The organism is Bacillus sp. AY3-1 (assembly GCF_008368785.1).
GTDB classification, from domain to species: domain Bacteria; phylum Bacillota; class Bacilli; order Bacillales; family Bacillaceae_G; genus Bacillus_A; species Bacillus_A wiedmannii.
Map to the genome: position 1 here is coordinate 173,015 of NZ_QORZ01000009.1, position 57,671 is coordinate 230,685.

The 57,671-nt window shown below is 36.2% G+C and carries 56 protein-coding genes, 1 tRNA gene, 1 other RNA gene, 1 riboswitch and 1 other annotated feature (2 of these 60 running past the window's edge); of the genes, 15 read left to right on the forward strand and 43 right to left on the reverse strand.

Annotated features, from left to right (window positions below; genetic code table 11):
• From DN389_RS06205 to DN389_RS06215, 3 genes are all read right to left on the reverse strand, one after another.
• Positions 1-1,166, reverse strand: the 5' portion of a protein-coding gene (locus DN389_RS06205) for a NupC/NupG family nucleoside CNT transporter (protein ID WP_000673848.1). Its footprint begins 16 nt before the window's first position; 1,166 of the gene's 1,182 nt are visible here — the first part of the coding sequence; it begins with the start codon at positions 1,164-1,166; the stop codon falls past the left edge of the window.
• Between the two features lie 365 nt (positions 1,167-1,531).
• A complete protein-coding gene (locus DN389_RS06210) occupies positions 1,532-2,974 on the reverse strand; it encodes an alanine/glycine:cation symporter family protein (RefSeq protein WP_098189383.1) in 1,443 nt (480 codons plus the stop codon).
• A gap of 332 nt (positions 2,975-3,306) precedes the next feature.
• The gene (locus DN389_RS06215; RefSeq protein ID WP_060488095.1) at positions 3,307-4,737 is read right to left on the reverse strand and encodes an alanine/glycine:cation symporter family protein; all 1,431 of its coding nucleotides are present in this window, start codon (positions 4,735-4,737) and stop codon (positions 3,307-3,309) included.
• A 301-nt stretch (positions 4,738-5,038) separates the two neighbouring features.
• On the opposite strand from DN389_RS06215, the gene DN389_RS06220 reads away from it, so the two are divergent.
• Entirely contained in the window at positions 5,039-5,677 is a 639-nt protein-coding gene (locus DN389_RS06220; protein WP_098189381.1) for an NAD(P)-dependent oxidoreductase, read from the forward strand.
• Between the two features lie 44 nt (positions 5,678-5,721).
• Here DN389_RS06220 and DN389_RS06225 read toward each other — a convergent pair whose 3' ends face one another.
• The 5 genes from DN389_RS06225 to DN389_RS06250 all read right to left on the reverse strand — a co-directional run bounded on the left by DN389_RS06225 (position 5,722) and on the right by DN389_RS06250 (position 13,546).
• A complete protein-coding gene (locus DN389_RS06225) occupies positions 5,722-8,907 on the reverse strand; it encodes a putative mucin/carbohydrate-binding domain-containing protein (RefSeq protein ID WP_149236917.1) in 3,186 nt (1,061 codons plus the stop codon).
• 592 nt (positions 8,908-9,499) lie between these two features.
• A complete protein-coding gene (locus DN389_RS06230; RefSeq protein ID WP_149236918.1) occupies positions 9,500-9,967 on the reverse strand; it encodes a GNAT family N-acetyltransferase in 468 nt (155 codons plus the stop codon).
• 530 nt (positions 9,968-10,497) lie between these two features.
• A complete protein-coding gene (locus DN389_RS06240; RefSeq protein ID WP_098189377.1) occupies positions 10,498-11,415 on the reverse strand; it encodes a thioester domain-containing protein in 918 nt (305 codons plus the stop codon).
• 112 nt (positions 11,416-11,527) lie between these two features.
• Positions 11,528-12,367 carry an aldo/keto reductase gene (locus tag DN389_RS06245; protein WP_000793530.1) on the reverse strand — a complete coding sequence of 280 codons (840 nt, stop codon included), beginning with the start codon at positions 12,365-12,367 and terminating at the stop codon, positions 11,528-11,530.
• 15 nt (positions 12,368-12,382) lie between these two features.
• Positions 12,383-13,546, reverse strand: a complete 1,164-nt coding sequence (locus DN389_RS06250) for an MFS transporter (RefSeq protein WP_179874282.1) — start codon at positions 13,544-13,546, stop codon at positions 12,383-12,385.
• Positions 13,547-13,919: 373 nt separating this feature from the next.
• On the opposite strand from DN389_RS06250, the gene DN389_RS06255 reads away from it, so the two are divergent.
• From DN389_RS06255 to DN389_RS06265, 3 genes are all read left to right on the forward strand, one after another.
• The gene (locus DN389_RS06255) at positions 13,920-14,267 is read left to right on the forward strand and encodes a winged helix-turn-helix transcriptional regulator (protein WP_098189375.1); all 348 of its coding nucleotides are present in this window, start codon (positions 13,920-13,922) and stop codon (positions 14,265-14,267) included.
• Positions 14,268-14,697: 430 nt separating this feature from the next.
• Entirely contained in the window at positions 14,698-15,138 is a 441-nt protein-coding gene (locus DN389_RS06260; protein WP_001115312.1) for a DUF1641 domain-containing protein, read from the forward strand.
• A 44-nt stretch (positions 15,139-15,182) separates the two neighbouring features.
• Entirely contained in the window at positions 15,183-16,361 is a 1,179-nt protein-coding gene (locus DN389_RS06265) for an NAD(P)/FAD-dependent oxidoreductase (protein WP_000043194.1), read from the forward strand.
• Positions 16,362-16,551: 190 nt separating this feature from the next.
• On the opposite strand, the gene tyrS is transcribed toward DN389_RS06265, so the two are convergent.
• The 5 genes from tyrS to DN389_RS06290 form a co-directional block, all read right to left on the reverse strand.
• Positions 16,552-17,814: a tyrosine--tRNA ligase gene (gene tyrS, locus DN389_RS06270; RefSeq protein WP_001021111.1), complete on the reverse strand. Its 1,263-nt coding sequence runs from the start codon at positions 17,812-17,814 to the stop codon at positions 16,552-16,554.
• A 50-nt stretch (positions 17,815-17,864) separates the two neighbouring features.
• Positions 17,865-18,080: a binding site (T-box leader), on the reverse strand.
• A 108-nt stretch (positions 18,081-18,188) separates the two neighbouring features.
• On the reverse strand, positions 18,189-19,103 hold the full coding sequence (gene murB, locus DN389_RS06275; protein ID WP_001057099.1) for a UDP-N-acetylmuramate dehydrogenase: 915 nt from the start codon (positions 19,101-19,103) through the stop codon (positions 18,189-18,191).
• A gap of 388 nt (positions 19,104-19,491) precedes the next feature.
• Positions 19,492-19,887: an SET domain-containing protein gene (locus tag DN389_RS06280; RefSeq protein ID WP_000573650.1), complete on the reverse strand. Its 396-nt coding sequence runs from the start codon at positions 19,885-19,887 to the stop codon at positions 19,492-19,494.
• Between the two features lie 211 nt (positions 19,888-20,098).
• Positions 20,099-21,601, reverse strand: a complete 1,503-nt coding sequence (locus DN389_RS06285) for a DUF4077 domain-containing protein (protein WP_088123714.1) — start codon at positions 21,599-21,601, stop codon at positions 20,099-20,101.
• 34 nt (positions 21,602-21,635) lie between these two features.
• Positions 21,636-22,694: an endonuclease/exonuclease/phosphatase family protein gene (locus DN389_RS06290; RefSeq protein ID WP_000734850.1), complete on the reverse strand. Its 1,059-nt coding sequence runs from the start codon at positions 22,692-22,694 to the stop codon at positions 21,636-21,638.
• 218 nt (positions 22,695-22,912) lie between these two features.
• A riboswitch (Fluoride riboswitch) is annotated at positions 22,913-22,972 on the forward strand.
• A gap of 54 nt (positions 22,973-23,026) precedes the next feature.
• Here DN389_RS06290 and crcB (DN389_RS06295) point away from each other — a divergent pair.
• Both crcB (DN389_RS06295) and crcB (DN389_RS06300) read left to right on the forward strand, forming a co-directional pair.
• Positions 23,027-23,431 carry a fluoride efflux transporter CrcB gene (gene crcB, locus DN389_RS06295; protein ID WP_179955885.1) on the forward strand — a complete coding sequence of 135 codons (405 nt, stop codon included), beginning with the start codon at positions 23,027-23,029 and terminating at the stop codon, positions 23,429-23,431.
• Entirely contained in the window at positions 23,428-23,784 is a 357-nt protein-coding gene (gene crcB / locus DN389_RS06300) for a fluoride efflux transporter CrcB (RefSeq protein WP_000568598.1), read from the forward strand. Before crcB (DN389_RS06295) ends, crcB (DN389_RS06300) begins: the two co-directional genes overlap by 4 nt.
• Before the next feature lie 33 nt (positions 23,785-23,817).
• On the opposite strand, the gene DN389_RS06305 is transcribed toward crcB (DN389_RS06300), so the two are convergent.
• The 6 genes from DN389_RS06305 to DN389_RS06330 form a co-directional block, all read right to left on the reverse strand.
• A complete protein-coding gene (locus tag DN389_RS06305; protein ID WP_046955610.1) occupies positions 23,818-24,057 on the reverse strand; it encodes a DUF3947 family protein in 240 nt (79 codons plus the stop codon).
• A gap of 63 nt (positions 24,058-24,120) precedes the next feature.
• Positions 24,121-24,333, reverse strand: coding sequence for a DUF3955 domain-containing protein (locus tag DN389_RS06310; RefSeq protein ID WP_097857045.1), 213 nt, complete (start codon positions 24,331-24,333; stop codon positions 24,121-24,123).
• Positions 24,334-24,383: 50 nt separating this feature from the next.
• Positions 24,384-24,590 (reverse strand): DUF3955 domain-containing protein, encoded by a 207-nt coding sequence (locus DN389_RS06315; protein WP_088123718.1) that lies wholly within the window; start codon positions 24,588-24,590, stop codon positions 24,384-24,386.
• A 181-nt stretch (positions 24,591-24,771) separates the two neighbouring features.
• Positions 24,772-25,287 (reverse strand): spermidine N1-acetyltransferase, encoded by a 516-nt coding sequence (gene speG / locus DN389_RS06320; RefSeq protein ID WP_098109904.1) that lies wholly within the window; start codon positions 25,285-25,287, stop codon positions 24,772-24,774.
• A gap of 142 nt (positions 25,288-25,429) precedes the next feature.
• Positions 25,430-25,831 (reverse strand): phosphate-starvation-inducible protein PsiE, encoded by a 402-nt coding sequence (gene psiE / locus DN389_RS06325; RefSeq protein ID WP_000671178.1) that lies wholly within the window; start codon positions 25,829-25,831, stop codon positions 25,430-25,432.
• A gap of 43 nt (positions 25,832-25,874) precedes the next feature.
• Positions 25,875-26,834: a nuclease-related domain-containing protein gene (locus DN389_RS06330; RefSeq protein WP_149236920.1), complete on the reverse strand. Its 960-nt coding sequence runs from the start codon at positions 26,832-26,834 to the stop codon at positions 25,875-25,877.
• A gap of 418 nt (positions 26,835-27,252) precedes the next feature.
• Between DN389_RS06330 and DN389_RS06340 the strand changes: the two genes are divergently transcribed.
• Entirely contained in the window at positions 27,253-28,218 is a 966-nt protein-coding gene (locus tag DN389_RS06340; protein WP_149236921.1) for a DUF4822 domain-containing protein, read from the forward strand.
• A gap of 279 nt (positions 28,219-28,497) precedes the next feature.
• Here the strand turns inward: DN389_RS06340 and DN389_RS06345 are convergent, their stop codons facing one another.
• The gene (locus DN389_RS06345; RefSeq protein WP_002008929.1) at positions 28,498-28,929 is read right to left on the reverse strand and encodes an Lrp/AsnC family transcriptional regulator; all 432 of its coding nucleotides are present in this window, start codon (positions 28,927-28,929) and stop codon (positions 28,498-28,500) included.
• 167 nt (positions 28,930-29,096) lie between these two features.
• Between DN389_RS06345 and DN389_RS06350 the strand changes: the two genes are divergently transcribed.
• The 3 genes from DN389_RS06350 (at position 29,097) to DN389_RS06360 (ending at position 31,591) form a co-directional block, all read left to right on the forward strand.
• On the forward strand, positions 29,097-29,678 hold the full coding sequence (locus DN389_RS06350) for a beta-class carbonic anhydrase (protein ID WP_088123722.1): 582 nt from the start codon (positions 29,097-29,099) through the stop codon (positions 29,676-29,678).
• A gap of 55 nt (positions 29,679-29,733) precedes the next feature.
• Entirely contained in the window at positions 29,734-30,183 is a 450-nt protein-coding gene (gene cynS, locus DN389_RS06355) for a cyanase (protein WP_033662787.1), read from the forward strand.
• A 127-nt stretch (positions 30,184-30,310) separates the two neighbouring features.
• Positions 30,311-31,591 carry a purine/pyrimidine permease gene (locus DN389_RS06360; RefSeq protein ID WP_088123723.1) on the forward strand — a complete coding sequence of 427 codons (1,281 nt, stop codon included), beginning with the start codon at positions 30,311-30,313 and terminating at the stop codon, positions 31,589-31,591.
• A 51-nt stretch (positions 31,592-31,642) separates the two neighbouring features.
• Here the strand turns inward: DN389_RS06360 and alo are convergent, their stop codons facing one another.
• The 13 genes from alo to DN389_RS06430 form a co-directional block, all read right to left on the reverse strand.
• Positions 31,643-33,181 carry an anthrolysin O/cereolysin O family cholesterol-dependent cytolysin Alo gene (gene alo / locus DN389_RS06365; RefSeq protein WP_098189369.1) on the reverse strand — a complete coding sequence of 513 codons (1,539 nt, stop codon included), beginning with the start codon at positions 33,179-33,181 and terminating at the stop codon, positions 31,643-31,645.
• Positions 33,182-33,700: 519 nt separating this feature from the next.
• Positions 33,701-34,453: an iron ABC transporter ATP-binding protein gene (locus DN389_RS06370; RefSeq protein WP_046955601.1), complete on the reverse strand. Its 753-nt coding sequence runs from the start codon at positions 34,451-34,453 to the stop codon at positions 33,701-33,703.
• On the reverse strand, positions 34,450-35,514 hold the full coding sequence (locus tag DN389_RS06375) for an iron chelate uptake ABC transporter family permease subunit (protein WP_000631234.1): 1,065 nt from the start codon (positions 35,512-35,514) through the stop codon (positions 34,450-34,452). The genes DN389_RS06370 and DN389_RS06375 overlap by 4 nt, the downstream gene beginning before the upstream one ends.
• The gene (locus tag DN389_RS06380; protein WP_149236922.1) at positions 35,511-36,527 is read right to left on the reverse strand and encodes an ABC transporter permease; all 1,017 of its coding nucleotides are present in this window, start codon (positions 36,525-36,527) and stop codon (positions 35,511-35,513) included. Before DN389_RS06380 ends, DN389_RS06375 begins: the two co-directional genes overlap by 4 nt.
• Before the next feature lie 19 nt (positions 36,528-36,546).
• Entirely contained in the window at positions 36,547-37,560 is a 1,014-nt protein-coding gene (locus DN389_RS06385) for a siderophore ABC transporter substrate-binding protein (protein WP_149236923.1), read from the reverse strand.
• 370 nt (positions 37,561-37,930) lie between these two features.
• The gene (locus DN389_RS06390) at positions 37,931-38,608 is read right to left on the reverse strand and encodes a response regulator transcription factor (RefSeq protein ID WP_149236924.1); all 678 of its coding nucleotides are present in this window, start codon (positions 38,606-38,608) and stop codon (positions 37,931-37,933) included.
• Between the two features lie 385 nt (positions 38,609-38,993).
• Positions 38,994-39,348, reverse strand: a transfer-messenger RNA (tmRNA) gene (gene ssrA, locus DN389_RS06395).
• A gap of 125 nt (positions 39,349-39,473) precedes the next feature.
• Positions 39,474-39,941: an SsrA-binding protein gene (gene smpB, locus DN389_RS06400; protein WP_001123908.1), complete on the reverse strand. Its 468-nt coding sequence runs from the start codon at positions 39,939-39,941 to the stop codon at positions 39,474-39,476.
• Positions 39,942-40,189: 248 nt separating this feature from the next.
• Positions 40,190-42,628, reverse strand: coding sequence for a ribonuclease R (rnr, locus tag DN389_RS06410; RefSeq protein ID WP_088080841.1), 2,439 nt, complete (start codon positions 42,626-42,628; stop codon positions 40,190-40,192).
• A 142-nt stretch (positions 42,629-42,770) separates the two neighbouring features.
• A complete protein-coding gene (estA, locus tag DN389_RS06415; RefSeq protein ID WP_000761971.1) occupies positions 42,771-43,511 on the reverse strand; it encodes a carboxylesterase in 741 nt (246 codons plus the stop codon).
• Positions 43,512-43,672: 161 nt separating this feature from the next.
• Positions 43,673-43,906, reverse strand: a complete 234-nt coding sequence (secG, locus tag DN389_RS06420; protein WP_000557264.1) for a preprotein translocase subunit SecG — start codon at positions 43,904-43,906, stop codon at positions 43,673-43,675.
• Positions 43,907-44,000: 94 nt separating this feature from the next.
• Positions 44,001-44,693: an LrgB family protein gene (locus DN389_RS06425; protein WP_000078299.1), complete on the reverse strand. Its 693-nt coding sequence runs from the start codon at positions 44,691-44,693 to the stop codon at positions 44,001-44,003.
• Positions 44,690-45,058 carry a CidA/LrgA family holin-like protein gene (locus tag DN389_RS06430; RefSeq protein ID WP_000673225.1) on the reverse strand — a complete coding sequence of 123 codons (369 nt, stop codon included), beginning with the start codon at positions 45,056-45,058 and terminating at the stop codon, positions 44,690-44,692. Before DN389_RS06430 ends, DN389_RS06425 begins: the two co-directional genes overlap by 4 nt.
• A gap of 335 nt (positions 45,059-45,393) precedes the next feature.
• On the opposite strand from DN389_RS06430, the gene DN389_RS06435 reads away from it, so the two are divergent.
• Positions 45,394-46,344 carry a nucleoside hydrolase gene (locus DN389_RS06435; protein ID WP_088123729.1) on the forward strand — a complete coding sequence of 317 codons (951 nt, stop codon included), beginning with the start codon at positions 45,394-45,396 and terminating at the stop codon, positions 46,342-46,344.
• Between the two features lie 50 nt (positions 46,345-46,394).
• Here DN389_RS06435 and eno read toward each other — a convergent pair whose 3' ends face one another.
• From eno to DN389_RS06485, 10 genes are all read right to left on the reverse strand, one after another.
• Complete coding sequence (gene eno / locus DN389_RS06440; RefSeq protein WP_000103948.1) at positions 46,395-47,690, reverse strand: phosphopyruvate hydratase; 1,296 nt, start codon at positions 47,688-47,690, stop codon at positions 46,395-46,397.
• 30 nt (positions 47,691-47,720) lie between these two features.
• On the reverse strand, positions 47,721-49,250 hold the full coding sequence (gene gpmI / locus DN389_RS06445; protein ID WP_001231145.1) for a 2,3-bisphosphoglycerate-independent phosphoglycerate mutase: 1,530 nt from the start codon (positions 49,248-49,250) through the stop codon (positions 47,721-47,723).
• Positions 49,247-50,002 (reverse strand): triose-phosphate isomerase, encoded by a 756-nt coding sequence (tpiA, locus tag DN389_RS06450; protein WP_001231043.1) that lies wholly within the window; start codon positions 50,000-50,002, stop codon positions 49,247-49,249. Before tpiA ends, gpmI begins: the two co-directional genes overlap by 4 nt.
• A 33-nt stretch (positions 50,003-50,035) precedes the next feature.
• On the reverse strand, positions 50,036-51,220 hold the full coding sequence (locus DN389_RS06455; RefSeq protein WP_001036333.1) for a phosphoglycerate kinase: 1,185 nt from the start codon (positions 51,218-51,220) through the stop codon (positions 50,036-50,038).
• A gap of 139 nt (positions 51,221-51,359) precedes the next feature.
• Positions 51,360-52,364, reverse strand: coding sequence for a type I glyceraldehyde-3-phosphate dehydrogenase (gene gap / locus DN389_RS06460; RefSeq protein ID WP_000161234.1), 1,005 nt, complete (start codon positions 52,362-52,364; stop codon positions 51,360-51,362).
• A gap of 26 nt (positions 52,365-52,390) precedes the next feature.
• Positions 52,391-53,419: a gapA transcriptional regulator CggR gene (cggR, locus tag DN389_RS06465; RefSeq protein WP_001258183.1), complete on the reverse strand. Its 1,029-nt coding sequence runs from the start codon at positions 53,417-53,419 to the stop codon at positions 52,391-52,393.
• A gap of 135 nt (positions 53,420-53,554) precedes the next feature.
• Positions 53,555-53,800 carry a glutaredoxin family protein gene (locus DN389_RS06470; protein WP_000869731.1) on the reverse strand — a complete coding sequence of 82 codons (246 nt, stop codon included), beginning with the start codon at positions 53,798-53,800 and terminating at the stop codon, positions 53,555-53,557.
• 9 nt (positions 53,801-53,809) lie between these two features.
• A complete protein-coding gene (gene rpoN, locus DN389_RS06475; protein ID WP_149236926.1) occupies positions 53,810-55,117 on the reverse strand; it encodes an RNA polymerase factor sigma-54 in 1,308 nt (435 codons plus the stop codon).
• A 271-nt stretch (positions 55,118-55,388) separates the two neighbouring features.
• Complete coding sequence (locus tag DN389_RS06480; protein ID WP_088123731.1) at positions 55,389-55,685, reverse strand: hypothetical protein; 297 nt, start codon at positions 55,683-55,685, stop codon at positions 55,389-55,391.
• 180 nt (positions 55,686-55,865) lie between these two features.
• Positions 55,866-55,941, reverse strand: a tRNA-Arg gene (locus DN389_RS06485).
• A gap of 205 nt (positions 55,942-56,146) precedes the next feature.
• Here DN389_RS06485 and DN389_RS06490 point away from each other — a divergent pair.
• The 4 genes from DN389_RS06490 to spoVAD all read left to right on the forward strand — a co-directional run.
• Positions 56,147-56,353: a DUF1657 domain-containing protein gene (locus tag DN389_RS06490; RefSeq protein ID WP_000216160.1), complete on the forward strand. Its 207-nt coding sequence runs from the start codon at positions 56,147-56,149 to the stop codon at positions 56,351-56,353.
• A 93-nt stretch (positions 56,354-56,446) separates the two neighbouring features.
• Positions 56,447-56,932 carry a hypothetical protein gene (locus tag DN389_RS06495; protein WP_149236927.1) on the forward strand — a complete coding sequence of 162 codons (486 nt, stop codon included), beginning with the start codon at positions 56,447-56,449 and terminating at the stop codon, positions 56,930-56,932.
• Positions 56,933-56,961: 29 nt separating this feature from the next.
• Entirely contained in the window at positions 56,962-57,438 is a 477-nt protein-coding gene (spoVAC, locus tag DN389_RS06500) for a stage V sporulation protein AC (RefSeq protein ID WP_000095399.1), read from the forward strand.
• Positions 57,439-57,671, forward strand: the beginning of a protein-coding gene (gene spoVAD / locus DN389_RS06505; protein WP_149236928.1) for a stage V sporulation protein AD. Its footprint extends 784 nt past the window's final position; only the first 233 of its 1,017 coding nucleotides appear in the window; it begins with the start codon at positions 57,439-57,441; the stop codon falls past the right edge of the window.

Genomic DNA, 57,671 nt, shown 5'->3' on the forward strand with positions numbered 1-57,671 from the left:
ACGATAATCGCTGATAGAATACTCACTAATGTCGCACCGTACACAAGGCGTAGACCGAATGATGATACAACATTTGATTGGTTTTCATCGATACCTTTCGTTGCACCTGCGATAATTCCGATTGATGAGAAGTTCGCAAATGATACAAGGAATACAGAAAGAATACCAACTGTACGAGCTGATAAATCACCAGCTACTTTTCCAAGATCCAGCATCGCAACAAATTCGTTTGATACTAATTTTGTTGCCATAATTTGTCCCGCTGTTACCATCTCTGCTTGCGGGATACCCATTACAAATGCTAATGGTGAGAAAATGTATCCTAAAATAGCTTGGAATGTAATACCGAACATTGAATCAAACAAGCTATTAATTGCTGTAATTAATGCTACGAAACCAAGTAACATTGCCGCTACTGTAATCGCGATTGTAAAGCCAAGCATAATGTATTCACTTAGCATTTCAAAGAATGACTGTTTTTTCTTATTTTCTAATTTCAGTGTATCTTCTTCTTCTGTAATATCGTACGGGTTAATAATATGAATAATAATGAAACCACTAAATAAATTTAATACAAGTGCTGTTACTACATATTTCGGTTCGATCATTTTCATATAAGAACCTACGATTGACATTGATACTGTCGACATGGAAGATGCACATAATGTATATAAACGATGTTTTGGGATTTTACTTAATTGATCTTTTACTGTAATAAATACTTCCGCTTGCCCAACAATAGCCGCTGCTACTGCGTTATATGATTCTAGTTTTCCTAGACCATTTACTTTACTTAGCGCAGTACCAATAGCACGAATAAATATAGGTAAAATTTTAAAGTGTTGCAGAATTCCGATTAAAACGGCAAAGAATACGATTGGTAATAACGCTGTTAAGAAGAATGAAACCTCTCCTTTATTAACAAGACCGCCAAATACGAAAACGATTCCAGCTTCCGCATATCCAAGAAGCGCGCCAAATCCATCTGAAATTCCTTTTACTAAAATATAACCAACTTGCGTATTTAATAAGAAATAACTTAACGCTAGCTGAATAACAAGCATAATTGCGATTGGTTTATACTTAATCTTCTTTCGATCGGCACTTATAAGAAAACCGAGTACGAATACAACGAGCAATCCTACAAGAAACATAACAAACTTCATTAATAAAATCCTCCATTTAACTCTTCATTAACGTTGAACGTCTGACCACTTGAAATAAGAAATAATCCGAACTTTCCATTTCTCCTCTAAAACCTTCAATCGGATAGGAAAGATCATAAAACCTCTTGTTTCAAAGGCATTTTCCATTCTAACATAAATCACAACTCATATCCGCACTTTTCTTAAAAAAATTACATTTTATTATAAAACATTCATGAATGTTCGTCTTTTACATTATATAGCGAAACTTTAATCAGTATCATCCCCACTCATTATTAGCCCGTATCAATCGAGAGTTTTACTGTTCACAAATAGCGGGATAAAACAAAAAAATGAGCATCAAGTTTCACTTGATGCTCACCTCATTATACTGCTTTTTCTTTATCAGCTACTGCTGGCTTATCCCAGCACTCTGTATTGTTCAAACCTGGAATAGACTCCGCATAGAATACTGGATCTTTTCCTTGTTTCTTTTGCTTAACGTAATCTGATAATGCCGCGAAAGCATACTTAGAAAGGAATACGATCGCAACTAAGTTAATAACAGCCATAATCCCCATAAATAAATCTGCTAAATCCCAAACGATTTGAATTGTTGCTACAGATCCTAACATAACCATACCAAGTACAGCAATTCGATAAGCATTTAGTAAAACTTTACTTCCATTTAAAAACTCAATATTCGTTTCACCATAGTAGTAGTTACCTACCAATGAACTAAATGCAAACAAGAAGATTGCAACTGCTACAAATATAGAAGCCCACGGTCCGATATGTTGACTTAATGCTTGTTGCGTTAATTGAATTCCGTTTAAATCAGCCGCTCCAGGCACATCTGATAATAAAATGATAAATGCTGTACAACTACAAATTAATAATGTATCTGTAAATACCCCTAAAGTTTGAATGAAACCTTGTTTAACTGGGTGCGTTACGTTTGCAGTCGCAGCTGCGTTCGGCGCACTACCCATACCTGCTTCATTTGAGAATAATCCACGTTTTACCCCTAGTAAAATCGCAGCTCCTAATCCCCCGCCCACTACTTCTTTAATTCCGAAAGCATGTAAGAAAATTTCTTTAAATACATACGGAATTGCCGTAATGTTTGTTACAACAACGAATAATGCCACTGCTACATATATAATTGCCATTACTGGAACAATCATTTCAACCGCACGTGCAATACGTTTTACTCCGCCGAAGATAATGATTGCAAGTAAACCAGCCATTACAAGACCTACTAATCTACTGTCTGTTTTGAATGCCCCATCAAAAGCAGCCGCTACAGTATTAGACTGTACAGCGTTAAAAATCAATCCGAAACTTACTGTTATTAAAACAGAGAAAATTGCTCCAAGCCAGCGCTTATTTAATCCCTTTTCCATATAATAAGCTGGACCACCACGGAATGCATTCCCATCTTTTACTTTATAAATTTGCGCTAATGTGCTCTCTACAAATGCAGAAGCACCCCCAATTACCGCAATTAACCACATCCAAAATACCGCTCCTGGTCCACCTGCTGAGATTGCGATAGCTACACCAGCTAAGTTACCAGTACCTACACGAGAGGCTGTACTCATACAAAAAGCTTGGAACGATGATACACCGCTCTTCTCTTTTTGAGCTTTCCTCGTTTTCGAACTTGCCCCATCCCCAAGCAATCGAATCATTTCACCGAAGTAACGAACTTGGACAAATTTCACACGAAATGAAAAGTAAAGCCCCAACCCAATTAACATCGCAATAATGACATATGACCAAAGGACATTATTTACATCCCCAATTACCTTAGCTAAAAAATCCATAATTGCATTGCCCCCTCTTCCTAACAATAAGAAAATTATATTCTAAAAACTTTTAGTAATCAAGAACTTCATGTTAGGTTTTATAACATGAGCACGTTAAACTTCTTAACATATATGTTTTTTTACGTAAAAATATAACCAGTACGTGCATTTATCCAATACTCAATCACTCATCACATTCGACCGGTCATACTTTTAAGACAGTGCGCTCTCTACAAATAACGAGAATAATGAACAAACAAAATTATATTAATAATTCCCTCTCACCCTTTTCATCATTTACTACAACAAAAAAGACGAGCATCGAATTTATCTCGACGCTCGCCTTTTCATTACACTGCTTTTTCTTTATCCGTTACCGTTGGCTTATCCCAACACTCTGTATTCGTTAAACCAGGAATAGAATCTGCACTGAAGACTGGATCTTTTCCTTGTTTCTTTTGCCTTACATAGTCTGCCAAAGCAGCATATGCAAATCGGCCAAGAAGTGTAATCGCGATTAAGTTTGTGATTACCATTAGTCCCATAAATAAATCCGCCATATTCCATACAACTTGAAGTGTGGCAACAGAACCGAATAATACCATTCCCACTACCGCAATACGGTAAATCGTTAACCAAGTTTTACTTTGTTTAATGAATTCAATGTTCGTTTCACCATAATAGTAGTTTCCTAGAAGTGAACTGAAAGCGAATAGGAAAATAATAATCGCTAAGAAGCTACTTGCCCATGGGCCAATTTGTGAACTTAATGCATTTTGTGTTAATTCAATACCTTCTAAATTTGTTGCCTTATATGCACCAGAACATAGTACGATAAATGCTGTTGATGTACATACTAAGAATGTATCCACTAACACTCCAATTGTTTGAATAAAACCTTGTTTCGCCGGATGCGTTACATCAGCTGTTGCTGCCGCGTTCGGCGCACTACCCATACCTGCCTCGTTCGCAAATAATCCGCGCTGAATACCATACTTCATTGCAGCACCGATACCGCCACCTACAGCTGAATCTAAACCAAATGCTCCTTTAAAAATTTCTGTAAACATATCCGGTATTAAATAATAATTTTTAATAACAACGAAAATTGCTACTGCAATATAAATAAGTGCCATTGGCGGAACGATCATTTCAGACATACGCGCGATACTTTTCACGCCACCAAAAATAATAACCGCAACTAATACTGCTAATACAATCCCAACAACGTAACGCTCAATACCAAAAGCGTTTTTAAATGCTAATGTAACTGTATTTGCTTGTACGGAGTTGAAAATTAATCCGTAACTAATTGTAATAAGGATAGAGAACCAAATTCCCATCCAACGTTTATTTAAACCTTTTTCCATATAATAAGCAGGACCACCACGGAAGCCACTGCCATCTTTTATTTTATAAATTTGTGCAAGCGTACTTTCCACGAAACTTGAAGACGCTCCGACAATCGCAATCACCCACATCCAAAATACCGCTCCAGGTCCTCCCATAGAAATAGCTAACGCTACACCGGCTAAGTTCCCGATTCCAATACGAGCTGCTGAACTCATACAGAACGCTTGGAAAGAAGATACACTACCTTTTTTACGCGTCTTTCCAGTTAATCCATCACTCATTAGTCGAACCATTTCCCCTAAATGAGTAATTTGTACGAATTTCAATTTAATAGAAAAATAAAGACCTAAACCAATTAACATTGCAATAAGAATATATGACCAAAGAATTGTATTCGTTGATGAAACAAATTGCTCTAAAATATTCATACAATTAACCCCCTCCTTTTCTCCATAAAACGAATTATATTTAAAAAACATTTAAAAATCAACATTTTTCGACAATTTGCAATTTCCAAATATTAGCCAGACACGAAGTAACAATATCTTTATGACTCTCCTCCCTCTAACTGTGCATACTAAAATAAATAGTAAATCTACAAACTATCCCATTGACAAAAACGCCAACCTGTAACTATAATGATTACATCAGGTTGTAACAAACCTTATTACAACAAATTCATTTACTTTCAGATATACACTTTAACAAAACACTTTGGAGGGATTTATTATGAAAATCGGAATCATCGGAGCAACTGGTAAAGCAGGAAGTCGTATTTTAAAAGAAGCATTAGATCGCGGACATGAAGTAACTGCAATCGTAAGAAACGCTGCAAAAATTACAGAAGAAAATATAAAAGTTTTAGAGAAAGATGTATTCGCTCTTACATCTAATGACCTACAAGCATTTGATGTAGTTGTAAATGCATTCGGCGCTCCAGCAGGAGAAGAACATCTTCACGTAGATGCAGGAAACGTACTAATTGAAGCTATGAAAGGTGCACCTAACACAAAATTACTTGTAGTTGGCGGCGCTGGAAGCTTATTTGTAGACGAAGAGAAAACAACGCGTGTATTTGATACGCCAGGTTTCCCAACTGAATACCTTGCAACAGCTCAAAACCAAGGGAAAAACTTAGAAATTCTGCAACAAACAAACGATATTACTTGGACATTCATCAGCCCTTCTGCACTATTCGCATTAGGAAAACGTACTGGTTCTTATACAGCTGGACAAGACAATCTTCTTGTTAACGCAAAAGGTGATAGCTACGTAAGTTACGAAGACTTCGCAGTTGCAGCACTTGATGAAATCGAAAATCCAAAACACGTAAACGAACGCTTCACAGTAGTTTCTGAAGCTGAGTAATAAAAAAAGCTCGTAAAACATAATGTTTTACGAGCTTTTTCTTATTATTGCACTTGTTCTAAGCCATTTGGAGTAATCTTGAAGGAAATTTCTTTAAACTTTTTCTTATCTCCTTTTCCAACTAACTCACTATTTTTGTACCAAATTAAACGACCTGATTCGGTATGATACACTTTCACTACATCTCCATACTGGAATGAAGTTCCATTTACTTGTTCAGCAAAATTCTTTGAAGTTTCTTGCCCTTCTGCTGTTACATGTTTTTTCTCCATTCCGTTTTGATCATATAGCGTAATTCCCATATATAATTCATTCTTAAAGTATCTATGAATTTGTTCATTTGTATACGTCACATGTAATTTCTGATCGTCATGATTTACCGTTACAATAGAACGGATAACGTCACTAAGCCCTTGGTATACAAAACTGTCTCCATACGTTACTTCTAATGATACTTCTGTTACTTTCTTATTTCCAAATTGATCTTTCGTTTCTACTTTCACTTGTTGTTCACCGATTTTTGATGTATTTGGTTTTTCTACAAATCCAACTACTTCTCCATCTTTCACGTCAACAAAGTTTTTTGCGTCTAACTTCTCAATATCTGTTCCTACTACTACTTGTTGCGGTTTCGCTGTTACTTCTTGCAACATATCCATTCTCTCAAAGCCTTTTTCTGTCACTTTGAAGAATAGTTCTTTTGCCCCTTTTTCCTCACCTTGACCAGTAAGGGTATTATTTTGATACCATTTCAAACGATCCGGTTCTACGTGGAATACTTTTACTACATCTCCATACTCGAATTGCATACCATTCACTTGCTTCGCAAAGTTCTCTGATGTTTCTTGTCCCTCTGCTGTTACATGTTTTTTCTCTTTTCCATCTCGATCGTATAACGTGATACCCATGTATAGCTCTTTATTAAAATACTCATGAATCTCGCTATCCATATCAGTCACATGGAATTTCTTCTCTTCGTGCTTTAAAGTTACAATTGAAGCAATATCATCGCCATATCCTGCGTATACAATACTATCTCCATAAACTACTTCTACAGGTACCTCTGTCACTTGCTTATTCCCAAAACGATCTTTCGTTTCTACTTTTACTTGTTGTTCACCAATTTTTGTTGTATTTGGTTTTTCTACAAAACCTACTACTTCACCGTCTTTTACTTCAACAAAAGCTTTTGGATCTAGCTTCTCAACGTCTGTTCCCACTACTACTTGTTGTGCTTTCGCCGTTACTTCTTGTAAACTACCTTTTAATTCAAAGCCTTGCGGAGTAATTTTAAAGAATTTTTCTTTTTTATTTTTAACTTTCCCTTGATCTGCAAGTTTATTATTTTGGTACCATTTCAGACGGCTTGGTTCTGCATGGAATACTTTCACTACATCTCCATATTCAAAATCCACTCCATTTAGTTCAGCAAATCTTTTTCCAGTTTCTTGCCCTTCTGCTGATACACGTTTCTTTTCAATTCCATTTCGATCATATACTGTCAAACCCATATATTCTTCTTTTTCAAAACGGTAATGTATTTTATTACTAGTAAAGTTTACATTTAATTCTTTTTCATTGTGACGAAGCGTCACTGTTGACATTACATCATTTGAAATTCCTTGAAAAATGATACTGTCACCATAAATACCATTAACTTGAACAGGAATTGAATTTTTATTTCCCTTCTCATCCTCAATTTCTACTAACACTTCCTGTTTTCCAGCGTCTAATTTAGACCATATAATCTTACCTGTTACTTTTACATTCTCATCTAAATTTTGAACAAGTTTACCCGCTTTTTCTTCATCAAAATTCGTACCAACTACAAGGTTTTGTACCTCATTAGCAGGTTCACCATACGGAACTTTATACGGTTCAACTTGCTTCTCGCGAATATCATTACTATCTGTAGCTTTCCATATTTCTTTTTCTAATTTAGGTAAATTTAATTTTTCTATTTTTTCTCTAGTCTCATCACTTGGAGTTAATCCCCATTCTTTAAAGAATGGAACTAAATTTTGTCCTGCCACTTTTGATGTCATATAAACAAACATTTGCTTTTTCTCTTCATCAGAAGTAGGCATTTCACTCTGTGGTAACAAACGATAAGCTTGATGTAGCCTAGGATAGAAATGTTCTCCATACACTACATTTAATTGCCAAAACATCGTAAGCGGATTAATTTCATCAATTACTCTTTCTGCAATAGGTCTTTTTAAATACTCAAATGATTTTTCATAATGTTCTTCCATGTCTAGTTTATTCCCTAATGCTTTTTGTACTGCTAAAGAATAAATGTTGACTGTTACTTCCCCAACAGCATCCCAGTCCCACGGCCTTTGTTGATGTAAGTGTCCAACTTCATGCCATGGTCCCCATCCATCCTTTTCAAGCACTTCTATATCTAAAACTCTATTCATTGCGCTTGGAATATACCCTGTATGATAATTTGTCGCAAACATAAAGTCATCTTCATCAGGATTCCGTTTTTCAACAAACTGAACGTAATGATTTGGAGATTTTGTAACCCCAACACCGTCTTCAGATAATCCTGCTACTGCATTTTCCAAACGAATAATCTTATCATGTAATTTCATTAACTCTATCGGGTTTGTGTTTTTCATAAACTTTTGTATAGAGCTCGGACTAGCAGTAACTAAACTTCGCTCACCTTTTAATTCAACCGCATAAGGATCTTTATATTTCTTTAACATTTCATCCCAATCTTTTTTCGTATGCTTACCTAAAATAAATAAAGGGAAGTGACTACCACCATTCGTAACTGAAGCTGTTACTTCTCCTTCGTTATTCATATTATAAAAATATAATATGCCGCCTCTTGGAGATGAAATAACATTTTCCCCTGGTTTTAAATCAAACTCTTCCGGGTCCTTTTCATCATAAGATCTCGTTCCAATAAAAGCTTGAATAGACTGCGTTCCTTTTATTTCAACTGTAATTTTTTCATTTGCCTCTGCATAAATTCCAGTCGGTTCATTAACAGAAAGGTCAAAAGTTACTTTTAATCGTTCTGTTTCCTTGTCTATATCCCCTTTTCCAGGTACCTGGAACGTCCTTTGCTCAAATTTGTTCTCTTCCAAATTCCCATCTTTAACCTCTTCCAAAGGTGCCGCATATCCTTTCGATGCTTCGAAAGCTACTGGCGATAATAATGTTGATATGCATATTCCAGCTACTAATACCCTACTACTCTTTTTCTTCGACATAATCTGTGTCCCCTGTTCCTTTATTTAGAGAAACTATCCTATATATATTCATCTAATAAGACATCCTATTATTTTTATAAAAATATTTAGCGAATAGACTAACACCTCGCGCACCTGTATCATTTACTACCCCATTTCTCTCCATGTATTCGCTTTCTTATATTATAAAAATTTTTATATACTGTATTCTCCTCACTTCTCTCTACTTGTGACGAGTTCTCTCTACATAAAAAGAGAATAGTAAAAGATATATTTTCAGTATTGTCATCTATACATCTAAAGTTGTAAATAACGATATAATCTTACATTTTCTTCATATATGACCATCAATAGGTAGTTTTTCCAACTGAATTTTACACGCTTTATACTTTGTTTGATAGCCTTTTCAATTAGAATAATGTTACAATTTTGTGAATATAATCATTTAATCTAGGCGTTAAGATTTTCGTATATTATATTATTTTAAAATAATATATGTGTTACATATCCTTTTCCTTTCCATGACCTACTGATGATAATGCCTTCACCTTCAGACGAAAAACACTATTCGGGTCCACTTCAGAAAGATACTAATCTTCCGGACAGGTTTTTATTAATCCAGCATACGTTTCATTATAAATCCTTTTCCATGTAACCATTCATCTTCAATTTCACCAGTTAAATGGAAGCCTATTGATTCATATAACTTTTGTGCAAGTTTATTCTCTGGATGTATGCTTAAATACATAACTTTGCAATTATATTCTGTGTTAAAATGGTCCATCAACAAACGTAATAATGGTTTTGCATACCCTTTTCCTTGACATGCACTGTCGATTACAAATTGATTTAAATATACAGCCTTTTCTTCTTCCTCAAACCAGCCATACATTGCATATCCAATAGGTGTATCACCATCATATAGCCCTACCGAAATTGCATCTTCTTTATATTTTGTTTCAGCATCAACTAAACAATTTTCAACTGTACTTTCAATAAATTTATGCTGTTCCTCTGTTACTTTTAACTTAGCAATTTCATGCCGATTTTCTGTCGTTATTTCACAAATACGAAGTTTCATTTTTTATCTCTCTCTCTCATTTCTTGTTTTCATTATACCGTACTGATCAAAATATTCATGCTGGTGATGCAAGAAATCCGAAGCATGCAAACAAGAACATATATTTTTCTCCATAATTTTCTTTCACTTAAATTTAGTCCTTCAAACAATATCCCCACTCGATTTTCTAATATAATAATTTGATATATATACACATTGAGTCCGAACGGTAAAAGAAAACTAAGTCCTCCCCACCACCAAGACTTTTCATACTTATACAAAAGAGTCGCTATGTAGATTCGTGAAGTGAAAAGAAATAGAGCAATCGCTATAAGTACTAGCGGTAACATTAAAATATCTTTATCGATTATAATCCACTCCTTTTTCTATCTACGAATAACCACCAAACGATACATTGTAAAAACGTCAACCATATAATGAAAAGTATCGAAGATCCATTCAGTGCATATGCAAACTGCTTTACTAAAGATAATGGCTCTGTAAATAAATGAACTGCAAAAAAGCATTGGCCGTGTGCCAATGCTTTTTCATTATCTCTTTTGATTCGGTTTATGTGGTTCATTTGGAGTATGTGGTTTATTATTTTCATGACCATTTGTTGTTTTCCAACTTACCGATAACTCCGGACTTGTTTTTTCTTCACTACGCTCAAGTAATACAACTGCATTTTGAATAGTCGGTGTCCCTTTATGTGCAATCCCTTGTAACTTTGTTAAATTTCCTAATACTTTAAAGCTAAACCCACCAGCTGGTGTTTGTTTCGGAATTAAGATGCGGAACTTTTCTCCTACATTAAATTCCGTTTTTGCTTCGCCCTTTTCATTTACAAATTTCGCGCCTTCTGGTGCACCTGTTGCTTGCACTTTATATGTTCCGCTTTTCGCATTTGTTTCTACTGTATATAAACCTGTTTCAAAGAAATCATTTTTCAACACTGCTTGTTGTTCTTCTGACGGTATTACGCTCATCGTAATTTCTTGTAATTCTTCACTAGCACTTGCTTTTGCAACGATATCTTTCGTTACCTTTTCTACATTTTTATTACGGAAATCTAAATCATTAATATCAATTTGTTTTAACGCATTCCATACTGCAAGCTGCGTTGCATAATGTGCCTCTCTCCAATCAGAAACACCTAATTCTTGTGGACTCTTTTGCGGATACCCATTTAACAGTACACGGTATACATTAATATCCACTTTGCCCATTTCCGGTAAATCTTGACCGCTTGGAGATTTCAAATCTACATTTAAGCAAAAGGCAATTTTTCCATCTGCCGTTTTAATAAGCTCTGTTCGAATTGGTTTCTTCTTTGACCTACTATAACTCCAATCCATTTCATACTTTGTATGATCCATAACTTCTGCAAATGCTTTTTGAAGTGGGAATAACACAAATAACACACTTAAAAACACAGCTAAAAGTTTGAACGATTGCTTTATATTCATATTTACAGCCCCTTATAACAAACTTAATACTAAGTAGTATTTAATTAGAAAATATTTTTATGCACAAAAAAAGAGTGCATAAAAGCACTCTTTTTTCTTTCTTACTTTAATCTTAGAAATCGAAGTTATCAGGATCTGGACCAACGCGGTGATTTTGGTTTAATGCATCGATTTTTTCCATATCTTCTTTTGTTAATTCGAAGTTAAATACATCAGCATTTGCAATAATACGGTGTTCTTTCGTTGATTTTGGAATTGTAATTACTCCATTTTGTAAGTCCCAACGTAAAATAACTTGCGCTGTTGTTTTGCCGTGTTTATCAGCAATTTCTTGTAATGTTTCGTTATCTAATAATTGACCTTGCATAAGTGGTGACCATGCTTCCATTTGAATACCTTGTTCTTTACAGAAAGCTTGTAATTCTTTTTGTGTTAAACGAGGGTGGTATTCCACTTGGTTAATCATTGGCTTAATTTCTGCATCTTTCATTACATCTTGTAAGTGATGAATTTGGAAGTTACTTACACCAATTGCACGTACGCGCTCTTCTTTATAAAGTGTTTCTAGCGCTCTCCATGTATCTTTATATTTTCCTTCTACAGGCCAGTGAACAAGGAATAAATCTAAATAATCTAGTTCTAATTTCTTTAAGCTCTCTTCGTATGCAGCAATTGTTTCATCATATCCTTGGTCTGCATTCCACACTTTTGAAGTGATGAATAAATCTTCTCTTGAAATACCAGTTGCTTCAATACCTGCACGGATTCCTTCACCTACAGCTTTTTCATTTCCGTAAATTGCAGCTGTATCGATGCTGCGGTATCCTGCTTTAATTGCCGCTTTTACAGCTTCTACAAGTTCTGGTCCTTCTTCTACTTTAAATACACCTAAACCGAACCAAGGCATTTCTACACCATTATTTAATACTGCTTTACTTTGTAAGTTTTTCATTTTATTTTCTCTCCTTTATTTTGCTTGATCTCTTTTTTCTAATGTCATACTCCATGCTGTTAAAATAACAGCAGCTACTACCATAATGCCGCCTACCCAAGCAGTATGGATTAATCCTAATGAATTCGTTACAAGACCACCTATATAAGAACCTAAAGCAATTCCTGCGTTAAATGCGGCAATGTTAATTGCTGAAGCAACATCAACAGCACTTGGAACAAATCTCTCAGCCAAGATAACGACATACACTTGTAGCCCTGGAACATTCATGAATGCGAATAGTCCCATGAAAATAATTGTGATTAATCCAGCTACTTTAAATGGCGCTGTAAATGTCAAAACAAATAATATAATCGCTTGAATAAAGAACATGTAAAATAGCGCTCGAATCGGATTATGATTCGATAACTTTCCGCCGACCATATTCCCTATCGCAATGGCGATTCCATACACTAATAAAATGATAGTAACAGTACTTGCTTCAAACCCTGTTACTTCTTGTAATAGCGGTGATAAATACGTAAATGTTACGAATGTACCGCCGTATCCAAGTGCAGTAATAATGAAAACAAGTAACAGTCTTCCATTTTTAATTAGTTTGAATTGATCACGAAACGATACAGGTACACCATTTTTTAAATTAGATGGGACTAGAATGCTGTTTGCGATAAAAGCAATAATTCCAATTACAACAATCGCCATAAATGACGCTCTCCAGCCAAATTGTTGTCCAATAAAGGTACCAATTGGCACACCTGTAATAGTCGCAACTGTTAATCCAGTAAACATAATCGCAATTGCACTAGCACGTTTATTCTCTGGTACAATCGCAGCTGCAATTGTAGATCCTATCGACATAAACACACCATGTGCAAACGCAGCTACAATCCTTGCGATAATTAATATAGTGAAGCTTGTTGCTAATGCCGCAATACCATTACCAATAATGAAAATAACCATAATCCACATTAATAATGTCTTTCTCGACATACTAGCCGTTAACGCTGTTAAAACAGGAGCTCCTACTGCCGCCCCTAACGCATATAGGGAAACAGTTAAACCAGCTGTTGTAACCGAAACATTTAAATCTTTTGAAATGGATGGTAATAAACCGACACTAATAAATTCGGTCGTACCAATCCCAAACGCACTAATTGCTAGTGCTAATAAAGCAAACATACTTCTTCGATTCGTCTGAACTTCCGAAGATGGTACTGTATATGAACTCAATTGAATTCCTCCTTATTACAAGAAATCCAATCATAATAGTGCGATAAAAAGGCCCTTTTATCTTCTAAAAAATATATTTAATCTCTACAAATGCTATTATGAATGGTTTCATTCTTTTTTTGAAGAACGCACTTTAAAGTACTATAGGCACCAAAAAGTAACATAGTCACTTCTCAGTACCGTACTACTCATTTGCTTCTCACATGTGCTATTATGAAACATATTTAACATGATAAAAAGTACGTACTTTAAAGTGCTATAGGTACTAAAAAGTAACATTTGTATGATTTAACTTATTTCACTCACAAAAGGAGGGTTTCATATGAAGAAATACAATATTCCTGTAGAGGCGACCTTAGAAGTTATCGGCGGCAAATGGAAGGTTGTTATTCTTTGTCACTTAACGAAAGGTACAAAGAGAACGAGTGAACTAAAACGTTCAATGCCTGGTATTACACAAAAAATGTTAACGCAGCAATTACGCGAATTAGAAGAAGACGGAGTTATTCAAAGAAAGGTATACAATCAAGTACCACCGAAAGTAGAATATTCTCTTACAGACTACGGTTGGTCTTTAGAATCCATTCTTGATTCCCTTTGTACTTGGGGCGAATGCCACCTTGAAAAAAGCGGTAACACATCGATGCTAATTACAGAAGGTGAACAATAAAAAAAGGAAAAAATGAACATAAATTTGTCCATTTTTTCCTTTTTTTATTTATATATACGTACATTTCTAACCTTAACAAAATAATTTATGCGCTTTCACGCCTTGTCAGTACTACATTATACGCTTAATATCAAATAATTAGGAATCATTTTTATGTTAACATAGGTGTATATAGTATATAATATAGGATATATATTATATACACTTTCCGATAAAGGAACTTTCCATTATGCGGACAAGCCATGTATCGGACAGTTCATAAATAATAGGTAGGACATTATGGTTTTGGATTTATGATTTCAGCTTACTTGCTGGCATAAATTTAAAGGCATTTTATTGTGCTTTGTGAAACTTTGTATAAAGTTTCGCAAACGTTTACTATCTTACCTATCAAAAATAAGAGTATTGCTATCGTAAAGGAGAATTGGAGATGCCAGAAACTATGACTCAAACAAAGCCAGAACAAGAAACTGTACAAATTTCTGCTAGCCAAGGACAACTTGATGTACTTGATCAGTTGTTAAAACCTGAGGTACAAGAATCATTAACTACACTAGTAGAACAGCTTCCAAAATTAACTGAGCTTGTTAATATTTTAACTAAGTCTTATGACTTCGCTCAAACTGTTGCTACTGATGAAGTATTAAAAAGCGACACTGTTAGTGCAATCACAGAGCTTGTAGAACCTGTAAAAGATACAGTGAAAGGCATGGCTGCAACTGCTATCGAAGCAAAAGATCGTGCTGACGAAAGCAACGAAGTTATCGGCCTGTTCGGTCTATTAAAGTTACTAAAAGACCCACAAGCACAAAAAATGTTCCGCTTTGTGAACGCATATCTTCAAATTAGTGCAGAACGTAACAATAAATAAGTTAACTTATAACAACAATTAGTAAAGACGGGGGATATCATACTATGTCAAAACAAATTGTCATCTTAGGCGCTGGTTATGGCGGTCTTCTTGCCGCTTTAAACGTACGTAAATATTACAGCAAATCAGAAGCACAAGTTACAGTGATTAACCAATACCCAACACACCAAATCATCACTGAACTACACCGCCTTGCAGCTGGTAACGTCGCTGAGCAAGCAATTGCAATGCCACTTACAAAGCTTTTCAAAGGTAAAGACATCGATCTTAAAATCGCAACAGTTGAGTCATTCTCAGTTGATAGCAAAGAAATTAAACTAGCTGGTGGCACTACTTTATCTTACGACGCACTTGTAGTTGCTTTAGGAAGTAAAACTGCTTACTTCGGTATTCCAGGACTAGAAGAAAACAGCATGGTATTAAAATCTGCTGCTGATGCAAACAAAATCTACAAACACGTTGAAGACCGTATTCGTGAATACGCGAAAACGAAAAACGAAGCTGATGCTACAATCGTAATCGGTGGTGGCGGATTAACTGGCGTTGAGCTAGTTGGTGAGCTTGCTGACATTATGCCTAAACTTGCAAAAAGCCACGGCGTAAATCCAAAAGAAGTTAAACTTCTTCTTGTTGAAGCAGGTCCAAAAATCCTTCCAGTATTACCAGACCACTTAATCGAACGTGCAACTACTAGCCTAGAAGCACGCGGTGTTACATTCTTAACAGGTCTTCCTGTAACAAACGTTGCGGGCAATGAAATCGACTTAAAAGACGGTCAAAAACTTGTTGCTAACACATTCGTTTGGACAGGCGGCGTACAAGGTAACCCATTAATCGGTGAATCAGGTCTTGAAGTAAACCGTGGCCGTGCAACAGTTGATGCATACCTACAATCTACTTCTCACAAAGACGTATTCGTTGCTGGAGACAGCGCTGTTGTCTTCGCTCCAGACGGACGTCCATACCCACCAACTGCACAAATCGCTTGGCAAATGGGTGAGTTGATTGGATACAACTTATACGCAGCACTAGAAGGCAAAGCATTCGAAGAGTTCGCACCTGTAAACTCTGGAACACTTGCTAGTCTAGGACGTAAAGATGCTGTTGCTACAATTGGAGCAAGCAATACTCCACTTAAAGGCTTACCAGCATCATTAATGAAAGAAGCAAGTAACGTTCGTTACTTATCACACATTAAAGGTCTATTCAGCTTAGCTTACTAATCTGAATATAAGCCCGAATCATGCCCTGCATGGTTCGGGCTATTTTTGTCCGTAATTTTCTCTAACTTATTTATTCGGCAGAAGAATATTATAACCCTTTTAATTATCTAAATTTACTGATTATTTTATGTCTAAATTATGTATATGAAAAGATGGAAGTATTCTTCCTACTCCCATCCTTTCACACAAATTATTCTCCTAACTTCACTAAGCTGTAGTTCTTCTTCCCTTTACGAATAATAATAAATCGTCCATCAAATGAATTTTCTACAGTAACATCTGTATCCACATCCGTTACTTTTTCGCCATTCATCGAAATAGCTCCATTATTAATATCCTCACGTGCTTGTCGTCTAGATGGCTCAATTCCTAAATCAACTAGCCATTCTACGATGTTTTTCGTCTCTTTTGAAGACTGGAATGTTGGCATCTCTTTAAAACCTTGCTCAATTTCATCAGCTGTTAACGATTTAATATCTCCGCTAAATAACGCTGCTGTAATCTTCTCAGCTTGCAGGAGTGCCTCTGCTCCATGAACGAATTTCGTCATTTCTTCCGCTAATACTTTTTGCGCTTCACGTCTATGAGGCTCTGTTTCTACCTTCACTGCCAATTCATCAATGCGCTCTTTCGTTAAGAACGTAAAGTATTTCAAGTATTTCACTACATCACGGTCATCTGTATTCACCCAAAACTGGTAAAATTCAAATGGTGTTGTTTTTTCAGGATCAAGCCAAACTGCACCACCTGCTGATTTACCAAACTTCGTTCCATCTGATTTCAATAATAACGGAATCGTTAATCCGAATACTTTCGCTTCGTGCCCTTCTAACTTACGAATTAAATCTAAACCACTCGTAATATTTCCCCATTGGTCACTACCACCAATTTGCAGTTGAACATCTTCTTTCGTGTATAAATGATGGAAATCCATCGCTTGCAAAATTTGGTACGTAAATTCTGTGAAAGAAATACCTGTATCTAAACGACTTGCTACAATATCCTTCGCTAACATGCTATTAATGCTAAAGTTCTTCCCGTAATCACGTAAAAACTCAATAATGTTTATTTCATGTGTCCAGTCGTAGTTATTTACCATCTTCACTTCGCTATTTCCGCCAAAATCAAATAGCTTTTTCATTTGCGCTGTTAACGCATCCACATTATGCTGAACTACTTCTAACGTTTGAAGTTGACGTTCTGATTGACGTCCGCTCGGATCACCAATTGTTCCTGTTGCCCCACCAATTAAAATAACTGGATGATGGCCAGCTAACTGGAATCTCTTCATCATCATAAACGGAATTAAATGTCCAATATGCATACTATCACCAGTCGGATCAACTCCGCAGTATAGTGAAATCTTTTTCTCTTCTACTAGCTTACGTAAACCTTCTTCATCAGTCTGTTGATTCACAGCGCCGCGCCATTCTAATTCATCAATAATATTCATCTTTTGTCATCCCCTTTATTTTTTAAAACAAAAAGTCCCTATGTCTATGACATAGGGACGATTATTCACCGTGTTACCACCCAGTTTGTATAAATAGCATAGCTACTCATACCACTCTTAGCAATAATATCGATTGCCAATCCGCTTAGCATTACCTAAGATACTCCAGAGTGTAATTCGCAAGTTTGTTTGTGCTAGGTTCCAGCAACCCCTAGCTCTCTCGTTAACAGTGACAAACTGCTACTGGGCTCTTTCAACGTATGTTATTTGTTAAATTATTAGCCATTATATTGAATTGAAAACAAATTGTCAACAATACCCAAATATTATTTTAAAATAATTCATACTTTTATACGCTTTTAATTCAAAGATTATTATAGATCTTCTCCAATAATCCTTACTTCTCGCTCTAACTTCACGCCAAATTTCTCTTCAACAGTCTTTTGTACAAAGTGAATTAAATCGATGTAATCTTGTGCTGTTCCGTTATCAACATTCACCATAAATCCAGCGTGTTTTAAAGAAACTTCCACTCCGCCAATTCGCTTACCTTGTAGTCCTGATTCTTGAATCAATTTACCAGCAAAATTATTTGGTGGACGCTTAAATACACTACCACATGAAGGGTATTCTAGAGGCTGTTTTGACTCACGTTTAAACGTTAAATCATCCATTTTTTCTTTAATTTCTTCACGCACACCTTCTTCAAGCTCAAATCTCGCTTCAAGAATAATGTAATGGTTGTTTGCAAATACACTCTTACGATATCCAAATTCAAATGCTTCTTTCGTTAAAGTACGTAACTCTCCATCACCTGTCATTACGACAGCTTCTGTTAATACAAACGATACTTCACCGCCGTATGCGCCAGCATTCATATATAAAGCTCCGCCAACTGAACCTGGAATACCACAAGCAAACTCAAGACCCGTTAAATTATGATCTAATGCAATACGTGATACATCAATAATTGCTGCACCACACTGTGCCACAATCGTCGTTCCTGTTACAGTCACATCTGTAATGTGAATTAAACTTACGGTAATCCCACGAATTCCACCATCTTTAATAATGACATTCGATCCATTTCCTAAAAACGTAACTGGAATATTATATTCGTTAGCATATTTGATAACTTCTTGAATTTCATCATAATTTGTCGGCGCAACGAACACATCTGCTTTTCCACCAACTTTAATATGCGTATGATTCTTTAACATTTCATCTTGTTTCACATGACCTTCAGGCAATACCGTACTTAAATATTTATAAACCTCTTGCATATTCATTTTACGATTCCTCTATTTCTATATTCTTTTTATCCCGTTATACGGGCCCATAATATCCCCACATACATGAACGAACCTAAAGTGGTGGATACAGTGTACCCAAAATCAATTCGAGACACCTATAAACCTCTTAATTTATAAGAGGTGCCACTCATATTAAAATATATATTGCATAATAAAGCAACCCAAATGGGCTACTAAACTTGACATGTCATCAGAAAGACAACAATTTGTAAAATATATAACTTTTTCAAAACACTATCCTTCAGTATCTTACTATACCATACGAAAATAAAGTGGTATTTTTTTGTAATCTTTACTTTATTTTCATCAATAAAAAAGATGCTTTTACATAGGTAAAAGCATCTTTTTTATTACTTATTATAATTTACTTTTCGTTCTCTTCTTTTTCCTTATCAAACCATAATAGCTCATCGTCATCAACTTCACCATTATAATTGATTAGAATCTCTTCTCCCGCTTTTATATCTTTGTAAGCAAAGAAGTTAAACGTGTGATTCTCAAAGACAATATCATACGTTGCATTCGGATTATATGCATGATTAAATAACATGCCGTATCCTAAAAGGAATGCTGTATGATTTACCCCATACTCAAATGCGTAGTCAGCAAGTAACGTTTTCTCAATGTGTTCATGCTGTTCATTCGGATAAGAGATAACTGGTGCTGAGTGAATCAACTCACCCTTTTTAATATCACGAGTTGCAAATACACCTCTATTAAATTCTCCATCACTAAGTTCAGAAGTCTTAACTTCGATCATATGCGTCACCTATATAATTCTTTCTTTGAAGTATTTTAATTCCGCTATTTGCGGGGTTCAACTAATAATCAGTAGCGTATAGCCCCACTAATTAAAGTCTCACTTTATCTCCTTAAGCTTGGCAGAAAACTCAAAGAAAAGCAATTAAATTCCTATTAAGTATTCGTTAAAATGAAAAAGAGCACACATAGTGTGCCCTTTTCAATCAATATTACTTTTCTAAAATATCTTCTAGTAACTTCACTTGCTCGCTAACAGTATGCAACGTCTTCACCGATATATCATTTCGATGTTTTTCTTCTTCCACACTTGCTAACACTTCTTCTGTAGCCGCAGAAGTTTGCTGAATTACATTAGAAGCATGTGTAACATCCTTTACGATATTCGTCGTTTTAGCCTGGAAATTTTCTTGATGAACAACAATCTCTCTCATTACATCATTAATTGCATCAATAAACTTCCCTAAATCCGTTACATTTGTTAAAACGCTTGCTAGCATTTCATTACATTCTTCTTGTACTCTTTCTGATTTTTCTACCTGCACTTCCACCTTGCTTGCTTGATTACTAAACTCCTTCAAAATCCCTTGAATTCTTCCAGCTGAACGATTCGATTCTTCAGCAAGCTTTAATACTTCATTCGCTACAATAGCAAACCCTTTTCCATGTTCTCCTGCTCTTGCAGCTTCAATATTTGCATTTAAAGCTAGCAAACTCGTCTGACTTGAAATATTCGTTATTACATCTACAATTTCATTAATTTGCTTCGATTGCATCATTAAATCTCTAAATATAATTCCCGATTGTGAAACAACATCATTTAAACTTCTCATGTTAGCTTCAAAATTTCTTAAAGTATTCACACTACCCTTTGAAATCTCTAAACTTTCATCAACACGAATTGATGCATTTCTTACTTGAGAGATGATTTGTTCAATATTTCCTTCCATATCATTCAATACTTCTACTGAACGTGACATCATCTCTGATTGTGATTGCGTACCAACTGCCACCTCTTCAAAAGCGAAATTAATTTCACTCATCGACTCCATTGACGTATTCATATTTTGTCTTAAATGATTGAAATTACTATCTAACTTCACAACTGTTTCTTCAATAAGCCTTTGCGTCTCTTCTAGCTCCTGAGCTTTTCTCATTACTTCTTGCTTCTCATCACTTAAACGAGCTAGCAAATTAGAGCCAATCTTCGTTACGCCCCACATTGCGATCGTTACGATTGCTAACAAGCTTGCGAAGTTTGCAGCTTCAGATGCCGCTGTATAAGCAAAAAATTGCTCCGGCCAATAACTACAAAGAATAAATGTGATAACAACCGCCACTCCACCGAGAATGATAACGAGACGTTCACTTAAATAAATAAGTGAAACTGCTAGTGTAAAGTAGATCATTTGAAATACAGCTGGGCTTTCATTAAATGCTTGTACCATAATGAAAGACATAATAAGCAACATAAATGTCATGATATACTTATACATCGCTTCCATGCTTTCTATAAAAGTAAAAAGCGTTCCAAATACAACGACAGAAATGCCACAAGTCCAAAACGCTATTGCTCTCTCTGTAAAGATATATCCGTAATACCCAATCGCGATTATTCCAAGAAAGAAACTACAAATCGTAATGAACAGCAATAAATGATTTTTCTGTGATTCTTTCTCAAGGTTAGAAAAACAAGTTCTCTTTAACCACTCCATATATGAAGCCCCACCTTCTACTTATACATATCGATTACTTCAGCTTAAATACCGCACTTACTGGGTTATGATCGCTATTTTCAAACTTTAAATCTTTCCCTTGTACATTTACAATTTCCACATTCGGTGAAACGATAAAACCATCAATAATCGTGACAAAGTTTTCACCTTCCACATACTTCTTCACATCATCTCTCACCGTCATAACAGATGGATCTACAGCCCACTTAAAGCCACCATCAGTAAAGTCCTTCGGTAACTCCACTAACCACTCAGGACGCTCTTTCACAAACTTCGGATCACTTAATTGAACGTTAGAAAGTAATTGATTCCAATCTCCGCCCATTATTACGTAATCACCATTTTCATAATGTTTGTTCATATATTCTTTTAAAAACTCTACTTGCTGTTTTCTAATTTTCCCGCCTTCATCATACGCAGACAAATGTAAATTTACGAGTCTCACAAACTTCCCATTATTAACAGGTATCTTATGCTCAACAATCGCTCGATCTAAATCAAACAAACGCTTCGGCCAAGGCTCCATTCCAGGAAGCTGGAACCTCTGCGCTGTTTGAACTGTATATTTAGAAAACGTACTTAATCCAGCCTCCGCATATCCCATTGGACTTGTAATTGGTACAGGGACCCATTTTGTATCATAGTTCTTTCCGAACGACAAAGCATAATCAGGTAATCCTTTTTTCAAAAATTCATGCCCATTTACATCAAAAGATCGCATTGATTTTATATCAACTTCTTGTAATAACGTAAAATCACTATTCTCATTTTGTAAAAACGAAAGCATTTTCTTTAAATTCGTTTCCGTTTGCTCTTTACTACTTGAACCAGAACCTTTTCCACCATCCATAAAGAAGTCTTGATCCTTATCTAATCCAGCATATCCAATATTAAATGTTGTAACTTTAAATTCATTTCCTGTCGCTAATACGCGCTCTTTATTATTTTCCACCTTCAAACTTATAACATCAGCAGGCTGTTCTTTAGTAAGCGTCATATACGCTAAAAAACCACCTACAACTCCCACCCCTACTAAAATACATATAAGTACTATTTTTAATAATTTCTTCAAATAAACGCCCCTTTTCTAAAACACGCAACTTAATTATCTTTATTTTCAGTTAAATAAAACTGAATGACAGACATACGAAATATTTTATCACATTGAAAACCTTATATCACTATATTTAGTTTATAAGTAATAATTCTTGCTCTTACATCAGCAAAAAATACAAAATACCCCAACTTCTTCACTGGAAATCAAACGCGATGTTTAGTACACTATATGTAATAATCATAGGCGATGGAGTTCGCCATAACTGCTGCTTAGCTAATGACTCCTACCAGTATAACTACTGGTAGGAGTCTATTTTTTTGAGCAAGCTATTTAAAGAGGTGAAGAAATTGATTTATATTATCGTTGGCATAGCCGGTATATTAGGAGCCCTTTCTCGCTATTATTTAGGTCTTACTATTCATACTTCATGGAATCATTCATTTCCGCTAGCCACATTGCTCATCAACTTACTCGGCTGCTTCCTATTAGCTTGGCTGACTACGTATATCGCTCGGCGAAACATCTTACCGTCAGAAATTATCACAGGCATTGGGACTGGATTCATCGGTTCTTTTACGACGTTTTCAACATTTAGTGTAGAAACTGTGCAACTAATCCATCTTTCTGAATGGGGTACGGCTTTCTTATATGTATCATGCAGTATACTTGGTGGTCTCATTATGTCTGGTCTTGGCTATACACTAGGTGATTTCTTAATTAAGAAACACCTTACGGATGGTGATCACTTATGATAGAAGCTTTATTAGTGGCAACAGGTGGATTTTTCGGTGCTATTACACGATTTGCAATTAGTAATTGGTTTAAAAAAAGAAATAAAACTTCCTTTCCAATTGCTACATTTCTCATTAATATAACAGGCGCGTTTTTACTCGGATATATAATTGGAAACGGAGTCACTACAAGCTGGCAATTATTATTAGGTACTGGATTTATGGGTGCCTTCACGACATTTTCAACATTTAAGCTAGAGTCCATTCAGCTCTTCAATCGTAAAAATTTCGGCATACTATTTCTATATTTAAGTACTACTTATATTATTGGTATCCTTTTTGCATTCCTTGGAATGAAACTAGGCGGAATATAAAAAAAGAAAGCGACTCTTATCAGTCGCTTTCTTTCATAAGAAGTATGTCCCGCCATATGGAATGGAAAATAAACCCGCTGGATGCACATCGTAATGTACAATTTGCATCGGAGGCTGTGAGTACGACATATACTGTCCTTGCATCATTTGTGCAAAATATGCTTGCTGCTGCATTTGAATCGCTTGATTCACAGCATGAATTGTCCCCTGTGCTCCTGCCAAAGTAATAGCCGATCCGACTTGCCTTTCAGGATAACAATAATGATTCACCATGATTCAGCTCACTTTTTATTTTTCTTCCTTATCGTATGTTTCTATTTCATGGCAAGTGTTTTATTACGCTGTCTTTTTTCGAAGCACCGAGAAAAGAGCCACACACAAAATCGCAACAATTCCAGTGAAAGTAAATAAATATGCTAACGGAATGAAGTAAAATGGTTCCACTAACGTTCCATCTCGTTTTACTTCCGAACCAATTACATTAAACATAATGATGCATAACACTCCTAAAAATATTGGACTAGAAGCTAATAAATATTTTTTCATCATAATCTCTCCTTTTTATACTCTAAGATTGAAAATTTAACCACTTTGATCTATTACTGTTTTTTCAACCTTGAAGTAATAAATCCAAATAACGAAATACCAATACCACTAAAGAACAGTAAATAACTTATTGGTACTAGGAAAAAGTAAGGTTCTATAAGCAAACCAGTTCCATCCATTTTACTAGTTGCACCGTGTATGAATAAACAAGTAGCTCCTAATGATATCAATACAATTGCTAATAAATATTTTTTCATAATATATTCTCCTTTGATTTCACAATTAATTTATCTGCATTCCTTTTTACTATTCTCAATACCATCATAATAAGCCCGCTAACATTTTAAGTCAACAACTATTTATTGTTTTACAATAAATAGTTGTTGTTAAACATAATAAAAAAGGCTATAGACAATGATTGTCTATAGCCTTTTCACTCCATTATTTCGTTCTAAAATATTCCTTCTGGAACATGCACATTCTTATCGCATTATGGTAGTTGCCATCAACGAAAAACTCGTCGAGAAGTTCCCCTTCTACCATAAATCCAACCTTTTTATAAACGTGTACAGCTTTTTCATTCTCTTTATCGACAACTAAATATATTTTATGCATATTTAATACAGAAAAAGCGTAATTCATCGCTAAACGCGTCGCCTCTGCTGCATAACCATATCCTTGATAATTTGGATCAATAATAATTTGGAATTCTGTTCTACGGTGAATATAATCGATTTCCACTAACTCGACCAATCCAACCATCTCATTATCTTTCTCAACGATAAATCGGCGTTCACTTTGATCATGTATATGTTTATCGTATAAATCCTGCAGCTCCACAAATGCCTCATACGGCTCTTCAAACCAATACGACATAATATGGGCATTATTATTAAGTTCGTGTACAAACTTTAAATCTTCCCGTTCTAAAGGACGTAACCTTAATTCCTGACTCATTGCTATAACCTCCAAGTAAAAGAAACCTCTTCACTTAATTTCTCAATTTTTTTCAATTTCAAACGCCCTATTTACATTGTAAACTTTCAAGTAACTTGAAGGTCAAGATATAAAAAAGTAGTGCAAACTTATGTCTGCACTACTACTCTTTTCTCAAATCTCTCATATTTGATATGTATAAAGCAATGACTAAAACAAGAATGGATCCCGCATATAACAACGTCTCCATCGGTTCCTCATGAGATACGATAATTAAACGAATTAACGCCGTAATTCCGATATAAATAAAATAACGTAACGGGAAATGATAATTCGACTTAAAATACTTAATAATCAATGCGATGAACTCGAAGTATAAGAAATAAACGATGATGCTCTCAACCAATTTATACGATGTATATTCCTTTGTTGAAAATATGTATTGAATAAATGTAATCGTCTCGTTAATTAAAAAGATCGATAAAACAATGGACAATATAATTAACGCTATATTCAATATCCACTGTAAAACGCTAGCTATGTAATGATCGATATTAAACTTCATTTCACACTCTCCTTCACGTAAATACTTATTTATTATAGCAAAATTATGATTGAAGCGTAGTTAAATCATATATTCGTCCCTTGTTGTCACCTGTGTGGGGGATATTCATTGTTTGGAGGAGTCTATGAACTGTTGCACTTGATTGAACATGGAGAAATTCCTTTAACTGCATATTTGTACAAGTTCCACTAATAAGAAGTACATAATCATGTATGGCATCCTCATGTGCTACTTTAGAGATAGCTTTACAATTTGAACAATACCACCCTTTTTTTAATTTCAACATCGGCATTATAGAGCATACCTCACATCGTACGCCGTTTAACAATTCTCCTTTTTTGATTTTAAACTGTTCAAGGATATTTTGCTGTAATGGAGTATGATGCCTTACTATTTGACAAATAAGATCGTCTACATTTTTTATAGTTTTTTTCTTATATTTACTCTCAAACCATTTTATTTTATGAGGTAAATTTGCACTGTGGATAATTTTATTGGGGAGATTATCGTCTGAAGCTTTAATAATAGTTCGTGGATTACTAATAACAACGAGTGATTCAATCGGAAAACGAGAAAACCCATTTAAACTTAACCATTTTCTAAACTGTTCCTCTTGTCTTTTCACTTGTAAAATTGGATCTGGAAAGCCTTCTGAATTCCCCTCTGATATTCTAATAAGCTGATTAAACTTTGAATCAAATAGTAACGTACCTGCTATATTTTTTATTTCGAGGAAAAGAAGAAAATATGCTGAAATGATAATCGTATCAATTTGAAAATGGTGATTTTGATCGAACAACCTTATATCGTGCAAAATACTATATGTTTCTTCTGGCAAAAAACTTAGTGGATAATTGATAGCTTGTTCACCTTTGTAACCTGCTTTATGCTTCGCTAAACTTTCTGCAACCATATCCCGTTTCGGATGGTGAGCAGGTAATCTTCTAGATAACGCTTCTAATTGCCGTAAATACATTGGCATTTGTCGTTCTTTCACAATCATCTTTAGCCCTCCTCAAAATATATCAACGATTTTTCAAATATATCTATCATAACTCACAATATATCAACGATTTTTTCAATATATCAACGATTCGACATAGAATATCGACTTACCGACAAAAACCGACACAACATGCACCCATAAAATCCTATACACAGTATAGCATCACATCTAAAATCGCACTGTAAGCATAATGCTAATCCGCCCATTTAATTACGCCACTTTCAAAATGAGAGATTTACATTCACCTTATGTAAAAGAACTTTTTATAAGTATGAAAAAATTTTAGGAATTAGTTTATCTTTTTTTAATGTTTTATTTAGAGGCAGTTTATACTCGGCCATTAACATAATAAACGTAGTAATTACATTCAGAAACACGAACTATTTAAAATCATAAAATAAGGAGACGATAAAACATGAACAAAAAAACGAAAGCACTATCATCTATATTGCTCGGATTCACACTAGCACTAACAGGATGTGCTGGTACTAAAGCCGAAGAAAATCATAATAAACCGAAACAAGAACAAGCTGCCAAAGAAACAAAAAAGGAAAATAAGTTAACGAAAGGCCAAAAAATGGCTAACATTCTTAGCAATACAAATTGGCAAGGTACACGAGTATATGACAAAGATAAAAATGATGTAACAAAAGAAAATGCAAACTTCATTGGCCTTGCGAAATATGATGCAAAGTCAGGAAGATATGAATTCTTTGACGCTAAAACAGGTGCAAGTCGTGGCGATAAAGGAACTTTCTTTATCACAAATGATGGGAAAAAGAGAATATTAATTTCAGAATCAATGAAATATCAAGCTGTTGTTGATATGACAAAACTAAATAAAAATGTATTTACTTATAAACGAATGGGGAAAGACGCTAACGGTAACGATGTAGAAGTTTTCGTTGAACATGTTCCATATAAAGAAAAAGAGCTTTCTTTCACTGATCCCGACAAGCAGCTGAACTCTACTACAGGCGATATCGTTAAAAACGTTGATGGAGATAAAATTTTAGGTGGAACACTTTGGCACGGAACAAAAGTATTAGATGAAGCGGGTAATGACGTAACACAGTTTAATTCGAATTTTATAAGTCTAGCAAAATTCGATGACAAGTCTAATAAATACGAGTTCTTCAATAGCGAAACAGGTCAAAGCCGCGGTGACTATGGTTACTTCGATGTTTTACACGAAAATAAAATAAGAGCCCATGTTTCAACTGGAAATAATAAATATGGCGCGGCTCTTGAACTTACTGAACTAAATAATAAGAAATTTACGTATAAAAGAACCGGTAAAGACCAAGCGGGTAAGGACATCACTATATTCGTTGAACATGAACCTTATACAGGTGATATGAAACCACAATTTAATTTTTAAAAACATTTTATTACAAATCCTGTACTGAGCTGCAGGATTTTTTTGAGGAAAAATCCTTTATGATTCCCTTGAAAAAAATTGTCTTATATCCCCCTCAACAATTCATCCCGATTGTTGAATATAATATCTCTCATTTTTTTAACAGCTTTAAAAAGCCTTACTACACATAAATTGTAGTAAGGCTCTGACTATTTAAGATAAACATTAAACGACTTCATTATCTCTATACAAATAAAGTTTAGCAAACAATGTTACTATCCCCTCCAAGGAAAAGAAACCTTATTTCAACTTTCCTATTGATAAGTTAACACGATAATTCCCGTATTTTAATAGTCGTCCTAGAAAGTTATCTAAGTCTTCATTGGACGCAAAATGTGTTTTTAATAAATAACACCCCTCACCACTTATACGGTGTACTTCAGAAATCCCTTCTTCTCCTTGAAAGAAATTCATAAACTCTTGGTGATTAGCTGTTGTTACGAACAAAGTAACAAATGCAGTCACTACTTGTCCTAATTTGATTCGGTTTATTGCAATTGTATATTGTTCAATAATCCCTAAATCCTCTAATCTTCGAATTCGATTTCCTACGGCCTGCCCCGTCATATGTATTTTTTGACCAAGTTCTTTCCATTGTATTCTTGAGTTTTCTCCTAATAATTTCAGTATCTCAAAATCTGTTTGATCAATGATATAAACCAATCCTTTCACCGTGAAAGTAGAAAGCCCGAAAGTGTTTCGCCAACTTATTCTGCTTATCGATACAATTCACTATACTTAGTTTATCCTCTTACATCACATTATTTATCAGTTATATTTACTTATAACACAGAGGACGCAACAAAAAAATACATCTAGATTTAAAGGAGGTTACAAATATGTTATTACAAGAAATTCTATCGTTCAATGAACAATTTGTAGAAAATAAGGAATACGCTCCTCGTGAAGCGACAAAGATGCCTAAAAAACGTATGGTTGTTGTTTCTTGCATGGATGCTCGTTTAATTGAGCTACTTCCAAAAGCTTTAGATATACACGATGGTGATGCAAAAGTTATCAGAAATGCAGGTGGTAAAATTGCTTCTGCTTTCGATAGTGTTATGCAAAGTGTTGTAGCGTCAGTATACGATTTAAATGCAGATGAAATCTTCCTTATTGGACACCATAGATGTGGCGCGAGCCAAACGAATCCAAAAGGAACACTTCAAAAAATATTAGATCGTGGAGTAGCTTCACCAGAAATTTTATCAGCGATTGAACATGCTGGTGTTGACCTTGAAAAGTGGTTATTCGGATTCAATGATGTTTGCGACTCCACGCAAGCTAATGTTGATTTAGTAAGAAATCATCCACTTATTCCAAAAGATGTTCCTGTACACGGTTTAGTTATTGATCCTCACACAGGTAAATTAGATGTAGTGATTGATGGATATAAAGCATTAAATAGTGAAACAAAATAATAATTATTACTTACACGAAGGGAAGTTATTAGATATGAAAAAACAAGTATTAGATATGAATAGACAAGAAGCTACGCAAAAAATTCTAGAGGCAAAAATTAAAAAAGGGTTAACTTGGGAAGAAATTGCAAAAGTAAGTGAACACTCTGAGACTTGGGTTGTAACAGCGTTATTAGGACAAGCTACAATGACACGTCCAGAAGCAGAAAAAATCGGTAAACTATTAGAATTAGATGAAGAAGTAGTTCAAGCATTAACAGTAGTTCCACTTCGTGGCCAAGTAATGGAAATGCCACCTACTGACCCGATTGCATATCGCTTATATGAAATGATGTTACAATATGCACCAACTATTAGAGAATTAATCTTAGAAAAGGCCGGCGAAGGTGTAATGAGTGCAATTAACTTCAACCTGGGTGTGGATACACAAGAAGATCCAAAAGGTGGCGACCCCCGTATCGTGATTACACTTAACGGGAAATTTTTACCATTCCGTACATGGTAATTAACTAAAAAACTATATATATAATTAAAATAATTTTATTGATTTACAAAATCTATCCTTTTTAATCTAACTTTGTAGAAAGGATAGATTTTTACTATGAGATTCTTTTTCGGCAAAGGAGAATAATATGAATAAAAAGCACTTCGATACGAGCTTTAGTACTCTACAATGGTTTGTGTTTCTATTAGCAAATGCAATTGCATTACCTATCATTATTGGTGGCATATTCCATTTACCAATAGAAGATATCTCAACATTAATGCAGCGGACTTTTTTAGTCGTGGGAGTAAGTTCGTTTCTACAAGCGTGGTTTGGGCATCGCTATCCCATAGCGGATGGGCCAGCAGGTTCATGGGTAAGTATATTTGTCATATTAGGACAAGTAGCTATGCATCAGGGACAAAGTGCAAAAGATGTATTACAACTTTTAGAAGGCGGGTTAATTATTGCAGGTATATTACTCTTCGTTCTTGGTATAACAGGGCTTGTTCAGCGAACCTTACGTTTATTTACCCCTTTAGTTACAGGAACTTTTCTTTTAATCTTAGCACTTCAGCTTAGTGGTGTGTTACTAAAAGGAATGATGGGATTACAAGGATCTGCAACTCATCCCGACTATACAATTGCTACTATTGCGCTCTTTGTTTTTGCCCTTATTACTTTCTTATCAATTAAAGGGAAAGGATGGATGAAAAGTTACGCTGTGTTACTTGGAATTTCATGTGGTTGGCTTTTGTATGCAGTATTAGGAAAATCATCTCATATGCCTTCACATACAACGCTAGTTAAGTTACCAGAGGTATTTGCTTGGGGCACACCTAGATTCGATATTGGAATTTCTCTAACTGCGACTTTATTTACCTTTCTTTTAGTTGCAAATACAATTGCTGCTATTTCGGCTGTAAAACAAGTGGCTCCGTTATCTAAAAAAAATGAAAAGCAAATACTGAACCGTGGTGTATGGGTCGGGGGTATATCACATATTATCTCATCATTGTTCTCTACAATTGGAATTGTACCATTACCTGCATCAGCAGGATTTATTCAACTAACAGGTCAAAAAAAGGTGAAGTCGTTTCTTATAGCAAGTCTTATATTAGCAGGTATTTCTTTTATCCCCTCAATTGTAAACTTTATATCCTTGCTACCAGGTCCTATTGCTAATTCTGCACTTTTAGCTACATTCGTCCAAGTAATAGGCATTTCATTTCAATCCATTTTACGTGAAGAATTAAAGCAACGCCGATTAACTATATTAGGAATTTCATTATTAATCAGTTTTGGAATAATGTTTCTTCCAGAAAGTGCATTTAGTGGAGTTCCTTCTTCCTTACAATATGTTTTAAGTAACGGATTACTCGTAGGTACTATAATCGTTATTTTGCTAGAACAGTTTTGGAAAGAGTAAAATTTGTGACTAAGTAAAAAAGCGCCCTGATTACAGGGCGCTTTTTTATACCTAATGACTAATACTAGCCGTTGGGTATAATGTTGTTCCTCCAATTGAAACTTTTATTTCATTTGTTAATGGAACATTTTGTTCATTAATAATTGTTCTCCACCATTCCCATGCAAGACCAGTACATTCTCTAGCTACGATTTTTATATTTTTTGAATTTGGTGGAAGAGGGATAACTGTAGAGTAATGAGCTGTTTTGTCTCTGCCGCTACCATCCCATGTTTTATGTGTTAGTACTTCTTTCCCATTTTGATCAAATGTGAATTCATCCCAAGATACATCAAATTGAGCAACGTAAGCACCGTAATGATCAAGTGTCATTTTAGCACTTGAATATTCTGTAGTTGTCGTCTCAATATAATCTGTATTGTTATGAACAGCAGCAGTTGCATTATCTTTTAAGAAAGTGCTTGTATATGAAATTGGGTATGCTGGATTTTTAAAACTTAATTCAGCATTATCTTTAATGATATTTCGGATTTCATTGAAATCTTTTGTAACAACCTTGTTATGCTCTTTCGCATCTCCACCTAATACTACAGCAGTAAAGGTACTTTCTTCAAAAATATCTTTGTACTGTCCGCTCGTTTCGACGCTGTTATTCTTAAGTAAGGCTTTAAAAGCAGCTTGTACATCTTTACTCTTAGATGTGGTTTCTAATTTTACATAAACGGTTCTACCATAAGCTACATTTGAAACCATAACAGGTGGAGCTGAATTACTTACTCCTTTACGAGTTAACTCATCAAAAGTAACACTATTATCAAAAAGATCGGATGGATTGTTAGGTAGCTCAGCACTTACGGTATAGAATATTTGCTTATATGCCGCCACCATCACTTTCTTCTCTCCATTTGCAACCGCATTAAAATCAATGTTTAGACTGTTATCGAGATATTTAGCGTTAACGTTAAGGGCACTTGCGATTTGTGATTTACTATAAACCATAGATTCTGTATACTGCATTCTTGCAGGTAACGTATGTGTTTTAGAATACTTTTCATTCCAAGTAGATACTAAATCATCTACTGCTCCAGCCACATTACCATATGTCGGATTTTGGACAGTAATTGTATTTTCTTTTCTCATGCCAGGTAAGTCTATACTAATATTCAAAGGCTTTCTCTTAGCCACTAATAAACTCGGTTGATTGTCTGCAAAAGCTTTATTTGCAAGTTGTACCGCTCCTGGATACGTACGATTCACCACAGAATCAATAATCGAAATATCGACTGGTGAAGTTGTAAGTGATTTTTTCTCGCGTTCCACTACTACAAATTTACCATTTGAATTGATACTTTCTTTCGGAACAAAACTCTCTACCTTATCACCATTTACAGCTAAAACCTCTTGATTATTATATTTAAGATTTGCTATACCAGTATCAATGCCACTAGCATTTTGGGTTACATCAGTTGCATTACCTACTTGTGTTTCTGCGAAGGAAATAGATGAATAATTAATAGTGCATAGACTAACTAATAAACATGCAAGGAACTTTCTTCTTTTAGTGTTTTTCTTAATATTCAGAAAAATCACCCCGTTCTTTTTTTAGTAAGATATGATAATGATTGATAAATGATAGCTAACTAATAAACCTACATAAATGCTTTTAAAAGTTCTTGAATTAACGGGATTACGCCACCTACAAATTTCAAAACTGCCATTGCGATTTCCATATTATTTCCTCCTTTTTTATTGCTACGAAAATGTGATTAATCTTTATGCCCTCATTATAGTGACCCCTTACACTTTTATCAATACACTCTTATATGCAATATTACATACAAAGAACCAAGCTGAATTTTTATAAAAAGTTATACAGAGATAAATTTTTCATTTGGTAGATACTTGAAAAACCGAAGCATTCCTTTGTATTTTATGAGTAATTTACAAGTTTATTGTTGGAAGCATCGCAGGACCAGAAGTAATGAAATACCTGTGGGACAGAGCTATCATCGGCAATTGTAAAAAAAGCTGCTGCCTATAAAATACAGACAGCAACTTCAACTAGAGTAGCTAGCATAATTTACGCAAGCTACAGTATACATTTTTTATCTAATAAACAGCAATTGGCCCATAAGGACCCTTGATAATTTCTATTTTTGTTTCAAAAATATCTGTCAAAAGTGTTGGGTCCATAACCTCTTCTACTGTTCCAAAAGCAGCAATTTGCCCGTCTTTCATAGCACAAATTTTATCAGAGTATTTAGCTGCAAAATTTATGTCATGCATAACAGTCAAAATTGTTCTTCCGAATTCATTAGCTGCACGTCTCAAATGCTCCATCATTTGAACAGAGCGCGCAACATCAAGGTTGTTCAGAGGCTCGTCCAATAGCACATATTCAGTCTCTTGGCACAATACCATCGCTACATATGCCCTTTGTCTTTGACCACCAGAAAGCTCATCTAAATATCTATTCTCTAAACTAGTTAAATCTAAGAAATCGATATATTTAGAAATGATAACCTCATCTTCTTTAGTTAATCTTCCCTTTGAATAAGGAAAGCGCCCAAATCCAACTAATTGTCTAACAGTAAGCCTCGTTACAAAATGATTTTCTTGTCGCAATATAGTCAAAATTTTTGCTAAGTCTTTTGATTTGGACTCAGAAACATCCATATTCGCTACTTGAATTTGACCTTCATCCATATCTAAAAGTCTTCCAATCATCAAAAGTGTCGTAGACTTTCCAGCGCCATTTGGTCCAATTAAAGAAGTAAAGCCCGCTTTTGGTATTTCAATATCCAAAGGTCCTATTTTCACCTTATCAGTATAGAACTTTTTAACATTATCGATTTTTATCATAAAGCCCTCTTCCTTAAAACTATAGTTAAGAATATGATTCCACCAAATAATTCAATAATAACTGAAACTACACCTTGAGCATGGAATACATGATACATTAAAAAGTATGCACTCGTCATTATTAAAAATCCTATAGCAAAAGCCATTGGGAAAATATATCTATGATCATAAGTTGACGCCGCCTGATAACTCAAAGTTGCTACTAAAAAGCCGTAGAAAGTAAGTGGCCCAATTAGAGCTGTTGAGATAGACATCAAAATAGCAACTAACACAAGCGTATAAATTACACTAGGTTGATATTTAACCCCAAAAGAAGTAGCAACATCCTTTCCTAATGACAAAACATTCAACTTCTTAGAATGAGCAAAAATTAATACTGCTACAATTATGATCATAGGAATTACAATAGGAAAATATGCAGGGTCTGCATGATTAACAGAACCAAATAATCTCGCTTGTAAAATATCAAATTCTGAAGGCGCAAGTAGTTTTCTCATAAAAGTTGACACAGAATTTAGCCCGGTACCAATAATAATTCCAACTAAAAGCATAAGTTGTAAATTCCCGTATTTACCGGAAAGTAACCACCCATAAAGTATCAAACTCATGAAGACCATAACAACGACTTGAAATAAAAATGATCCAATTCCATTAAAATTGATTAATGCACTAGCACCAAAGAAGAATATTGTACTCGTTTGAATTGCTGAATAAAGTGATTCAAAACCTAAAAGTGAAGGAGTAATAATCTTATTATTCGTAATAGATTGGAAAGCAACTGTCGATAAGCTATGGCAAACTGCAGCAATAATCATTGCAACAATAGCTACTATCCTTCTCTTAACAACTGGGATAAAAGAAGGTGAATCTATCGGAACTGGGTTGTTATAAACTAAAAGTCCATATGAAGAAAGGAGACCTAAAGCAATCAATGTTATGAGTAAAATCCAATAACGTCTTGCTTCCTTCTTAGAACGAAAAGCACTAGCTGATCTACTTTCATTATGAAGGCTAGAATCGATTTCGACATTTTCTTTATTTTTATATTCTAATGTGATCATCGTAGCCTCCTTGGTTTTCTTTGTCTCAATAGAATAGTAATAAACACGACCGCTCCCACTGTTGCAAGTATTAAAGAAACAGGTAATTCAAACGGCTTTATAATTGTTCGAGAAATGATGTCACAGGCAGTGATTGTCCCCATTCCGATCACACATACCCAAGGTAAATTACTCCTAAGATCATCCCCTCTAAACATGGAAACAATGTTTGGAACAATTAATCCCAAGAAAGGTAAGTTTCCAATAACAGCTGCAACAATTCCAACAGCAACAGAGATAAGGCCCGTCCCAAAAAGAACAATTCTATTGTAATTAACGCCAAGGCTTGTTGCGACATCTTCTCCTAGTCCAGCTAAAGTCAATCTATTAGCATACATAAAAATAAGCAAAGTAACGATAACAATTAGCCATAAATATTCGTATCTTCCCACCTGAATGTTAGCAAATGAACCTACAAACCAAGTTTCAATACTTTGCGTCATTTGAAAAAGGAGTCCCAAAAAAGTAGACACTGCAGAAATAACTGCTCCAAGCATCAATCCAATAATAGGGACAATTAAAGACGAACGAAGTTTAACTCTTCTTAAAAATAAAAAGAAAATCATAGTTCCTATAAAAGAAAAAATGATTGCACCAGTCATTCTTTGAACTAAAGTCGGGGCAGGAAATAATAAATAGACAAAAAGCAGGCCTAAGCCTGACCATTCAATAGTCCCCGTTGTAGTAGGTTCAACAAAACGATTCTGTGTAATTAATTGCATTACGAGCCCTGCCATCGCCATTGCAGCTCCAGTAAGCATTAATGCAACTGTTCTCGGAACACGAGTGATGAAAAACATCTCCATTCCGTCCTCTTGTCCACGTATATCATAAACTCCAGTAAACAGTGATATAATCCCTAAAATTATAACAACTATAACCGCTATTATAAAAGGTTTTGTCCATATTTTATTGTGATTATAAAACTGGGGTTGAGAAATATTCTCAACCCTAGAAATCATATTTTTTGACACTGTTTCGTACCCCTTTACACTACTTAGCTAAAGTTTTTGCAAGATTTCCAAATAACTCTACATAAGTCTGAATTGATTCATTTGTGTAAGTATCTTCTGGTGCATAAACAACTTGTTTTTTAGAAACAGCAGTTGTGTTTTGAAGAGCTGGTGATTTAGAAATAACATCCTTAGCAGGTGTTGACTTAGCTGCATCAGATGTTGCAGCATCACGATCTAATACGAAAAGCCAATCAGGATTTGTTTGTGCAATAGCTTCAACAGAAACGTCATCACCTTTATGACCTGCAGTAGAATTAGACACTTCTAATGCTGGAGTCCAACCGAAAATTTCATACATTGGTCCCCAAACACGACCAGAATGTGGAGCAGCAAAACCAATATTCCCACCAGTAACGATAACACTCATAACTTTATCTTTTCCGTTATAAGCAGATTTTGCTTTTTCAATAGATTTATCAAAATCAGCTACTAATTGTTTAGCTTCTTTATCTTTATCAAAGATTTTTCCTAGAGTAGTTGTAGAATTTTTAAGTCCATCTACTAAATTTTTTCCAGGCGTAGTAGATTTCTCAGAAACATCAAAATTAAGATCAATAACAGCTGCATTTGGCACTAATTTTTTGATTTCTTCGTAATGATCAGCAAATCTTTGACCAACGATTACAAGGTCAGGGTTTGCCGCTGCAATAATTTCAAGATTTGGTTCGCGGTGATTCCCGATATTTTGAACTTTTTCATCCTTTTTATATGCTGAATCAGCAGGCATGATATCCTTTGGAGCAGCCGCTAATTTAATTCCCCAATCAGCTAAAGTTTCAAACGTTCTATTATCTAAAGCAACTACATTCTTTGGATTTACAGGGACTTTAACAGTTCCATGAGCATCAGTGATTTCAACCGTTTTTGGTTTATCACTACTATCACCTTTATTAGCTTTCGAAGTTTCCTTACTTGAATCTGAGCAAGCTACTAACATTAAAGTGAAAATTGCTAGAATACTTACTAATTTTAAAAGCATAGTTTTTTTCATACGTATACTCCTTATTATGTAATTTAGTTCGAAAATGATGACGTCCATAGATTGAATTAGATAGTAACTTTCATGTATCTAAATTGCTATTGATAATCATTTTCATTTGAACATCCTGTAAATAAGTATAGTCATTAATTCTGTGAAAATCTTGTGAATGGTGTGAGTTAATCAAATTAAACATAAATTAGATACAACCTCATCTAATGCGCACCAGAGTCAGTCCACACACGTGCTAATCAATAGATTGAGCACCTTATAAACCATGATTTCTACTGCAAAAAAAATGCCCATTTCCTGGTAGCAATCTTCTTTTTATAGTTTCCTTCTTTTCATATTTCACAGAAACTATTTTATTATCTTATTTTTATCATTCAACCATTGAATAGCCTCTGCCATGTATCGTTTGAATATATCTGTCTCTCTTCTCACACTTTAACTTTTTTCTTACATACCCAATATATAAGTCTACTACATTTGGATTCACTACTACGTTATATCCCCAAACTTGATTTAAAAGCATTTCACGGCTCAATATTGTATTTTTATTCTTAATTAAAAATACAAGTAAATCGTACTCGCGCTTCGTAAGCGAGAGATTTTTACCATCTTTTTTCACAATATTGCTAGATGCATCAACAAAGAGATCTTTAAACTGAAAAAAGTTTATCTCATTTTGCTGATTATAGTCACTTCTTCTTAAAATAGCTTGAACTCTTGCTACTAATTCTTCTTTCACAAATGGTTTTCTAATATAATCATCTGCTCCTGCCTGTAACCCTGCTATACAATCCTTACTAGAAATATTGTCGGTCACAATAATAATCGGTGTCGTTTTAACAAGTCTTATTTGTCTACAAATTTCTGGTCCGGATACACTTAATGAATCCCAATCCAATATGATAATATCCCAATCTTGTTCATATACTATATTTAAACCTTCGTTTTCATTGTGAAGTTTTAAAATAAAACAGCCTTCTTGCTTTAAACCGCTTACGATTTTCTTCGCTAAAGACCGTTCATTCTTAATTACTAACACCTGCCTCACCGATGGTTCACCTCTACTTCAATATAACTTAGTTAGATAAAAAATTATCTCAAAAAAAACATTTTAAAATTTATAAATATGAACCCCCTAAAAAAGGCCATTATAACAGCTTATTAGGAGAACACTATATAATCTTACAATAGATATGGATAAAAACACAAAGGGTATGAAGATTTAAATACATATTATGTAATCATTAAAGGTAGCTATAGTATCTATCTGTTTATCATCAATAACTATTTCTTCATTTTCTGTTTCAGGGGTACTGCCCTCCCCCATCAACTTAAGCATTTTATAACCGCAAAACAAAAAGAACCATAACCCCGCCAATCTGGCAAAGTTATGGTTCATATCATACAAAATAAAAAAACCACCAAATATGTATTGGTGGAGACGGTGGGAGTCGAACCCACGTCCAAAAATATCGGCACTTAAGCTTCTACGAGTGTAGTCGATATATTAGCATTTCGCGAACTCTTCGGCCTATCGACAGGCTTCCAAGTTGCTAGTCTGATTGTTCTCTTCCTTCGCCCTCAGACGGCGAACTCCGGCGTAGTCCACTTAGTTTGAGTCCCTTACCCTACCACATGGACGATGGAGGGAGGAACCTTTAGTGCAATTAAGCAGCTAAAGAAAGATTGTTTTGTTTGCCAATTATAGGCTTTGACGTTTTAACGAGGCCGATCCCCTCGACTCGCAACCTAAGCTCGAACTATCCCTGTCGAATCCGTAACGTCCCCATGATAAAAATGGAGCATACGAAGAAATATCGTGATAGCTACTAAGAGCTGTTTTTCAATGTGCAACAATCTTACATAAGTTATTATAACATACGCGCGTCGTTTTACAAATGTAAATATCTGTATTACATCTTTTGACGATCACGGAACGCGCGTGCAATTTCACGTTTTGCTTCTTTTTCTTTTAAATCGTTACGCTTATCATATTGCTTTTTACCTTTTGCTAAACCAAGTGCCATTTTCGCGAATCCATTTTTTAAATAAATTCTAACTGGAACTAATGCATAGCCTGTTTCTTTTGAAGCACCCGTTAACTTTTCAATCTCTTTTTTATGAAGAAGTAACTTTCTCGTGCGAAGCGGATCATGGTTGAAACGATTCCCTTGCTCATATGTACTAATATGCATATTATGTACCCATACTTCACCATTATGTACACGTGCAAACGCATCTTTCAAGTTCACGCGTCCAGCGCGAATCGACTTAATTTCCGTTCCTTGAAGGACAAGCCCTGCCTCGTATGTTTCTTCGATGAAATAATCATGAAATGCTTTTTTATTTTGTGCAATAACCTTACCTGAACCTTTTGGCATATAACGTCCCTCCTCTATTTTTACTATTGTAACAAATGTTAATAAAAAGCGAAAGTGGCTCGCTCAGAATGTGAGGTGGATGGAGCTTCTGACCTTGAGGCGCTCTTTGCCTCTCGGGAAGAAGCGAAGCCGCCGAACATTCTAGCCACTGTAGCTGGATTCCAACAAAAAGCGAAAGTGGCTCGCTCTCAAGCCACCAATAAAAAAGAAAAGGCCCCGCTTTTCATTAAAGCGAAGCCACTCTTTTCTTACTTGCGCTTTTTCTTTTTCTTCTTGAATCCTGGTACATTTTCAAAGAAGCCTTTTTTCTTCTTACCATTACCGTTACCATCTTTTTTCCCTGGCTGACTAGCGGATGTGGATGCTGATGCTGATGCGGATCCTTTTCCTTTTCCTTGTCCACCACGATCAAACTTTCTTCCTGTGCCGCGCTCGCCACCGCGCTCATTACTACGTTCGCTACGTCCACCGCGTTTCTTTCTGCCTGTTCTTGGCTGTTCGATAACGACTGGACGATCTTTGAACTTACGACGAGGCGTACCTTTCATGCCAACGATTTCAAAGTCGATTGCACGCTCGTCTTTGTTTACGTTAATAACACGAATTGTAATTTCGTCTCCGATGCGGAATACGTTACCTGTACGTTCTCCGATCATTGCGAAATGTTTCTCGTCATAACGATAGTAATCATCTGTTAAGTAGCTAACATGTACAAGACCTTCAATTGTATTTGGAAGCTCTACGAATAAACCGAAGTTTGTTACAGAGCTAATCATACCATCATACTCTTCGCCGATTTTATCAACCATATACTCTGCTTTTTTCATTTCGTCTGTTTCACGTTCTGCTTCAACTGCACGACGTTCCATATTAGAAGAATGCTCTGCAATTTCAGGTAAGTTTTCACGCCATTTCGCTTGTGTTTCGTTATCGACTTTACCGTTAATGATGTATTCACGAATTAATCTATGAACGATTGTATCTGGGTAACGACGAATTGGTGATGTGAAATGTGTGTAGAACTCAGTTGATAAACCGAAATGTCCTAAGCTATCCGCATCGTAACGCGCTTGCTTCATTGAACGAAGCATTACTGTTGAAATAACTACTTCTTCAGGCTGTCCTTGAACCATTTCAAGAATTTGTTGCAGCGCACGAGGATGTATTTCATTCGCACGTCCTTTTACTGCATATCCGAAGTTTGTTACAAACTCGAAGAAACGTTCCAGCTTATCTTCTTTCGGATCTTCATGGACACGGTACATGAATGGTACGTTCATCCAGTGGAAATGCTCTGCTACTGTTTCGTTCGCAACAAGCATAAATTCTTCAATTAACTTCTCTGATACAGAACGATCACGCATGACAACATCTGTCGGTTTACCTTCTTCGTCTACTAATACTTTCGCTTCTTTAAAGTCAAAGTCAATTGCACCACGGCGCATACGTTTTTCACGTAAAATCTGTGCCAATTGACCCATCTCTTTAAACATCGGTACTAGCGGCTCATAGCGTTTGATTAACTCTTCGTCCTCATCTTCTAAAATGCTTCTTACGTCAGCATACGTCATACGCTCTGTCGTTTTAATCACACTTTGGAAAATCTCATGCTTTACAACATCACCTAAGTTGTTGATTTCCATTTCACAAGATAACGTCAGACGGTCTACTTTCGGGTTTAACGAACAAATACCGTTAGATAGACGATGCGGAATCATCGGAATTACACGGTCAACAAGATATACACTCGTTGCTCTTTCCGCTGCTTCTACATCAATTGGAGAACCTTCTTGAACGTAATGACTTACATCCGCAATATGAACGCCAAGTTTGTAGTTACCGTTCTCGAGCTTCGTTACTGTAACAGCGTCATCTAAATCTTTCGCATCTGCACCGTCAATTGTTACAATCATTTGGTCACGCAGGTCACGGCGATCTTTTAAATCTTCTTCTGAAATCGTTTCTGGTACACTGTTTGCATGCTCCATCACTTCTTCAGGGAACGCTAAAGGTAGATGATGTTTATGGATAACTGATAAAATATCTACTCCTGGATCATTTTTATGACCTAGAATTTGAATAACTTCACCTTCTGCACTTAAACGATTCTCTGGATAGCTCGTAATTTTCACAACTACTTTATGGCCTTCTACAGCACCCATTGATGCACTTTTCAAGATAAAGATATCACTCGTCCAGCGCTTATTGTCAGGTATAACAAATCCAAAGTTTTTCGATTCTGTATATGTACCAACTAGTTCTTTCGTGCCGCGCTCTAAAATACGTACAATTGAACCTTCTTGGCGTGATCCACTTGATTGTGCGCTAACACGCGCTAATACTGTATCACCATGAAGTGCACCGTTTAACTCTGTAGGCGGGATGAAAAGATCATCGTCTCCCGTTTTCTTCTCTTCTGGTACAACGAACGCAAAGCCACGTGCATGTCCAATTAATTTACCGCGTACTAAACTCATCTTTTCAGGAAGACCGTAACGGTTACTACGTGTGCGAATAACAAGTCCCTTCTCTTCCATCGTTACAAGTGCCTTTACAAAATCTTTAAAGCCCTCAGAACCTTCAATTCCAAATGCCTCTTCTAACTCTTGTATGGTTAACGGTTTATACGCTTCTTCTCTCATAAATAATAACAACTTATCAATATTTTCTTGTATGATTTCTTCCAAGCAGAAATACCTCCTTTAAACCCTTATATTATTTAGTGTATCCGAAAGACTCGGGATGTATAAAGCGAAACTTTAATACTCCCCTAATGATTTTTACAGTTTTCACAAAAAATTCCTTATGAAAAAAAGAGGCAACTAGATCTTACCAATCTAGTTGCTCCAAGAAGTTATATACATCCTCATGTAGCTCGTCACGTTGCTTATCAAGTGTAATGACATGCGTAGAGTCTTCATACCATTTAATGTCTTTTAACGTAGATTCTACACCGTTATAAATAATGTTAGCACTATCTGTATTAATCATTTCATCATGACGCGCTTGTACAACAAATGTTGGGGCATAAATCATATCCACATTGTTACGTACGTCAGCAATTAGCTCTTGTAGTGCTTTTAATGTATTCATCGGTGTCTTTTGGAATTCCAACATTTCTTGTTCAATTTGCTCTGGTGATTTTTGCTCACGTTTTTTATATTCGCGGGCATATGCCAATATACCTTGGTACATCGTTTCTTCACTCTTAATATACATTGGTGCACACATTGGCACTACACCTAAAACCGGTACTGTATAACCTAATTTTAAAGAAAATACGCCGCCAAGTGATAATCCAGCAACAGCAATTTTCTCAAAGCCTTTATCTTTTAAAAGCTGATATGCTTCCATTACGTCTTGCCACCAATCTTCAGGACCTGTATGAACAAGCTCTTCTGGTGGTACACCGTGCCCTTTAAAAATTGGCGCATGACAAGTGTAGCCTTTCTTCTCTAAGAAACGCCCTAACATACGTACATCAGCTGAGTTTCCTGTGAAACCATGTAGTAATAAAACAGCGCGGTCTCCACCCTCAAATGTAAATGGTTTCGGAGATGCTAATTTCATCATGTACTTCTCCTCTTTCTCTTCTGTAATCTAGTCGTATTCTTTCTATATCTAGTGTACCATATTTATATTTCTATAATCTAATTAGAAACATCTTTCAAATGGCAAAATAAAAAAAGAAGAACCATTAGTACAACTTACTAACGCTTCTTCTTTCAATTCTATAAATTGAAGTACGTAACACCAATTGTTAATACAAAGAACAATACAGCTAAAACAATTGTAATACGGTTTAATACCGCTTCAATTCCACGTGCCTTTTGCTTACCAAATAATTGCTCTGCACCGCCTGAAATTGCACCTGAAAGGCCTGAGCTATTACTAGACTGCATAAGTACCATAACAATCATTAAAATCGATACAATAATAAGTAAAACGGATAATAACGTATGCACTTGGCGTACCTCCTACAAAGATTCAGTTATTTTAACTGTAGCATAAATTCTATAGAAAAGCGAGAGCTATAGAGTCGCTCTCGCTTTTCTTCTATTACATAAACATCATTGCAAATAACGGCCCGAGCAAACATGTCAGAATTGCTGTTAATGTCATTGTTACCGATCCAATAACACCTTCATGTTCATTATTTTTCATCGCTCTCATTACACCCATAATATGAGAAGCACATCCAAATCCGATACCTTTACCAACTGAGTTTGTAACACGGCTCCATTTTAATAAAAGTGGGCCGGTAATCGTTCCAGTAATACCTGCGATAACAACGAAAGCTGCTGTTAATGACGGTACACCACCAACTTGCTCTGAAACACTCATCGCAACTGGCATTGTCACCGATTTTGGTAAAGAAGATAAAATTAAGCTTTTATCTGTTCCCATAAGTGATGCAATGGCAAAATCACTTGCGATTGCAACTGTTGTCCCTACTAATACGCCACCAGCAATCGGTACAACATATTTTTGCAGAACGTGACGTTGTTTATAAAGAGGAATTGCAAATGCTACAACACCGGGTCCGAGCAGTTTTGCAATCCAGCCACCACCGCTTTCCATATAATGTTGATATGGTATATCAAGCATGATAAATAAGAAAGCCATTAATCCTGTTGCTACAAGCATTGGAATGGTGAATGGTGTTGGAAATAATTTATAGATTTTTTTAGATAATTGGTATAATAGCACCGTAAAAAGAACCCAACCGATTCCGATTAATATTTGGCTCATCGCGACTCTCTTTCCTTTCTATTCGCAAGATATTGTCCTGTATGTCCTGCGACAATAATAATTAAAAATGTACTCGCTACAATTGTAATGAAAAGAGAAATTCCTTTACTCATAAAAAAAGCACCGTAATTCATTAGGCCAAGCGTTGGCGGAATTAATAAAAACGGCATAATAGCAACGAGTGTTTCTGCTCCTAAATCGAACCATTTCACTGGAAGGACTTTTAGGCTGAGTAAAACAAGTAAGAGAAACATTCCAATCAAACTTCCTGGAATCGGAATATTTAACACTTCTTGTACCCAAGTTCCAACCATATAAAAGACGTAAAGAGCAGCAATTTGGACAAGAATCTTTGTAAATTTCATGTTCATCATCCCTCATGTTTATACGATCTTCTCTTAATATCTTTATCATAGTATAAATTGTAAAAAGCTGCAATTTATCAACTTGACAGCAAAAACAGCTTATGTTAGACGCTTACAACCTTGATATGACTGGATTTTCGTATAGAAATTAAGTCAAAAACCTTGACCTAATATAAAAAGTTTTTATTTTCTGAATTTACAACGTTGCTATTTCAATAAAATAATCTTTTTATCCTTAAGCTTACATATATATAAAGTGAAACTTTCATTAGTGGTGGTTTTCTTCATCCCCACAATCGGACTTTTACGGGATAAACAAGATAGGTGGTGAACATATGCCAAAAAAAGTTCTTATTTTTTGTGATCCTGGGATTGATGATACGATGGCTCTCCTCTTAGCATTCTTTATCGATGAAATAGAAATCGTCGGCATTGTTGCTGATTACGGCAATGTTCCAAAAGAAATGGCCGTACAAAACGCTCATTTTCTTAAGAGCGAAGCAAAGGATAGAAATATCAAGATATTTGGTGGATCAGAACGTCCACTTACTGGCGCCCCCCCTGCTTTCTTTACGGAAGTACACGGGAAACAAGGGCTCGGGCCAATTATTCCAAAGGGACATGTGACTAACGGAGAAATGGAGAATTTTTTCGAAGTCATTCCTCTTATTGAACAGTATAAAGATGAATTAATCATTGTTAGTTTAGGCAGACTTACCTCCCTAGCAATTTTATTCATCTTATGTAAACAGCTCATGAAGCAAGTTAAATCTTACTACGTAATGGGCGGTGCCTTTTTACACCCTGGTAATGTTACCCCTATTTCCGAAGCAAACTTTTATGGCGATCCTACTGCTGCTAATATAGTCCTTCAATCCTCACCTAACATGTACATCTATCCATTAAACGTCACTCAGTATTCCATCATTACACCAGAAATGGCTGAATACATTGAAGCAAAAGGAAAAGCCCCACTCGTCAAACCGTTATTCAATCATTATTACTACGGATATTATAAAGACGCCTTACCGCATTTAAAGGGGAGCCCCTTCCATGACACAATGCCAATACTCGCTTTACTTGATAACTCTATGTTTACATATCACAAGTCACCTATCGTTGTCATGACAGAATCTTATGCACAAGGAACAAGCATAGGGGAATTTCGTTCTTTAGGAGAATCTAAGCCATTTATTGATTGGCCGAGTCATCAAATCGCAATTGATTTTGATTATAACCGCTTCTTTAAACATTTCATGTCACTTATGACGGGTGAGCAATTTTAACATAAAAAAACAGACCGTGATTTCTCACGGTCTGTCATTATTTTCTACAATTATCGTTTGATGTTGTAGAAAGATTTGATACCATCGTAAACAGCGATTTCGCCTAGTTCGTCTTCGATGCGTAATAATTGGTTGTACTTAGCAATACGGTCAGTACGGCTCATAGAACCAGTTTTGATTTGGCCAGCGTTAGTTGCAACTGCGATGTCAGCGATTGTAGCATCTTCAGTTTCACCAGAACGGTGAGATACAACTGCTGTGTAACCAGCACGTTTAGCCATTTCGATAGCTTCGAAAGTCTCAGTTAAAGTACCGATTTGGTTAACTTTAATTAAGATTGAGTTAGAGATACCTTTTTCGATACCTTCAGCAAGTTTTTGAGTGTTAGTTACGAATAAGTCGTCACCAACTAATTGTACTTTATCACCGATACGCTCAGTTAATAATTTGTGACCATCCCAGTCGTTTTCGTCTAAACCATCTTCGATAGAGATGATTGGGAAGTCTTTGCAAAGCTCTTCGTAGAAATCAACCATTTCTGCAGAAGTTAAGCCAGTACGGCCTTCGCCTGCAAGGTCATATTTACCAGTTTCTTTGTTGTAGAACTCAGAAGAAGCAACGTCCATTCCTAAGAATACGTTCTCGCCAGCTTTGTAACCAGCTTTTTCGATAGCTTCGATGATTACTTCTAATGCTTCACGGTTAGAACCAAGGTTTGGAGCGAATCCACCTTCGTCACCTACTGCAGTGTTAAGACCTTTGTCATGTAATACAGCTTTAAGTGCATGGAATACTTCAGCACCCATACGGATTGATTCTTTGAATGTTGGAGCACCAACTGGTAAGATCATGAACTCTTGGAAGTCTACGTTGTTATCAGCGTGAGAACCACCGTTGATGATGTTCATCATTGGAGTTGGTAATTGTTTTGCATTGAATCCACCAAGGTAACGGTATAATGGAAGACCTACGAAGTCAGCTGCTGCGTGAGCTACTGCCATAGATACACCAAGGATAGCGTTAGCGCCTAGTTTACCTTTGTTTGGAGTGCCATCTAATTCGATCATAGCACGGTCGATACCAGCTTGGTCAGTTACGTCGAAACCAACGATTTCTGGAGCGATTGCTTCGTTAACGTTGTTTACTGCATTTAGAACACCTTTACCAAGGTAACGAGATTTGTCACCGTCACGTAATTCTACTGCTTCGTGCTCACCAGTAGATGCACCACTTGGTACGATAGCGCGTCCGAAAGCGCCGCTTTCTGTGTAAACTTCTACTTCTACAGTTGGGTTACCACGAGAGTCAAGGACTTCGCGAGCATAAACATCAATAATTGTTGACATAATAAATTCTCTCCTTTTTATATAAGCAAATTATTTAATAATTGTTTTACCTGTCATTTCTTTCGGTTGTTCCACATTTAAAAGCGTAAGCATTGTTGGAGCGATATCTCCTAAAATACCACCTTCACGAAGCTCTACATCATTTTTTGTAACGATGAAAGGAACCGGGTTAGTTGTATGAGCTGTCATTGGTCCACCATCAGCAGTTAACTCCTGATCAGCATTACCATGGTCAGCAGTAATAAGTGCTACACCATCTTTTGCAAGAATCGCTTCTACAACTTTTCCTAAACATTCGTCAGTTGCTTCTACTGCTTTAATTGTTGGTTCCATCATCCCAGAATGGCCAACCATATCACAGTTTGCAAAGTTAAGAATGATAACATCATGTTTATCATTTTCGATTTCATTTACTAAAGCGTCCGTTACTTCGTAAATGCTCATTTCAGGTTTCAAGTCATACGTTGCAACCTTCGGTGAGTTAATTAAAATACGCTCTTCTCCTGGGAATTCAGCCTCACGACCACCGCTAAAGAAGAATGTAACGTGCGGATACTTTTCAGTTTCCGCGATGCGAAGTTGCTTTAATCCCGCTTGCGCAACAACTTCACCTAATGTGTTATCAAGGTTCATTGGCTTGAATGCCACGTAACCATCTACAGTTTCACTGAAATGTGTCATACAAACGAATTCAGGAATGTGAGGTACTTTTTCACCACGATCGAACTCACGGAAGTCTTCGTTTGTAAATACACGAGCAATTTGAATTGCACGGTCTGGACGGAAGTTATAGAAGATAACTGCATCATCATCATTGATTGTTGCAACTGGCGTGTTATCTTCGTTAACAATTACAGACGGCAATACGAATTCATCATAGATACCGTTCGCATAAGAGTCTTCTACACACTCTTCTGCTGATTTATAAGTAGGGCCTTCACCATTCACCATAGCACTGTAACATTTTTCTACGCGATCCCAACGCTTGTCACGGTCCATAGAGTAATAACGACCAGAGATAGTCGCGAATTGTCCTACTCCTGTTTCTTTAATTACTTCATTTGTTGCATCGATATAACCTTTTGCTGTTTGTGGTCCAACATCGCGGCCGTCTAAGAATGCATGGATATAAACTTTCTCCACGCCTTCTTTTGCTGCTAAGCGAAGAAGAGCAAACATATGGTTCATGTGACTGTGCACACCACCATCAGAAAGTAAACCGAATAAATGAAGAGCAGTACCTTTTTCTTTTACGCTTTTAATTGCATTTTGGAAAGTTTCGTTCTGATCGAACTCACCTTCACGAATTGCAACGTTTACGCGTGTTAAGCTTTGATATACAATGCGGCCAGCACCGATATTCAAGTGACCAACCTCAGAGTTACCCATTTGACCTTCTGGAAGACCTACTTCCTCACCACAAGCTGTAAGCGTTGTGTGAGGGAATTTGTTCCAGTAACCATCAAAATTAGGTTTCTTAGCTTGTGCTACAGCATTCCCATGAGTTTCTTCACGTAGTCCGAAACCATCAAGAATGATTAAAGCTGTTGGCTTTCTCATTTTACCGCCCCCAGAAGACCTAAGAACGAAGCAGGCTCTAAGCTAGCACCGCCAACTAAAGCGCCGTCGATGTCAGATTGTGCCATATACTCTTTAATGTTTTCTGGTTTTACGCTACCGCCGTATTGAATACGAACAGCTTCTGCAGCTTCTGTAGAAACAGCTTCTGCAACAACTTTACGGATGTGCGCACATACTTCGTTTGCATCTGCAGAAGAAGAAGATTTACCTGTACCGATAGCCCAGATTGGCTCATAAGCGATAACAGTTGCTTTAACTTGCTCTTCTGTTAAACCTGCAAGTGCTTTTGTCACTTGACCTGCTACTAGATCAAATGTTTTTCCGCTTTCGCGCTCTTCTAAAGTCTCACCACAACATACGATTGGTGTTAAACCATGTTCAAATGCTGCAAGAGTCTTTTTGTTTACTGACTCATCTGTTTCAGCAAACATTTCACGACGCTCAGAGTGGCCAAGTACTACGTAGCCTACTTTTAAGTCGCTAAGTGCTACTGGGCTAATTTCGCCAGTGAATGCACCATTTTTTTCGAAGTGCATGTTTTGTGCACCTACTTGTAAATCAGTTCCTTCAGTTGCTGCTACTAAACGCTCTAAAAATAGAGCTGGAGAGCAAACTACTGCATCAACAGCTGAAGCTGCTGGGATTTGACCTTTAACTTCCTCTACGAAGCTAACTGCTTCAGATAGAGTTTTATTCATTTTCCAGTTACCTGCGATAATTGGTTTACGCATGCTTTGCACCGTCCTTTTTTCTTTGGCTGCTACTTATTTGTCGTTAAGACAAACTACACCTGGAAGCTCTTTGCCTTCCATGAATTCTAATGACGCACCGCCGCCAGTAGAAATGTGGCTCATTTTATCAGCCATACCGAATTTTTCAACAGCTGCTGCAGAGTCACCACCGCCGATAACAGAGTATGTATCTTCTGCATCTGCTAATGCTTGTCCTACTGCTTTTGTACCTTCTGCGAATGGAGTCATTTCGAATACACCCATTGGTCCATTCCATACAACAAGCTTAGAATTTTTAATTACATCTGCATAAATTTCACGTGTTTTAGGACCGATGTCCACGCCTTCCCAAGTAGAAGGGATAGAGTCGATACCTACGATTTGAGTTGTTGCAGTTTCAGAGAATTCCTCTGTGATTACAACATCAACTGGCATGTAGAAGTTTACGCCTTTTTCTTTTGCAAGTTGCATAAATTCTTTAGCTAGTTCGATCTTGTCGTCTTCACATAGAGATAGACCAATTTCATGACCTAAAGCTTTAACGAATGTGTAAGCAAGTCCGCCACCGATGATTAAGTTATCTACTTTGTCTAATAGATGACGAATTACACCGATTTTATCTTTTACTTTCGCACCACCGATGATAGCTGTGAATGGACGTTCTGGGTTAGAAAGTGCTTTTCCAAGTACATCTAACTCTTTTTCCATTAATAATCCAGATACTGCTGGTAGGTAGTCTGCGATACCTGCTGTAGAAGCGTGAGCACGGTGAGCTGCACCGAATGCATCGTTTACGAAGATATCAGCAAGAGCTGCAAATTCTTTCGCAAGTTCTGCATCGTTCTTTTCTTCGCCCGCATAGAAACGTACGTTTTCAAGAACTAATACGTCGCCTTCGTTCATTGCTGCAACCATTTCTTGTGCAACTGGTCCGAATGCTTCGTCTGCTTTTTTAACATCTTTACCAAGAAGCTCGCCTAAACGTGCTGCTACTGGAGTAAGACGTAATTCTTCTACTGCTTGACCTTTTGGACGGCCTAAGTGACTTGCTAAAATAACTTTCGCACCTTGCTCTACTAAATATTGAATTGTAGGAAGAGCTGCACGGATACGAGTTTCATCTGTAATTTTGCCTTCTTTCATAGGTACGTTGAAATCAACGCGGCAAAATACACGCTTACCTTTTAAATCTACGTCACGAATTGATTTTTTGTTCATTGGATTTCCCTCCGACTACTAGTTAGGATTGACAAAACCCACTCAAAAGCTTAACACATTTGCTTTTAAAACGAAAGAAGAGAGAGAGGGAACAAACCCTCTCCCTCGTTTTGTCATTGATTACTTATATAATTAAGAATTAAAGACCTTTAGAAGTCATGTATGCTGCTAGGTCTACTACGCGGTTAGAGTAACCAGTTTCGTTATCGTACCAAGAAAGTACTTTAACCATGTTACCTTCCATTACCATTGTAGATAATGCATCGATTGTAGAAGAAGCTGTACATCCGTTATAGTCGATAGATACTAATGGCTCTTCGCTGTATCCAAGGATACCTTTTAATTCGCCTTCAGCTGCTGCTTTGAATGCTGCGTTTACATCTTCAACTGTTACTTCTTTGTCAAGTTCAACAACTAAGTCAACAAGAGAAACGTTAGCAGTTGGAACACGTACAGCGCCACCGTTTAATTTACCTTTAAGTTCTGGTAATACTAATGCTACAGCTTTAGCTGCACCAGTAGATGTTGGGATCATGTTTTCAGCTGCTGCACGAGCACGACGTAAATCTTTGTGTGGTAAGTCTAAGATTTGTTGGTCGTTAGTGTAAGAGTGAATTGTTGTCATCATTCCGCGTTTTACGCCGAATTTTTCGTTTAATACTTTAGCGAATGGAGCTAGACAGTTTGTAGTACAAGAAGCGTTAGATACTACGTTGTGGTTAGCTGCATCATATTGTTCGTGGTTAACACCCATAACTACAGTGATATCTTCGTCAGAAGCTGGAGCTGAGATGATAACTTTCTTAACTGATCCACCTAAGTGTTTTTCAGCGTCTGATTTTTTAGTGAAACGGCCAGTAGATTCTACTACTACTTCTACTCCGTAGTCGCTCCATGGTAATTGAGCTGGGTCACGCTCAGCGATAACTTTAATTTCTTTACCGTTAACAACGATGCTGTTTTCGTTAGCAGATACTTCTGCATTTAAAGTTCCGTGAACTGTGTCATATTTTAAAAGGTGAGCTAATGTTTTAGCATCTGTTAAGTCGTTGATTGCTACTACTTCTACCTCAGAGTTGTTAAGAGCTGCGCGGAATACGTTACGTCCGATACGTCCAAATCCATTAATACCAATTTTAGTCATTTGAATTTCCTCCTTGGGGGATTATATTAAAGGGTAATACCCTTTGTTAACTGTTTTGCTGCACCTTCATCTGTAATTAGAATTGAAGTATGCCCTTGTTTAATTACAGCCTGTATTGCCTTTGCCTTTGAAGAACCTCCAGCGACTGCAACAACGTGAGATACATGTTGTAAATCCTCAAGTTGCATACCAACTGTTCTTACTTTATGAACAACATTTCCTTGTTCATTAAAGTAGTAACCGAAAGCTTCGCCTACTGCTTCGCTTGCTTGAATCTTTAACCAATCTGCTTCTGAAGTATTTCTGCGACGTGCCATTGTTAACGCATCACCTATTCCATGAATGACGATATTGGAAGATCGAATCAACTCAAGAACTTCTTTCACGGAAGGCTCTGTCACAATAGACGCATATGCTTCGCTACTAACATGGTCTGGAACATACAATAAGCGATAATTACTCATCGTATTTTGTGCCATCTTGGCACAAATGGTATTGGCTTCTAATTCGACACCCTCTCCAATTCCACCACGCGCTGGGACAAATAGCATATGTAAATCTTTGCAATCAAGCTGCATCATGTCCGCAGCAGCAGCTAGCGTAGTTCCTCCAGCCACAGCAACGATATTATTCGCTGTCAGACGGTCTTTTATACAAGTCACACAAGCACGGCCCATCTCCAGTTTGACCCAAGGTGATTCATCACTATCACCAGGGACAACGAAAACTTCATCCAAGTCTAATGTTTCCTTAAGTTGCTTTTCTAAAACCTTTAACCCGGAAATTTCTTTCATAAAGTCTTCCAAAGCAAGAACTAAAGCTGTTCCTTCTTCTGTCAAAGTCATTCCAGAAGAAGCGACGTGAACTAAGTTTTGTTCTTTCAAAACTTGAACTTCACTTCGCAATACTCGTTCTGTCATACCGAGACTTGCTGACAAGTTTCTTCTTCCAATCGGCTGCATGAGCCTAATGTATTGAAGAATTTGCATTCTCGTTTGCATAACAGGTAGCAGATCAGGTAATAATTTTTTTGTGTTCTGAATCCATGAGCGCATATCTTTTCTCCTCACTACATTGGTTCATTTTTCCTCGTGGTCACTTTACGTCCCGTAGTGACATTTTGTGTCCCACATAGGTTAAAAAAATAATCCCTGCTACGTGTATTATTGTAACAGGAGATAGAAACTTATTCAACTCTTAACTGCATTCTTTATATAGTTTATTATGACACCTTTGTGAATGTTACCATATTCTACTTGTTTTCCGCCTATTTCTACCACCGGAATCATTAGGTGATATTTTTCTAAAAGGTCATTATCTTCATATATATTTATTTCCTCGATTTGAAAAGAATATTCACATTGTACTTCCTCTAAAACTTGTTTCGCCTGCACGCAAAGGCCACAATCTTTTTTTGTATACAGTACAACTTTCATATTCTTCACCTATCCGATCGTTTTTCGTAATGATGACGCTGGAATGTGCATTTGTTCTCTATACTTCGCCACTGTTCTTCGAGAAATAACGATTTCATGCTCTTCTTCTAATAATTTTGAAATCTTTTGATCTGAAAGTGGCTTTTTCTTATTCTCCGCCTCAACAAGCTTTTGGATAAATCGTTTCACACGCTTTGTAGAAACTGCTTCATCTTCAGTAGTCGAAACAGCATTACTAAAGAAAGATTTCATCTCAAATAAACCATGTGGTGTTTGCACATATTTATTTCGCGTTGCACGACTAATTGTAGATTCATGCACACTTAACTCTTCCGCTACCTCTTTTAAAGCAAGCGGTTTTAAATATTCTGGACCTTCCCAGAAGAAATCACGTTGTTTTTCCATAATAATAGTCATCACTTGCAGAAGCGTTTGTTTTCTCTGTTTTAAACTGCGCATAATCCACTGCACATGCTGATACTTTTCTGATACATAAGATGCTACTTCACTTTCACTATTATTCAGAAGCGCACTATACTCAGAATGAATTTCAATTCTCGGCATATTTCTCTCGTTCATTTGTAAAACGAGACGATCACCATCTTTTTTCACCGCCATATCAGGCACAATATAAAGCGGTTTCTCAGAAGAAAACGCAAGACCTGGTTTCGGCTGTAATGACGTAATACAGTTCACCGCCGATTGCAATTCTTCATTACTACACTTCAACACTTGAACGAGCTTTCGCCAATCTTTCTTCACGAAATAAGCGAAGTGATCCTCTATAACCTCTTCCGCTAATCCATTCCGTCTTTGTAAGCGCTTCAATTGTAAAGTTAGACATTCCTGAATATTACGCGCTCCTACCCCTGCTGGCTCGAGTGATTGGACAAGCTCTACAAAGCGGGCGACTTCATGAATCGGTGCGGAAAGGAGATCCGCTAACTCTTCGTTCGTTTCTTGTAAATACCCATTTCCATCCATGTTCATAATAATGAAAGAAGCTATTTTTCGCTCTTCTTCATCTATTTTATAATACTGTATTTGATTTAATAAATGTTGCTGAATCGTTGTTGAATCCACACTGTAGATTTCCATCTGATTCTCGACTTGTTTGCTGGTACTTTTACTGTTGTTAGAGCTCTTTTTCTTCTCCCTCTCAAAACCACCTAACTCAATAAGGGGATTCTCTAACGATTGCTCATACAAAAACTCTGATAATTCTTGTACATTATACTGGAGCATTGTAATCGCTTGCCTTAACTCTTGTGTCATTGCCAAACGTAAGCTTTGTTCTTGTAAAAGACTTGCCTTCAAACTAATCTCCCCCTTGTTTCTATTGTACAATAAGTTTGGTAAAAGGAGAATGCTATCACAGACACCCATTCCAAAATATTATTAATTTATATGTATTAATGAGATTTACAACTTACAACCGAAATTTGAATAATATTGAAAGAAAATAATAGCGCGATAAAATTATCACCACATACTAATAGTAAATCTTATTATCAGATATAACAAGTGTTAATAAATAAGGTCTGCACTTATATTTGTAAGTGCAGACCTTTTTATGCAGATAGATTCATTATGCTTCGTTAAATATAACATCCCCTTCTTCAGCAGGCCATTCACCTTCTAATTCCATGTCGTCTAACATCATTTCAGCCGTAAAGACAATCGCTATTAAATCCTTATGGTAGTCTCCGCTAGGCAAATAGTGACTAGGTCCAAAACAATCCCTATCAATTTCTTTATAGTGCAATTCCATATTTAACATGAATTTCAACATTTCATCGCCTGTAATTTCACCAGAATCAGATACAGCAACGGTTCTACGTTCGTTATCCCCTAAAATACTTAAATATCCACTAATTTTACGCACCTGCAATCCCCTCATACTATAAGTTTTAGATAATTTTAGGATAAACTCATTACAAAATTAACAGAAGTACCTTGTAGGTCCATAACAAAAACCCCCTATACACGATTATTTCTAATCACATACAAGAGGTTGTTTTAAATTTACTATTTATTTTCAACACGTAACACCAACAATACATAACGCGCCCAGAGGGATTCGAACCCCCGGCAGACGTGGTACCGGAAACCACCGCTCTATCCGACTGAGCTATGGGCGCATGATTATAGAAAATACTTCATTTTCTTTTCATAATAATAGCAATAAAATCCATCTAAATCAATAAAAATATCCCAGTAATCCTTTATGCACCTTAGTTAGGAATATATTAACAAAGTACTATCCCCTAAATTTTCCAATCATAAATTCACCCCAACTCACAAATTATAACCTTTGAATTGATATTCCAAAGGGGGCTTCATTCAATGACTGTAATTACTAAACTAAAGCAAACTGTTTCTGGATTAAAAAGTGCACAAGCTAGCTTAGAGGGATTCGCTCTTGATACGGATAACCAACAAGCGAAGCAACTTTTCCAAACAGCTGCAGAGCAAACGCAAACGATTATCGATTCTTTAAATCCACGCGTTGAAGAAGTCCAACAAGAAGAACCACAATACTCACAGCAATAACGGATTAGTCATGCTGTGAAATAGAAAAAGGATGATATGCAGTCATCCTTTTTCTATCACATTACATATTGCAATAGAAATGGAATGATAATCATGCGAAAACTCGGTCTCATAACCGCATTATTTGCCCTTCTATTTAGCTCTTTTACCGGATGTGATAATAGTCCCTTAGATAAAAAAGTGAAAGAAGAAGCAAAGCGAACGGAGAAAGAAAAAGGTCCCAAACTAACAAAGACGAGTACGGAATCCTTTAATCAATCTATATCACAAGGAGCCAAGAAAAGGGCTCTCGCTATGGATGAAATTATAAAAAGCACAGCAGTGAATTCAAATTTGGATCTCTACATAGCAGTTCTACCTGAGCATCACGAAAGGTTTGGATTAAAGCCTCTGCGTAAGAAGCTTCAAAAGCAGCTAAGTGATGAGCATCCTACTTTCGATGTTCGTGTAAGTACTGATAAAAAAATCTTTATGTTACTCGAAAAGCTTGAGAGCAAAATTAAGAAAAAAGAAGTGTCTAAAGACGAGATCAATAAGCAATTAAAACTCATTGGGAAAAAAATGGAGTCTAACACTTAACGCTTTTTAATAGAAAAGGAAGGATCGCAATGTCTAGTAAAGATAAGAACTTAACCCCTGTGCAACAAGAGTATAAAAAATTCGAGCAAGAACGCGAACCGAAGCGTCCTGTCTTGAAAAATTGTATTAAAGCCTTTTTCGTCGGTGGTTTTATTTGCTTCATCGGACAACTCATTTCTACGTTTTATATCACATATTTTGACTTCACTGAGCGTTCAGCAGGAAATCCAACAGTCGCAACTCTCATTTTCATTTCCATGTTACTAACTGGTTTTGGTATATATGACCGCTTTGGGCAGTTTGCTGGAGCAGGCACAGCTGTACCCGTTACTGGATTTGGTAACTCTGTTATTGCCGCATGTATCGAACACCGAACAGAAGGGTTCGTACTCGGCGTTGGAGGAAATATGTTTAAATTAGCCGGCTCTGTTATTTTGTTTGGTGTATTTTCAGCTTTCGTCATCGCACTTATTAAAACGATTCTCGTTCAATGGGGAGGGCTATAAATGTTACAAGGACACCGAACGTGGGTATTTGAAAATAAACCCGTTATTATTTCGACAGGAGTCGTTGGTGGACCGTTTGAAGCAAAAGGAAACATTCCAGAAGACTTCGATATCCTCCATGAAGATTTATGGATCGGACAGGATTCCTATGAAAAAGCCCATAAAATTTTATTCGAAGAAGCTTGTAGCCGCGCTACTGAAAAAGCCAAGCTTCGTAAAGACGATATTCAATT

Excerpts from the sequence above, each read along its gene's own strand:
- psiE (WP_000671178.1), bottom strand. The coding sequence starts at position 25,831 with ATGAAGTTTAATATCGATCATTACATAGCTAGCGTTTTACAGTGGATA.
- DN389_RS06230 (WP_149236918.1), bottom strand. The coding sequence starts at position 9,967 with ATGAAACTTCGTATTTGTGAAATAACGACAGAAAATCGGCATGAAATT.
- DN389_RS06265 (WP_000043194.1), top strand. The coding sequence starts at position 15,183 with ATGTCAAAACAAATTGTCATCTTAGGCGCTGGTTATGGCGGTCTTCTT.
- cynS (WP_033662787.1), top strand. The coding sequence starts at position 29,734 with ATGAATAGACAAGAAGCTACGCAAAAAATTCTAGAGGCAAAAATTAAA.
- smpB (WP_001123908.1), bottom strand. The coding sequence starts at position 39,941 with ATGCCAAAAGGTTCAGGTAAGGTTATTGCACAAAATAAAAAAGCATTT.
- DN389_RS06310 (WP_097857045.1), bottom strand. The coding sequence starts at position 24,333 with ATGATGAAAAAATATTTATTAGCTTCTAGTCCAATATTTTTAGGAGTG.
- DN389_RS06225 (WP_149236917.1), bottom strand. The coding sequence starts at position 8,907 with ATGTCGAAGAAAAAGAGTAGTAGGGTATTAGTAGCTGGAATATGCATA.
- gap (WP_000161234.1), bottom strand. The coding sequence starts at position 52,364 with ATGACTAAAATTGGTATTAATGGATTTGGACGTATCGGACGTAACGTA.
- DN389_RS06370 (WP_046955601.1), bottom strand. The coding sequence starts at position 34,453 with ATGATAAAAATCGATAATGTTAAAAAGTTCTATACTGATAAGGTGAAA.
- DN389_RS06430 (WP_000673225.1), bottom strand. The coding sequence starts at position 45,058 with ATGAAATTTACAAAGATTCTTGTCCAAATTGCTGCTCTTTACGTCTTT.
- DN389_RS06435 (WP_088123729.1), top strand. The coding sequence starts at position 45,394 with ATGCCAAAAAAAGTTCTTATTTTTTGTGATCCTGGGATTGATGATACG.
- DN389_RS06245 (WP_000793530.1), bottom strand. The coding sequence starts at position 12,367 with ATGAAAAACTTACAAAGTAAAGCAGTATTAAATAATGGTGTAGAAATG.
- spoVAC (WP_000095399.1), top strand. The coding sequence starts at position 56,962 with ATGTCTAGTAAAGATAAGAACTTAACCCCTGTGCAACAAGAGTATAAA.
- DN389_RS06375 (WP_000631234.1), bottom strand. The coding sequence starts at position 35,514 with ATGATCACATTAGAATATAAAAATAAAGAAAATGTCGAAATCGATTCT.
- DN389_RS06455 (WP_001036333.1), bottom strand. The coding sequence starts at position 51,220 with ATGAACAAAAAATCAATTCGTGACGTAGATTTAAAAGGTAAGCGTGTA.
- DN389_RS06210 (WP_098189383.1), bottom strand. The coding sequence starts at position 2,974 with ATGGATTTTTTAGCTAAGGTAATTGGGGATGTAAATAATGTCCTTTGG.
- DN389_RS06490 (WP_000216160.1), top strand. The coding sequence starts at position 56,147 with ATGACTGTAATTACTAAACTAAAGCAAACTGTTTCTGGATTAAAAAGT.
- DN389_RS06470 (WP_000869731.1), bottom strand. The coding sequence starts at position 53,800 with ATGAAAGTTGTACTGTATACAAAAAAAGATTGTGGCCTTTGCGTGCAG.
- DN389_RS06350 (WP_088123722.1), top strand. The coding sequence starts at position 29,097 with ATGTTATTACAAGAAATTCTATCGTTCAATGAACAATTTGTAGAAAAT.
- DN389_RS06360 (WP_088123723.1), top strand. The coding sequence starts at position 30,311 with ATGAATAAAAAGCACTTCGATACGAGCTTTAGTACTCTACAATGGTTT.
- eno (WP_000103948.1), bottom strand. The coding sequence starts at position 47,690 with ATGTCAACAATTATTGATGTTTATGCTCGCGAAGTCCTTGACTCTCGT.
- DN389_RS06305 (WP_046955610.1), bottom strand. The coding sequence starts at position 24,057 with ATGGTGAATCATTATTGTTATCCTGAAAGGCAAGTCGGATCGGCTATT.
- DN389_RS06220 (WP_098189381.1), top strand. The coding sequence starts at position 5,039 with ATGAAAATCGGAATCATCGGAGCAACTGGTAAAGCAGGAAGTCGTATT.
- DN389_RS06215 (WP_060488095.1), bottom strand. The coding sequence starts at position 4,737 with ATGAATATTTTAGAGCAATTTGTTTCATCAACGAATACAATTCTTTGG.
- estA (WP_000761971.1), bottom strand. The coding sequence starts at position 43,511 with ATGAAATTAGCATCTCCGAAACCATTTACATTTGAGGGTGGAGACCGC.
- gpmI (WP_001231145.1), bottom strand. The coding sequence starts at position 49,250 with ATGAGAAAGCCAACAGCTTTAATCATTCTTGATGGTTTCGGACTACGT.
- murB (WP_001057099.1), bottom strand. The coding sequence starts at position 19,103 with ATGAATATGCAAGAGGTTTATAAATATTTAAGTACGGTATTGCCTGAA.
- DN389_RS06280 (WP_000573650.1), bottom strand. The coding sequence starts at position 19,887 with ATGATCGAAGTTAAGACTTCTGAACTTAGTGATGGAGAATTTAATAGA.
- cggR (WP_001258183.1), bottom strand. The coding sequence starts at position 53,419 with ATGCGCTCATGGATTCAGAACACAAAAAAATTATTACCTGATCTGCTA.
- DN389_RS06260 (WP_001115312.1), top strand. The coding sequence starts at position 14,698 with ATGCCAGAAACTATGACTCAAACAAAGCCAGAACAAGAAACTGTACAA.
- DN389_RS06255 (WP_098189375.1), top strand. The coding sequence starts at position 13,920 with ATGAAGAAATACAATATTCCTGTAGAGGCGACCTTAGAAGTTATCGGC.
- tyrS (WP_001021111.1), bottom strand. The coding sequence starts at position 17,814 with ATGAATATTATTGATGAATTAGAATGGCGCGGCGCTGTGAATCAACAG.
- DN389_RS06240 (WP_098189377.1), bottom strand. The coding sequence starts at position 11,415 with ATGAATATAAAGCAATCGTTCAAACTTTTAGCTGTGTTTTTAAGTGTG.
- DN389_RS06285 (WP_088123714.1), bottom strand. The coding sequence starts at position 21,601 with ATGGAGTGGTTAAAGAGAACTTGTTTTTCTAACCTTGAGAAAGAATCA.
- DN389_RS06330 (WP_149236920.1), bottom strand. The coding sequence starts at position 26,834 with ATGATTGTGAAAGAACGACAAATGCCAATGTATTTACGGCAATTAGAA.
- crcB (WP_000568598.1), top strand. The coding sequence starts at position 23,428 with ATGATAGAAGCTTTATTAGTGGCAACAGGTGGATTTTTCGGTGCTATT.
- DN389_RS06250 (WP_179874282.1), bottom strand. The coding sequence starts at position 13,546 with ATGTTTGCTTTATTAGCACTAGCAATTAGTGCGTTTGGGATTGGTACG.
- tpiA (WP_001231043.1), bottom strand. The coding sequence starts at position 50,002 with ATGCGTAAACCAATTATCGCAGGTAACTGGAAAATGAATAAAACTCTA.
- DN389_RS06425 (WP_000078299.1), bottom strand. The coding sequence starts at position 44,693 with ATGAGCCAAATATTAATCGGAATCGGTTGGGTTCTTTTTACGGTGCTA.
- DN389_RS06385 (WP_149236923.1), bottom strand. The coding sequence starts at position 37,560 with ATGAAAAAAACTATGCTTTTAAAATTAGTAAGTATTCTAGCAATTTTC.
- DN389_RS06495 (WP_149236927.1), top strand. The coding sequence starts at position 56,447 with ATGCGAAAACTCGGTCTCATAACCGCATTATTTGCCCTTCTATTTAGC.
- DN389_RS06340 (WP_149236921.1), top strand. The coding sequence starts at position 27,253 with ATGAACAAAAAAACGAAAGCACTATCATCTATATTGCTCGGATTCACA.
- speG (WP_098109904.1), bottom strand. The coding sequence starts at position 25,287 with ATGAGTCAGGAATTAAGGTTACGTCCTTTAGAACGGGAAGATTTAAAG.